Source organism: Jannaschia aquimarina (genome assembly GCF_000877395.1).
Taxonomy (GTDB): Bacteria; Pseudomonadota; Alphaproteobacteria; order Rhodobacterales; family Rhodobacteraceae; genus Jannaschia; species Jannaschia aquimarina.
In genome coordinates this window covers 1-53,236 of record NZ_JYFE01000040.1, presented here as the reverse complement: position 1 = coordinate 53,236, position 53,236 = coordinate 1, and the positions used below count along the sequence as shown (strand labels likewise).

At 66.0% G+C, this 53,236-nt stretch carries 65 protein-coding genes (1 of these 65 cut by a window edge); 37 read left to right on the top strand and 28 right to left on the bottom strand.

Annotated elements, in window-relative coordinates; all coding sequences use genetic code 11:
• A protein-coding gene (locus tag jaqu_RS10610; protein ID WP_043918952.1) for a lipoprotein-releasing ABC transporter permease subunit crosses the window boundary here: on the top strand, positions 1–541 show its final stretch. Its footprint begins 731 nt before the window's first position; only the last 541 of its 1,272 coding nucleotides appear in the window; its start codon lies off the left edge, out of view; its stop codon occupies positions 539–541.
• Positions 534–1,208: an ABC transporter ATP-binding protein gene (locus tag jaqu_RS10605; protein WP_043918951.1), complete on the top strand. Its 675-nt coding sequence runs from the start codon at positions 534–536 to the stop codon at positions 1,206–1,208. The genes jaqu_RS10610 and jaqu_RS10605 overlap by 8 nt, the downstream gene beginning before the upstream one ends.
• Before the next feature lie 16 nt (positions 1,209–1,224).
• Here the strand turns inward: jaqu_RS10605 and jaqu_RS10600 are convergent, their stop codons facing one another.
• Positions 1,225–2,214, bottom strand: coding sequence for an alpha/beta hydrolase (locus tag jaqu_RS10600; protein WP_043918950.1), 990 nt, complete (start codon positions 2,212–2,214; stop codon positions 1,225–1,227).
• Entirely contained in the window at positions 2,211–2,495 is a 285-nt protein-coding gene (locus jaqu_RS10595) for an SCP2 sterol-binding domain-containing protein (protein ID WP_043918949.1), read from the bottom strand. The genes jaqu_RS10600 and jaqu_RS10595 overlap by 4 nt, the downstream gene beginning before the upstream one ends.
• Positions 2,496–2,533: 38 nt before the next feature.
• Between jaqu_RS10595 and jaqu_RS10590 the strand changes: the two genes are divergently transcribed.
• The 5 genes from jaqu_RS10590 to jaqu_RS10570 all read left to right on the top strand — a co-directional run bounded on the left by jaqu_RS10590 (position 2,534) and on the right by jaqu_RS10570 (position 7,521).
• Positions 2,534–3,142 (top strand): tetratricopeptide repeat protein, encoded by a 609-nt coding sequence (locus jaqu_RS10590; RefSeq protein WP_236687833.1) that lies wholly within the window; start codon positions 2,534–2,536, stop codon positions 3,140–3,142.
• A 68-nt stretch (positions 3,143–3,210) separates the two neighbouring features.
• Positions 3,211–6,024, top strand: a complete 2,814-nt coding sequence (locus jaqu_RS10585) for a helicase-related protein (RefSeq protein WP_084629723.1) — start codon at positions 3,211–3,213, stop codon at positions 6,022–6,024.
• 3 nt (positions 6,025–6,027) lie between these two features.
• Positions 6,028–6,384, top strand: a complete 357-nt coding sequence (locus jaqu_RS10580) for an RNA-binding S4 domain-containing protein (protein ID WP_043918948.1) — start codon at positions 6,028–6,030, stop codon at positions 6,382–6,384.
• 56 nt (positions 6,385–6,440) lie between these two features.
• Positions 6,441–6,776 (top strand): ferredoxin FdxA, encoded by a 336-nt coding sequence (fdxA, locus tag jaqu_RS10575; RefSeq protein WP_043918947.1) that lies wholly within the window; start codon positions 6,441–6,443, stop codon positions 6,774–6,776.
• A 235-nt stretch (positions 6,777–7,011) separates the two neighbouring features.
• Positions 7,012–7,521 carry a CarD family transcriptional regulator gene (locus jaqu_RS10570; RefSeq protein ID WP_043918946.1) on the top strand — a complete coding sequence of 170 codons (510 nt, stop codon included), beginning with the start codon at positions 7,012–7,014 and terminating at the stop codon, positions 7,519–7,521.
• Positions 7,522–7,650: 129 nt separating this feature from the next.
• Here the strand turns inward: jaqu_RS10570 and jaqu_RS10565 are convergent, their stop codons facing one another.
• A complete protein-coding gene (locus jaqu_RS10565) occupies positions 7,651–8,046 on the bottom strand; it encodes a metallopeptidase family protein (protein ID WP_043918945.1) in 396 nt (131 codons plus the stop codon).
• A complete protein-coding gene (locus jaqu_RS10560) occupies positions 8,043–8,642 on the bottom strand; it encodes a VOC family protein (protein ID WP_043918944.1) in 600 nt (199 codons plus the stop codon). The genes jaqu_RS10565 and jaqu_RS10560 overlap by 4 nt, the downstream gene beginning before the upstream one ends.
• On the opposite strand from jaqu_RS10560, the gene jaqu_RS10555 reads away from it, so the two are divergent.
• The gene (locus tag jaqu_RS10555) at positions 8,632–9,207 is read left to right on the top strand and encodes a 5-formyltetrahydrofolate cyclo-ligase (protein WP_236687832.1); all 576 of its coding nucleotides are present in this window, start codon (positions 8,632–8,634) and stop codon (positions 9,205–9,207) included. The genes jaqu_RS10560 and jaqu_RS10555 overlap by 11 nt on opposite strands.
• Before the next feature lie 9 nt (positions 9,208–9,216).
• Positions 9,217–9,897: a ribulose-phosphate 3-epimerase gene (gene rpe, locus jaqu_RS10550; protein WP_043918942.1), complete on the top strand. Its 681-nt coding sequence runs from the start codon at positions 9,217–9,219 to the stop codon at positions 9,895–9,897.
• Positions 9,898–9,921: 24 nt separating this feature from the next.
• Here rpe and jaqu_RS10545 read toward each other — a convergent pair whose 3' ends face one another.
• The 3 genes from jaqu_RS10545 to jaqu_RS10535 form a co-directional block, all read right to left on the bottom strand.
• Complete coding sequence (locus jaqu_RS10545; protein ID WP_043918941.1) at positions 9,922–10,248, bottom strand: hypothetical protein; 327 nt, start codon at positions 10,246–10,248, stop codon at positions 9,922–9,924.
• Between the two features lie 82 nt (positions 10,249–10,330).
• Positions 10,331–11,323 (bottom strand): Gfo/Idh/MocA family protein, encoded by a 993-nt coding sequence (locus jaqu_RS10540; protein ID WP_043918940.1) that lies wholly within the window; start codon positions 11,321–11,323, stop codon positions 10,331–10,333.
• Entirely contained in the window at positions 11,320–12,375 is a 1,056-nt protein-coding gene (locus jaqu_RS10535) for an isocitrate/isopropylmalate dehydrogenase family protein (RefSeq protein WP_043918939.1), read from the bottom strand. The genes jaqu_RS10540 and jaqu_RS10535 overlap by 4 nt, the downstream gene beginning before the upstream one ends.
• A 48-nt stretch (positions 12,376–12,423) precedes the next feature.
• Between jaqu_RS10535 and jaqu_RS10530 the strand changes: the two genes are divergently transcribed.
• From jaqu_RS10530 to jaqu_RS10510, 5 genes are all read left to right on the top strand, one after another.
• Positions 12,424–12,714: a putative quinol monooxygenase gene (locus jaqu_RS10530; protein WP_043918938.1), complete on the top strand. Its 291-nt coding sequence runs from the start codon at positions 12,424–12,426 to the stop codon at positions 12,712–12,714.
• On the top strand, positions 12,711–13,514 hold the full coding sequence (locus tag jaqu_RS10525) for an N-acyl homoserine lactonase family protein (RefSeq protein WP_043918937.1): 804 nt from the start codon (positions 12,711–12,713) through the stop codon (positions 13,512–13,514). Before jaqu_RS10530 ends, jaqu_RS10525 begins: the two co-directional genes overlap by 4 nt.
• A 94-nt stretch (positions 13,515–13,608) precedes the next feature.
• On the top strand, positions 13,609–14,163 hold the full coding sequence (locus tag jaqu_RS10520) for a copper chaperone PCu(A)C (protein ID WP_084629718.1): 555 nt from the start codon (positions 13,609–13,611) through the stop codon (positions 14,161–14,163).
• Entirely contained in the window at positions 14,163–14,771 is a 609-nt protein-coding gene (locus tag jaqu_RS10515; RefSeq protein ID WP_043918936.1) for an SCO family protein, read from the top strand. Before jaqu_RS10520 ends, jaqu_RS10515 begins: the two co-directional genes overlap by 1 nt.
• A 58-nt stretch (positions 14,772–14,829) precedes the next feature.
• A complete protein-coding gene (locus jaqu_RS10510; RefSeq protein WP_043918935.1) occupies positions 14,830–15,078 on the top strand; it encodes a hypothetical protein in 249 nt (82 codons plus the stop codon).
• 5 nt (positions 15,079–15,083) lie between these two features.
• Here jaqu_RS10510 and jaqu_RS10505 read toward each other — a convergent pair whose 3' ends face one another.
• The 3 genes from jaqu_RS10505 to jaqu_RS10495 form a co-directional block, all read right to left on the bottom strand.
• Positions 15,084–15,794: a DUF502 domain-containing protein gene (locus jaqu_RS10505; protein ID WP_043918934.1), complete on the bottom strand. Its 711-nt coding sequence runs from the start codon at positions 15,792–15,794 to the stop codon at positions 15,084–15,086.
• Between the two features lie 87 nt (positions 15,795–15,881).
• A complete protein-coding gene (locus jaqu_RS10500) occupies positions 15,882–16,745 on the bottom strand; it encodes a PfkB family carbohydrate kinase (RefSeq protein WP_043918933.1) in 864 nt (287 codons plus the stop codon).
• Positions 16,746–16,828: 83 nt separating this feature from the next.
• On the bottom strand, positions 16,829–17,530 hold the full coding sequence (locus tag jaqu_RS10495; RefSeq protein WP_043918932.1) for a M48 family metallopeptidase: 702 nt from the start codon (positions 17,528–17,530) through the stop codon (positions 16,829–16,831).
• Positions 17,531–17,589: 59 nt separating this feature from the next.
• Here jaqu_RS10495 and jaqu_RS10490 point away from each other — a divergent pair, with 59 nt between their 5' ends.
• Positions 17,590–18,108: a DUF421 domain-containing protein gene (locus tag jaqu_RS10490; RefSeq protein WP_089268433.1), complete on the top strand. Its 519-nt coding sequence runs from the start codon at positions 17,590–17,592 to the stop codon at positions 18,106–18,108.
• Here the strand turns inward: jaqu_RS10490 and jaqu_RS10485 are convergent.
• The 15 genes from jaqu_RS10485 to pyrC all read right to left on the bottom strand — a co-directional run bounded on the left by jaqu_RS10485 (position 18,105) and on the right by pyrC (position 34,067).
• The gene (locus tag jaqu_RS10485) at positions 18,105–19,289 is read right to left on the bottom strand and encodes a vWA domain-containing protein (protein WP_043918931.1); all 1,185 of its coding nucleotides are present in this window, start codon (positions 19,287–19,289) and stop codon (positions 18,105–18,107) included. The two genes, jaqu_RS10490 and jaqu_RS10485, sit on opposite strands and share 4 nt — an antisense overlap.
• Before the next feature lie 2 nt (positions 19,290–19,291).
• Positions 19,292–19,450, bottom strand: a complete 159-nt coding sequence (locus jaqu_RS21860; protein WP_169746091.1) for a hypothetical protein — start codon at positions 19,448–19,450, stop codon at positions 19,292–19,294.
• A gap of 22 nt (positions 19,451–19,472) precedes the next feature.
• Entirely contained in the window at positions 19,473–20,825 is a 1,353-nt protein-coding gene (locus jaqu_RS10480; protein ID WP_043918930.1) for a DUF2927 domain-containing protein, read from the bottom strand.
• Positions 20,822–21,262, bottom strand: a complete 441-nt coding sequence (locus jaqu_RS10475; protein ID WP_043918929.1) for a GNAT family N-acetyltransferase — start codon at positions 21,260–21,262, stop codon at positions 20,822–20,824. Before jaqu_RS10475 ends, jaqu_RS10480 begins: the two co-directional genes overlap by 4 nt.
• A gap of 135 nt (positions 21,263–21,397) precedes the next feature.
• Positions 21,398–22,684 (bottom strand): methyltransferase family protein, encoded by a 1,287-nt coding sequence (locus tag jaqu_RS10470; RefSeq protein ID WP_052500911.1) that lies wholly within the window; start codon positions 22,682–22,684, stop codon positions 21,398–21,400.
• A 157-nt stretch (positions 22,685–22,841) separates the two neighbouring features.
• Positions 22,842–24,323: an amidophosphoribosyltransferase gene (gene purF, locus jaqu_RS10465; protein WP_043918928.1), complete on the bottom strand. Its 1,482-nt coding sequence runs from the start codon at positions 24,321–24,323 to the stop codon at positions 22,842–22,844.
• A 123-nt stretch (positions 24,324–24,446) separates the two neighbouring features.
• Positions 24,447–25,025, bottom strand: coding sequence for a CvpA family protein (locus jaqu_RS10460; RefSeq protein WP_043918927.1), 579 nt, complete (start codon positions 25,023–25,025; stop codon positions 24,447–24,449).
• Positions 25,026–25,047: 22 nt separating this feature from the next.
• Entirely contained in the window at positions 25,048–26,412 is a 1,365-nt protein-coding gene (gene radA / locus jaqu_RS10455) for a DNA repair protein RadA (protein ID WP_043918956.1), read from the bottom strand.
• A 90-nt stretch (positions 26,413–26,502) separates the two neighbouring features.
• Complete coding sequence (locus tag jaqu_RS10450; protein WP_043918926.1) at positions 26,503–27,297, bottom strand: hypothetical protein; 795 nt, start codon at positions 27,295–27,297, stop codon at positions 26,503–26,505.
• Positions 27,298–27,470: 173 nt separating this feature from the next.
• Positions 27,471–28,523, bottom strand: coding sequence for an alanine racemase (alr, locus tag jaqu_RS10445; RefSeq protein WP_043918925.1), 1,053 nt, complete (start codon positions 28,521–28,523; stop codon positions 27,471–27,473).
• Positions 28,524–28,555: 32 nt separating this feature from the next.
• Positions 28,556–29,890, bottom strand: coding sequence for an MBL fold metallo-hydrolase (locus jaqu_RS10440; protein WP_043918924.1), 1,335 nt, complete (start codon positions 29,888–29,890; stop codon positions 28,556–28,558).
• Between the two features lie 300 nt (positions 29,891–30,190).
• Positions 30,191–31,669: a replicative DNA helicase gene (locus jaqu_RS10435; RefSeq protein WP_043918923.1), complete on the bottom strand. Its 1,479-nt coding sequence runs from the start codon at positions 31,667–31,669 to the stop codon at positions 30,191–30,193.
• 138 nt (positions 31,670–31,807) lie between these two features.
• On the bottom strand, positions 31,808–32,254 hold the full coding sequence (locus jaqu_RS10430) for a hypothetical protein (protein WP_043918922.1): 447 nt from the start codon (positions 32,252–32,254) through the stop codon (positions 31,808–31,810).
• Between the two features lie 122 nt (positions 32,255–32,376).
• A complete protein-coding gene (locus jaqu_RS10425; protein WP_043918921.1) occupies positions 32,377–33,054 on the bottom strand; it encodes an orotate phosphoribosyltransferase in 678 nt (225 codons plus the stop codon).
• Positions 33,051–34,067, bottom strand: a complete 1,017-nt coding sequence (gene pyrC / locus jaqu_RS10420) for a dihydroorotase (protein WP_043918955.1) — start codon at positions 34,065–34,067, stop codon at positions 33,051–33,053. The genes jaqu_RS10425 and pyrC overlap by 4 nt, the downstream gene beginning before the upstream one ends.
• A 64-nt stretch (positions 34,068–34,131) precedes the next feature.
• Between pyrC and jaqu_RS10415 the strand changes: the two genes are divergently transcribed.
• The 18 genes from jaqu_RS10415 to jaqu_RS10330 all read left to right on the top strand — a co-directional run bounded on the left by jaqu_RS10415 (position 34,132) and on the right by jaqu_RS10330 (position 44,447).
• Positions 34,132–34,908 (top strand): urease accessory protein UreD, encoded by a 777-nt coding sequence (locus tag jaqu_RS10415; RefSeq protein WP_043918920.1) that lies wholly within the window; start codon positions 34,132–34,134, stop codon positions 34,906–34,908.
• A 1-nt stretch (position 34,909) separates the two neighbouring features.
• The gene (locus jaqu_RS10410; RefSeq protein ID WP_043918919.1) at positions 34,910–35,227 is read left to right on the top strand and encodes an urease subunit gamma; all 318 of its coding nucleotides are present in this window, start codon (positions 34,910–34,912) and stop codon (positions 35,225–35,227) included.
• The gene (locus jaqu_RS10405; protein WP_152626956.1) at positions 35,224–35,505 is read left to right on the top strand and encodes a hypothetical protein; all 282 of its coding nucleotides are present in this window, start codon (positions 35,224–35,226) and stop codon (positions 35,503–35,505) included. The genes jaqu_RS10410 and jaqu_RS10405 overlap by 4 nt, the downstream gene beginning before the upstream one ends.
• On the top strand, positions 35,502–35,810 hold the full coding sequence (locus jaqu_RS10400; RefSeq protein ID WP_043918917.1) for an urease subunit beta: 309 nt from the start codon (positions 35,502–35,504) through the stop codon (positions 35,808–35,810). Before jaqu_RS10405 ends, jaqu_RS10400 begins: the two co-directional genes overlap by 4 nt.
• Positions 35,807–36,097: a hypothetical protein gene (locus jaqu_RS10395; protein ID WP_043918916.1), complete on the top strand. Its 291-nt coding sequence runs from the start codon at positions 35,807–35,809 to the stop codon at positions 36,095–36,097. Before jaqu_RS10400 ends, jaqu_RS10395 begins: the two co-directional genes overlap by 4 nt.
• Positions 36,094–36,507, top strand: coding sequence for a lysozyme inhibitor LprI family protein (locus tag jaqu_RS10390; protein ID WP_043918915.1), 414 nt, complete (start codon positions 36,094–36,096; stop codon positions 36,505–36,507). The genes jaqu_RS10395 and jaqu_RS10390 overlap by 4 nt, the downstream gene beginning before the upstream one ends.
• A gap of 33 nt (positions 36,508–36,540) precedes the next feature.
• Positions 36,541–37,356, top strand: coding sequence for a cyclase family protein (locus jaqu_RS10385; protein ID WP_043918914.1), 816 nt, complete (start codon positions 36,541–36,543; stop codon positions 37,354–37,356).
• 40 nt (positions 37,357–37,396) lie between these two features.
• The gene (locus jaqu_RS10380) at positions 37,397–37,819 is read left to right on the top strand and encodes a hypothetical protein (protein WP_043918913.1); all 423 of its coding nucleotides are present in this window, start codon (positions 37,397–37,399) and stop codon (positions 37,817–37,819) included.
• A 118-nt stretch (positions 37,820–37,937) separates the two neighbouring features.
• Positions 37,938–39,635, top strand: coding sequence for an urease subunit alpha (gene ureC, locus jaqu_RS10375; protein ID WP_043918912.1), 1,698 nt, complete (start codon positions 37,938–37,940; stop codon positions 39,633–39,635).
• Positions 39,636–39,645: 10 nt separating this feature from the next.
• Positions 39,646–40,239 carry a hypothetical protein gene (locus jaqu_RS10370; RefSeq protein ID WP_043918911.1) on the top strand — a complete coding sequence of 198 codons (594 nt, stop codon included), beginning with the start codon at positions 39,646–39,648 and terminating at the stop codon, positions 40,237–40,239.
• 6 nt (positions 40,240–40,245) lie between these two features.
• The gene (locus tag jaqu_RS10365) at positions 40,246–40,695 is read left to right on the top strand and encodes a DMT family transporter (protein WP_043918910.1); all 450 of its coding nucleotides are present in this window, start codon (positions 40,246–40,248) and stop codon (positions 40,693–40,695) included.
• Between the two features lie 128 nt (positions 40,696–40,823).
• Complete coding sequence (locus jaqu_RS10360) at positions 40,824–41,243, top strand: hypothetical protein (RefSeq protein ID WP_043918909.1); 420 nt, start codon at positions 40,824–40,826, stop codon at positions 41,241–41,243.
• Between the two features lie 2 nt (positions 41,244–41,245).
• The gene (locus tag jaqu_RS10355) at positions 41,246–41,683 is read left to right on the top strand and encodes an urease accessory protein UreE (protein WP_043918908.1); all 438 of its coding nucleotides are present in this window, start codon (positions 41,246–41,248) and stop codon (positions 41,681–41,683) included.
• Entirely contained in the window at positions 41,664–42,296 is a 633-nt protein-coding gene (locus jaqu_RS10350; protein WP_043918907.1) for an urease accessory protein UreF, read from the top strand. The genes jaqu_RS10355 and jaqu_RS10350 overlap by 20 nt, the downstream gene beginning before the upstream one ends.
• Entirely contained in the window at positions 42,293–42,673 is a 381-nt protein-coding gene (locus jaqu_RS10345) for a carboxymuconolactone decarboxylase family protein (RefSeq protein WP_043918906.1), read from the top strand. The genes jaqu_RS10350 and jaqu_RS10345 overlap by 4 nt, the downstream gene beginning before the upstream one ends.
• The gene (locus jaqu_RS10340; protein ID WP_043918905.1) at positions 42,670–43,077 is read left to right on the top strand and encodes a DUF3995 domain-containing protein; all 408 of its coding nucleotides are present in this window, start codon (positions 42,670–42,672) and stop codon (positions 43,075–43,077) included. Before jaqu_RS10345 ends, jaqu_RS10340 begins: the two co-directional genes overlap by 4 nt.
• Positions 43,074–43,685, top strand: coding sequence for an urease accessory protein UreG (gene ureG / locus jaqu_RS10335; protein WP_043918904.1), 612 nt, complete (start codon positions 43,074–43,076; stop codon positions 43,683–43,685). The genes jaqu_RS10340 and ureG overlap by 4 nt, the downstream gene beginning before the upstream one ends.
• A gap of 90 nt (positions 43,686–43,775) precedes the next feature.
• Positions 43,776–44,447 (top strand): DUF2726 domain-containing protein, encoded by a 672-nt coding sequence (locus tag jaqu_RS10330; protein ID WP_043918903.1) that lies wholly within the window; start codon positions 43,776–43,778, stop codon positions 44,445–44,447.
• Between the two features lies 1 nt (position 44,448).
• Here the strand turns inward: jaqu_RS10330 and jaqu_RS10325 are convergent, their stop codons facing one another.
• Together jaqu_RS10325 and jaqu_RS10320 are read right to left on the bottom strand one after the other, a co-directional pair.
• Entirely contained in the window at positions 44,449–45,492 is a 1,044-nt protein-coding gene (locus jaqu_RS10325) for a quinone-dependent dihydroorotate dehydrogenase (RefSeq protein ID WP_043918902.1), read from the bottom strand.
• Complete coding sequence (locus jaqu_RS10320; protein WP_043918901.1) at positions 45,489–45,824, bottom strand: DUF952 domain-containing protein; 336 nt, start codon at positions 45,822–45,824, stop codon at positions 45,489–45,491. The genes jaqu_RS10325 and jaqu_RS10320 overlap by 4 nt, the downstream gene beginning before the upstream one ends.
• Before the next feature lie 115 nt (positions 45,825–45,939).
• Here jaqu_RS10320 and jaqu_RS10315 point away from each other — a divergent pair, with 115 nt between their 5' ends.
• The 3 genes from jaqu_RS10315 to jaqu_RS10305 all read left to right on the top strand — a co-directional run bounded on the left by jaqu_RS10315 (position 45,940) and on the right by jaqu_RS10305 (position 49,546).
• Positions 45,940–47,517, top strand: a complete 1,578-nt coding sequence (locus tag jaqu_RS10315; RefSeq protein ID WP_043918900.1) for a bifunctional metallophosphatase/5'-nucleotidase — start codon at positions 45,940–45,942, stop codon at positions 47,515–47,517.
• A 183-nt stretch (positions 47,518–47,700) separates the two neighbouring features.
• Entirely contained in the window at positions 47,701–48,801 is a 1,101-nt protein-coding gene (locus jaqu_RS10310; RefSeq protein WP_052500910.1) for a histidine kinase dimerization/phosphoacceptor domain -containing protein, read from the top strand.
• Between the two features lie 91 nt (positions 48,802–48,892).
• Entirely contained in the window at positions 48,893–49,546 is a 654-nt protein-coding gene (locus jaqu_RS10305) for an SOS response-associated peptidase (RefSeq protein ID WP_043918899.1), read from the top strand.
• A 263-nt stretch (positions 49,547–49,809) separates the two neighbouring features.
• Here jaqu_RS10305 and thrS read toward each other — a convergent pair whose 3' ends face one another.
• Positions 49,810–51,756 (bottom strand): threonine--tRNA ligase, encoded by a 1,947-nt coding sequence (thrS, locus tag jaqu_RS10300; RefSeq protein WP_043918898.1) that lies wholly within the window; start codon positions 51,754–51,756, stop codon positions 49,810–49,812.
• Between the two features lie 489 nt (positions 51,757–52,245).
• Here thrS and jaqu_RS20645 point away from each other — a divergent pair, with 489 nt between their 5' ends.
• A complete protein-coding gene (locus tag jaqu_RS20645) occupies positions 52,246–53,070 on the top strand; it encodes a universal stress protein (RefSeq protein WP_052500909.1) in 825 nt (274 codons plus the stop codon).
• Positions 53,071–53,236: the final 166 nt, after the last annotated feature.

Below are 53,236 nucleotides of genomic sequence, written 5' to 3'. Positions count from 1 at the left end.
CGAGGTGATCCCCCGCCTGGCCGCCGTCGCGGGAGACGACGTCTATTTCTGGACATGGCAGGACGCGAATGGCGGATATCTGCAGGCCCTGCAGATGGAAGACAACGTGATGTTCATCATCCTGTCGCTGCTGGTCATCATCGCGACGCTGAACATCACCTCAGGGCTGGTCATGCTGGTCAAGAACAAGGGCCGGGACATCGGCATCCTGCGCACGATGGGCCTGACGGAGGGGACAGTCCTCCGCGTCTTCTTCCTGTGCGGCGCGTCCATCGGCGTGGCCGGAACCGTGGTCGGCGTGGCGATGGGATGCCTTTTCGCCATCTACATCGACCCGATCTTCGACTTCGTGAACTGGGCCGCGGGGGGCGGGGTCTGGGATCCGTCGACGCGGCTTCTTTCGTCGTTGCCGGCCCGTCTGGAAGTCGCGGACGTGCTGTCGGCGGTGATCTTGTCGCTAACGCTCAGCTTTCTGGTGACGATCTTCCCGGCGCGGCGGGCGGCGCGCATGAACCCTGTCGAGGCGCTGCGCTATGAATGAGACCCTTCGCCTCGAGGGGATCGCCAAGGCCTACAATGCAGGCACGCCGGCCGAGATCGTCGTTCTGCAAAGCGTCGACTTGGCCCTCGCTCCGGGGGAGCTTTGCGCGCTGGTCGCCCCCTCGGGCGCCGGCAAGTCGACCCTGCTGCATATCGCGGGCCTGCTCGACAGCCCCGACCGGGGGCGGGTGATCGTCGGCGGAGACGATCTGACCGATGCGTCGGACCGCCAACGGACCAGGGTCCGGCGGCAGCGTGTGGGCTTCGTCTATCAATTCCATCACTTGCTGCCGGAGTTCACGGCGGCCGAGAACGTGATCCTGCCGCAACTCGCCGACGGCGTGTCGGACCGCGAGGCCCGCGCGCGCGCGCTCGATCTGCTGGGGCGGGTGGGACTGTCTCACAGGGCCGACCATCGTCCGGCGGAGATGTCCGGCGGCGAGCAGCAGCGCGCCGCGTTCTGCCGGGCATTGGCGAACGCGCCCGACCTTCTGCTGGCGGACGAGCCGACGGGCAATCTGGACCCGGGGACATCCGACACGGTGTTCGAGGCCCTGGTCTCGCTGGTGCGGGAGCGGGGGATGGCGGCCCTGATCGCGACCCACAATCTGGATCTTGCAGCGCGGATGGACCGTCAGGTCCGACTGGAGGGCGGCCAACTGGTGTGACGCGCGGACTCGGTCGTCAGGCCTGACGCTCCAACGGTGCGGATGGCGCGCCTGCAACGGCCGCGTCCATATGAGCCACGATGCGGCCGAACAGGTCCGCGCGGGTCTCGTCATTTTCCATCAGGACCTCGTGCCGCAGGCCCGGAAGCTCGAGCAGGGTGCCGCCGGGCCAGTCGGCCATGCGCTCGCGGATCTCGTCGGGATCGACGATCGCCTCGTCGCCGCCAAGCAGCGTCAGCGTCGGAACGGCCGGACTGGGGCGGTCTTCAAGCGTCTCCATCTCCCAAAACGCGGCGCGCAGCCAGCTCAGCGACGGGGCGCCGAGCGCGAGATCCGGGTAGGTCGTGACCTGCCGCTTCATCCAGGCGAACATCTCCGGGTCTGTGGTCAGAAGATTGCCCTCGAAGACATTGCCCGCCGGATCGGCCGACTTGCCCGAAGCTGGGGCCGCCGCCTCTCCCAGCCCGATGGCGGTCCCCAGCTTGGAGATGAAGCGCGCCATCTGGCGGCGGCTGGGAACCAGCGTCAGTTCCCACATGGGGCCGGAAAAGGTCGCGGATGCGACGTCCAGACCTTCCATCAGGGCGCGCAGACCGATCAGTCCACCCATGGAATGGGCAAGCAGGTGCCATGGCCGGGGCAGATCCGACGCTTCGACGGCGGACAGCATGGCCTCGACGTCCTGCTGGAAATGGTCGAAGTCGCCGACATGGCCCGAAAGCCGGTTGCGGCGCGGACGCTCCGTCAGGCCTTGACCGCGCCAGTCGATTGCGGCCGAGGTGTAACCCTTCGCAGCGAAGTGAGCCGCGGCGTCGGAGTACTTTTCGCAGTATTCGGTGCGCCCGGGAAACATGAGGACGGTGCCACGCGCCCCATCCAGCGGCCAGAGCGCAATGCGCACCCGCGTCCCGTCCGACGCCTCCGCCCAGACGGCATGGCCGCTGGGCGGGCCGGCGGCGACGTCGGCATGATAGGGTGCCGGAACGGGATGTGTGGTCGTGTTCACCCGAGCTGCGCGCCCAGCTTCATCGCCTGGCCCATGTCGCCATCGACTTTCAGCTTGCCGGACATGAACGCCGCCGTCGGATTGACGTCGCCGTCGAGGATGCCGCGGAACGTGTCCGCATCGGCGGTCATGGTGCAATCGGCCTCCTCGTCGCCCGCGCGGACGCCGGCGTCATCGACCATGATCGAACCCTCATCTTCGATCACGAACTTGACGGACCCGTCGAAGGACCCGATCTTTTCCGAGAGTTGGGTGACGGCCTGGTTGACGATATCGCTCATGGTGTCCTCATACGGTCGATGGAAGCTTGGAGCCTAGGATGATTGACCCCTGCGTCACCCTCAAGGCCGCTTTCGTGGCGTTGGCTTGCAGTTACGCGACGTTCTCGGCGGCGCAAGAGGCCGAGTCCGCGCCGGTGGACATTCCGTCGGACGCGCCGGACGTGTTGTCCGAGGATCCGCAGGTCTTGCTCGACATGCTGGCATCCGAAGCCGATCCCGCCGAGGCGGATCGTCTTGCCAACGAGGTTCTGGAGAGGTGGTCGCGCTCGGGCAGCCCCACCATCGACGTTCTCATGCGGCGGGCGGCCGATGCGATGTCCCGCGAGGATTGGTCGCGGGCGATCGCCCACCTGACCGCGGCGACGGACCATGCGCCCGGCTTTGCCGAAGCGTGGAACAAGCGCGCCGAAGCTTTCTTCATGGCCGAAGAGACCGGAATGGCCTTGGCGGATATCGAGCAGACCCTGATCCTCGAGCCGCGCCATTTCGGCGCATTGGCCGGTCTGGGCATCATCCTGGAGCAGCTCGGCGAGGATCGCGCCGCCCTCAATGCCTTCCGTCGGGCGCAGGAGATCTATCCAGCCGAACAGAACGTGTCCGGCGCCGTAGAGCGTCTGGAGGCCGTGACAGGCGGTCGGACCCTCTAGGCTTGCCCCGCATCGCCGCCGTCCTGGGGCCGACGAACACCGGGAAGACCCATTACGCACTGGACCGGATGCTTGGCCATCGCACCGGTCTGATCGGTTTGCCGCTGCGATTGCTGGCCCGCGAGGTCTACGACCGGCTTGTCGCGGCGCGGGGGCCTTCGGTCGTGGCGCTGGTCACCGGGGAGGAGCGGATCGTCCCCTCCCGCGCGGCCTACTGGGTCTGCACGGTCGAGGCCATGCCGCAGGGGTTGGGCTGCGATTTCGTGGCCGTCGACGAGATCCAGCTCTGCGCCGATCCGGAGCGGGGGCACGTCTTCACCGACCGGCTGCTGAACATGCGCGGCCTGCACGAGACCCTGTTCATGGGATCGGACACGATGCGGCCCGCCATCGCGCGCCTCGTCCCCGAAGCGCAGGTCATCCGGCGAGAGCGATTCAGCGACCTCACCTATACCGGCGCCAAGAAGATCAGCCGGATGCCCGCGCGTTCCGCCATCGTGGGATTCAGCGTCGACTCGGTCTACGCGATCGCGGAGCTTCTGCGCCGCCAGAAGGGCGGGGCGGCGGTCGTCATGGGCGCGCTCTCGCCGCGGACGCGGAACGCCCAGGTGGCGATGTACCAGAACGGGGACGTCGATTATCTGGTCGCCACCGATGCGATCGGGATGGGTCTGAATCTCGACATCCGGCACGTCGCCTTTTCCGCCACCTCCAAATTCGACGGGCGCCGGATCAGGCCGTTGATGCCGCACGAGCTAGGACAGATCGCCGGGCGGGCGGGGCGCTACACGCAGCCGGGCACGTTCGGGACGACGGGGGAGGCCGCGCCATTGGACGAAGGCGTGATCGAAGCGATCACCGAACACCGCTTCAAGCCCATCGACCGCCTGATGTGGCGCAATGACCGGCTGGAATTCGCCAGTCTCGAGGCGTTGATCGCCTCGCTGGAAGCGCCGTCGGATCACGAGATCTTGACCCGCGGCCGGGAGGCGGACGACCTCGCTTCGCTGCGCACCTTGTCCGATCTGGAAGGTGTGCGCCGACGCCTGACGGACGGGCGGGATGTCCGAATGCTGTGGGACGTCTGCCGCATTCCCGATTTCCAGGGGATCAGTCATAGCGAGCATACGAACATGCTGGCCCGCATCTTCGATTTCCTGCACGGACAGGGCCGCGTGCCCGAAGACTGGTTTGCCCGGCAGGTCAAGCGCATCGACCGCACGCAAGGCGACATAGACACGTTGTCCAAGCGGTTGGCATATGTCCGCACATGGACCTACGTCGCTCAGCGCAAGGGTTGGGTCGAGAACGACGCCCATTGGCGCGAGGCGACGCGCGCGGTAGAGGACCGCTTGTCGGATGCGCTGCACGATGCGCTGACGGCGCGGTTCGTGGACAGGCGGACCAGCGTGCTGCTCAGGCGGTTGAAGATGAAGGAGGGCCTCGTGGCCGAGATCGACAAGGACGGGACCGTCACCGTGGAGGGCGAGGCGCTGGGCCGGCTCGAGGGATTCCGCTTCCATCAGACCGGATCGACCTCGCCGGACGAGGCCAAGACCGTCGCGCAGGCCGCCGCCGCGGCGCTTCGGCCCGAGCTGCATCTGCGCGCCGACCGGTTCTACAATGCGCCCGACACGGAGATGGACTTCACCGAACAGGGTGGCCTCATGTGGGGTTCCGACGCGGTGGGCAGGATCGCCAAGGGCGACGACCCGCTCAAGCCCGGCGTCGTGGCCTTTGTCGACGACGACGCGGGCGCGGACGTCGCTGAAAAGGTCCGCCGCCGCCTGCAGCATTTCGTGGATCGCAAGATCGCCGCCGCTTTCGAGCCCTTGGTGGCGATGGAACGGGACGAGACCTTGACCGGTCTCGCACGCGGGTTCGCCTTCCGCCTGCGCGAGGCGTTCGGCGTGCTGCCCCGGTCCGAGGTCGCGCAGGAGGTGCGGGATCTTGATCAGGACGCGCGCGGGTCGCTGCGCAAGCACAAGGTCCGCTTCGGGCAATACACGATCTTTCTGCCCGACCTGCTGAAGCCTGCGCCGACGCGCCTGCGTTTGGTGCTCTGGTCGCTGTGGAAAGGCCTTGACGATTTCCCCGAGGCTCCGCCTCCCGGACTGGTCACGGTGCCGGCGACGCAGGGGATGCCCGGGGGGTACTGGGCCATGGCAGGCTACCGCGCGGCCGGGCAGCGCGCGATCCGGATCGACATGCTGGAGCGTCTGGCCGACATGATCCGAGGCGCCGATACCCGCGCCGGTTTCGAGGCGACGGCGGACATGCTGTCGATCACGGGCATGACGCTGGAGCAGTTCGCGGACCTCATGCAGGGTCTCGGCTATGCCGCCGAAAAGGGCGAGCGCCCGAAGGTGCGCCCGGTCGCCGATGCCGGTGACCCGAGTGCGCCGGAGGTGCCCGATCCGCCGCAGGAAGCGCCGTCTCAGCCGTCCGAGACCCCGCCAGCGCAACCACCGGAGTTGCCGGATGCCCCGTCCGAGACCCCGGAGGCGCCCCCGATGGAGGCTCCGCCGGCGGAGCCGCCTACGGAAACGTCGCAAGAGGCGGCGCCGCCAATCCACGAGGACGGCGAGGCGCCCGTTCCACCCTCCGAGACGGCCGATGAGGTCGCGCCGACCGACGAGACGGAGGTCTTCTACACCTTCACTTGGGCGCCGCGGCGCCAGGGTCGTGGGCCGCGCCGCGAGGAAGGTGGAGAGCGATCGCGCGGGCCAAAGGGCAAAGGCAAGCCCAAGGGCAAACCCCGGGGCCCCAAGTCCGGAGGCAAGGATCGCGGCCCCCGGAATTTCGAATCGAAGCCGCGCAAATCCGACAAGATCGACCCGGACAACCCGTTCGCCGCTCTGGCGGCGCTCAAGGACAAGTAGCGCGTGGCGGAGCGGCTGCGGCTCGACAAGTGGCTGTGGCATGCCCGCTTCTTCAAGACCCGCAGCCTCGCCGCTCGTGTGATCGGCGAGGGGCGCGTGCGCCTGAACGGAGAGCGGGTCGAGAAGCCGGCACAGGTCGTCGGTGAGGGCGACATGCTGACCTTTCCGCAAGGCCGGCAGGTTCGTGTGGTCGAGGTTGCGGCCTTGGGAACACGGCGCGGACCGGCCGAGGAAGCACGCAATCTCTATGTGGACCAGACCCCCCCGCCTGTCCCGCGCGCAGGGCCACGACCCACTGGCCGCGACCGCCGCAAACTCGACGAAACACGCAGGCAGGACGGCGACGAAGGGCCAGCTTGAACCCCGGACCGGTGGTCGATAGACCCGCCCCGGAACTCGCCGAGGGACCATCCTGAATGACCTATGTCGTCACCGACAATTGCATCGCCTGCAAGTACACCGATTGCGTCGAGGTCTGCCCGGTGGATTGCTTCTACGAGGGCGAGAACATGCTCGTCATCCATCCCGACGAATGCATCGATTGCGGTGTTTGCGAACCGGAATGCCCCGCCGATGCGATCCGGCCGGACACCGAACCGGACATGGAGAAATGGGTCGAGTTCAACCGCAAGTATTCCGAAGCCTGGCCCGTGATCATCACCAAGAAGGATCCGCTGCCGAACGCCGATGAGATGGACGGCAAGGACGGCAAGATGGAGATGTTCTCGGAAGAACCGGGCGAGGGCGGCTAAGCCCCCTTCGATCCGGTCGCCGATACGTCAGCTTGCATGACGCTTTCGCGATACCCATTTTTGTGCTATACGATCCACCGTTCGGACCCTGTTCGGACTGTCTGCCAAGCGGACGAGGCGTGTCGCTTACGGCCTTGTCCCGCCCTGAATAGCGCGTGGAGCGCGACTCCGAGGGGATTCGGGGCCGCGTTTTGCCTTGTCCGCGAATAGGCCCGTGCCAAGAGACATCGAGAGGATGCCCATGTCGAAGAAGCCCGAGTTCCGCCCCAATGACTTCGTTGTCTATCCTGCGCACGGCGTGGGTCAGATCGTCTCGATCGAAAAGCAGGAAGTGGCGGGTTTCGAGCTGGAAGTCTTCGTCGTCCAGTTCACCAAGGACAAGATGAAGCTGTCCGTTCCGACGAACAAGGCCAGCGATGTGGGGATGCGCTCCCTCTCTTCGCCCGAAATCGTCACCAAGGCGATGACGACGCTGAAGGGCAAGGCGAAGGTCAAGAAGGCCATGTGGTCCCGTCGGGCGCAGGAATATGAAGCCAAGATCAATTCGGGTGACCTGATCGCCATCGCCGAAGTGGTGCGAGACCTTCACCGCAACGACGAGCAGCGGGAGCAATCGTACTCCGAGCGTCAGCTCTACGAGGCGGCGCTCGACCGGCTGACCCGTGAACTTGCTGCCGTGCAGGGCATGGATGAGGACGGCGCCCTGAAGGCCGTCGACGAGATCCTGACGGCTCGCGCGGCCTGATCGTTTCCCGGACCGTGAGAGCGGTCCGGCACACCGGAAGCGGGCGCAGCGGCGTTTCCGGGGTAGTGAGGGGCCGACCGTGTCGGAAGCGATCGGCTCTACCGCCGTATTCCCGGGAAACTCTTACGTCTATTCCCACCAACGGTCGATGGTGGCGATGTCATCGTCGCTCCACCCGAAATGGTGAGCGAATTCGTGGATCGTGACGTGCGACACCAGCGCGCGGAGCGTCACATCTCCCCGATCCGACCATTCGTCGAGGATCGGACGACGGAACAGCGTGATCCGTGAGGGCGGGTCGGGAAAGTCCACGCTCCGCTCCGTCAGAGGCGTGCCTTCGTAAAGGCCGGTCAGATCGTAAGGGTCGCCGATCTGAAGCTCGTCCAGCATGTCTTCCGACGGCCAATCCTCGACGGAGATGAGGACCTCTGCCGCTGCTGGTCCGAACGCCTCCGGCAGCGAGGCACGCGTTTCTTCGGCCAGCGCGAGCAGGGTGTCCCCATCTGGCGCGACGGCGTCGCTCATGTCAGGTCGTGCAATCCCGTGGGCGTCGCGATCCGCGCCCTCAAACCCGGCGTTCCCGCGACGATCTCGATGGCCGGATCGTCCGTCAACGCGTGCAGAGCGTGAGCCAATGTGCCGGGCTCCGGGTGCGCGATGACGAGATGTTCCAGGTGGCAACCGCTGTCCGGGAACACGGGCGGCGGTGTGAGCCACTGGATCAGGGCCGGGAAGCAGCCGTGAAACGGGAGATGCCCATCGTCGGGCACCGCCATCCGCCAATGCAGGTCGTCACGCGCGAAGTCGAGGATCGTTCCCGCGTCGGGCACATGCGCAACCGCCGCCTCCAGGTCCGGCACGCGCAAAGCCCAGTTCGTAAGCGCGGCCGGGCCCGTTCGATCGTCGAGCGCATACCAGCGCGGACGGTTTGGTGCGGTGCCATCCGGGTCGATCGTGATCGCCTCCAGATACGGCCCGCCGAGGCCCATGAGACGGTTCCAGGTTCCCATGGCCGCATGGCGTCCCACGATCTCCGGACGGATGCCGATGGCATTCGAGATATGGTCCGCGCCTTCATCTGCGCTGGCGGCGGTCACGACGAGATGATCTATGGATGCCATGACGCCGGATAGCTTCACCGACCTCAAGCGGCAAGCGCGCAAGCAGTCCCTCGACGCCCGGAAGGCAGCGACGCGGGAAGCGCGGGCTTCCGCCGCGACCCGGCTCTGGGCTCAGCTTCGAGAGACGAGGGGAGTGGTGATCGCGGGGTACATGCCGAAGGGCAGCGAGGTCAGTCCGCTGACAGCCATGCGTGCGCTCTGGAGGGACAACACGATCTGCGTTCCCGTCGTGACCGCCGAGGGCGCGCCCCTCCGCTTCCGCGAATGGTGGCCCGGCTGCCCGACGGAGGAAGGGGCCTTCGGTGTCGAGATCCCGACCGAGGGTGGGTGGCGGGTTCCGGACATCCTGATCGTCCCGCTGGTCGCGTTCGACGCCGGATGCAATCGCCTGGGATACGGAGGCGGCTTCTACGACCGGACGCTCGCCGGGCTCGCGAACGCTCGGACCATCGGCTTGGCGGTCGAGGCACAGCGCCTTGTGCAGGTCCCGCGAGAGGCGAACGACCGGGCGCTCGATTACGTGGTGACCGAATCCGGGGTTCACCGCCGTCCCGGAACGGAGTAGGGCCGGGCCATGACCTTCGACCGTTCCCTCAAGATCGCCCCATCCATCCTCGCCGCAGACTTCGCCGCGCTCGGCGCCGAATGCGAAGCCGCCGAGGCGCAGGGCGCCGACTGGATGCATCTGGACGTCATGGACGGCCACTATGTGCCGAATATCAGCTTCGGGCCGGCGATCTGTGCCGCGCTACGGCCGCACATCCGAAAGGTGATGGACGTCCATCTGATGATCGCGCCGGTCGATCCGTATATCGAGGCGTTTGCCCAAGCGGGTGCCGATTTCATCACCGCGCATGTAGAGGCAGGGCCGCATGTGCACCGGACGCTTCAGGCGATCCGGGCAGCTGGTTGCAAGGCGGGGGTGGCGCTGAACCCGGGCACGCCGGCAGAGGCGGTCGCGGATCTTCTCGACGAGGTGGATCTTCTGCTGCCCATGAGCGTCAATCCGGGCTTCGGCGGGCAGAAATTCATCCAGACCGTGGTGCCGAAGATCCGCAAGCTGCGCGATATGGTCGGAGACAGGCCGATCCACATCCAGGTGGACGGCGGGATCGACCCGTCTACCGCGCCTCTGGTCGCCGAGGCCGGGGCGGACGTCTTGGTGGCGGGCTCTGCGGTCTTCGGAAAAGGAAGCGTCGATGCGCCCGAGGGCTATGGCGATGCGATGCGCGCGATCCGTGAGGCCTGCGCCTGATCTCAGCATCATAGGTCGGGCCGACTAGGGGCGCAGGAAAACGTCGTCCCCGTCCCGCCAATCGGCGGCAAGCTGTCGAAGGGTCGGGCTGTTCTTTCCGTCTTGCAATCGCTCGATGTGCCGGCCCAGCAGAAGCGCGAGGCGTCGGGCCGCGCGCGCTTCATCCGTCGGCACACCGGCCTTGCGGATCTGGCTCTCGATGGCCTCTGCGGCACCGATTAGGGCGGCCTGGAATGCGCGAGCCGGGCAATCAGGGTGAGCAGCCGCCATGTCACGAACGATGGTACGAAATCCATCGGGGCGGGCGTGAAGCCGCTCGATCACTTCATCGACCAGATCCTCGCCCTGCATGCATTCCTCCAATCACGGATTGGACGGGGGATGACGCGCATTGGTTCAATAATCGTGAAACTCCGGTCACGTTTTTTGAGGTCTAATGCTCGACGGGAAGTCGCGCTTTCGCTTCGGCGGATGCATAGGCCAGTTCGACCAGGCGCATCGTTGCGAGGTAATCCCGCGCGGTCGTCTCCAGGACCCCTCCGCGCGTGAGCGCAGCGACGACGTGGGTCTGGAAGGCATGGACGCTGTCGCCCGCGAAACCCAGCCAAGTCGCAGCGGCGAGAAGTGTTTCGCGGGTCTGCGAGCCATGCTGTCGGAAGGTCAGCGCCCCGTCGCCGGTCAACTCGATCGTGCCATCCTCGCCTTCGGCCAGAAGTTCTCCGAATGTGCGGCGAGTATCGTCCGACGGGTGGTCGGCGAGCCGGTTGCCATCCAGGACGGCGCGCGCGCCCGATCCGTAGTCGAGAACGACCAGCCCCGCATCTTCTCCTCGGATCGAAGGGTTCAGGCGGCGCAAATCGGCGTAGATCCCGTCAGGGTCACCCAGGAGGTACCGAAAGACGTCGAGGTAATGGATCCCCGTTTCATGGATCAGGAAACGCGGCATCGCCCGGAAATAGGGTTGGCGCGCCAGATAGGCGTCCGGTCCCCGGCCATCGCCGGGGCGCAGGCGGAACGTGATCTGCATGATCCGGCCCAGACGCGGGAGGGCGGATTTCAACGCGCGAAACCAGGGCTGGAAGCGGAAGTTCTCGTGAACGATCAATGCGACATCTGTCGCTTCGGCCTCGTCGGTGACGGCCGTTGCGTCTTCCAGTGAGATGCAGAAGGGTTTCTGGCAGATAACAGCCCGGGGCCGGGCGCGGAGAGCCGCGCGGATCGCATCGGCATGCGTGTGGGGCGGTGTCGCGATGTCGACGATATCCAGCCGCTCGCCCAGCAACCCGGCGAGACTCCGATGATCGGCTTGCTTGCCCGGATCCGCATCCGCGCTCGCCACCAAGTCCGCGCCGTCGATCCGGCCCCAGGCTTCCTGATGGAATTGCGCGAAGTAGCCGAGGCCCAGCAGGCCCACGCGCAGCGTCACAGCCGCGCCATCACGGCCGCCCCTGCCTCGGCGCAGGACAGGGATCCGCCCAGATCGCCTGTTACCTCTCCGGCGGCGAGGCAGGCATCCACCGCAGCCTGCACGCGGACCGCGTCCCGGATCAGGGCATCGTCGCCGTGCCTCAGGCCCAGCCAATCCAGCATCATGCCCGCCGACAGGATCATCGCGAAGGGGTTCGCGATGCCCTTGCCGGCAATGTCCGGCGCGCTGCCGTGGCAGGGTTGGAACAGCGCGTGATCGTCGCCGATATCTGCCGACGGAGCCATGCCGAGCCCACCCATCAGCCCAGCGCCCAGATCCGAGAGGATGTCGCCGAACATGTTCTCCGTCACCATGACATCCCACGCCTCCGGCCGCGTGACCATCCAGAGCGCCATCGCGTCCACATAGGCGTGGTCCGCCGATAGATCGGGGTAGTCCGCGGCCACCCCGTCGAAGATCTCGCGCCAGAAGGCGAAGGCGCGGAAGACGTTCGCCTTGTCTACGCTCGTCACCCGGCCCATGTGGCCCGCGGCCTTGCGTGTCTGCGCGAGGTCGAACGCGAAGCGGCAGACCTTCTCGGTTGTCCGTCGGGTGAGGCGGAGCGTCTCTTCGGCATGGTCCCGCTCGACCAGACCCTTTCCCTGCGTGTGGAACAGCCCCTCGGTCGACTCGCGGATGAGCACGAAGTCGATGGGCTGGTCCGTCGCCAGCGGGGTTCGCATTCCCGGCACGACCCGAACCGGCCGCACGCCGGCATAGAGGTCCAGCGCGATGCGTATGTCGATCTGCGGGGTCATTTCGGTGCCATCCGGAAAGCGGACGGCCGGATCCCCAAGGGCACTCAGAAGGATCGCATCTGCCGCACGGGCCGCTTCCAGGGAGGCATCGGGGAGATCCGTCCCCTGATCCAGATAGGCGGCCGCCCCTGCGGCACAGTCCGTGAAGGCGAAATCGTGGTTCAAGCCTCGCAACAGCTTCAGCGTCGGCGCCATGATTTCGGGCCCGATGCCATCTCCGTGGAAGACGGCGATGCGATAGGTGTTGGACATGGGCTCCTCCCCGGGCTTGATGCACGTGGAAGCAGAGGGAGGGAAGCCATGTTCGCCGTCACCGTCACGATCACCGTCCATCCCGGCCGGGCGCCCGACGTCCTGCCGGCAATGATGGAGAACGCCCGGGCCTCGTTGCGCGACGAGCCGGGCTGTCATCGCTTCGACGTGCTGACCGACCCGGCGCGGCCCGATGACGTGTTCCTCTATGAACTCTATGCCGATGCCGCAGCATTCGACGCGCATCGGCAGATGCCGCATTACAAGCTGTTCGATGCCGCTGTTGCGCCGATGATCGCATCGAAAGCGGTCTCGACCTGGGCGCGGGTAGAGGGATGACCTGGGAAGTCTTCGCCCTGCGCTATGGCGAGCGGTCCGGTCGGACCCGTGCCGACAGCTTCATCTTCGACGACGACCATGCCGCGCCCCACGACATCGACTATTTCATGTGGCTGCTGCGCCGGGGCGACGAGACGATCCTGGTCGATACCGGCTACGACGATGCGGAGGCGGCACGACGGGGCCGTCCGATCCTTCTGCCACCACAGAACGCGCTGGCCCCTTTCGGCCTGACGCCCGAGGGGATCGACACGCTGATCTGCACGCATCTGCATTACGATCACGCAGGCGGTCTGCATCTGTTTCCCAACGCCCGCATCCACCTTCAGGCCGCAGAGATGGCCTATGCCACCGGGCCCTGCATGTGTCACGACACTCTTCGGATGCCGTTCACCGCAGACCACGTCTGCGAAGCCGTGCGCCGGCTCTATTCCGGGCAGGTCGTATTCCATGACGGCGACGCCCAGATCGCCGACGGCGTGACCGTCCATCGGATCGGAGGCCATTCCAGGGGTCTGCAGGCGGTTCGGGTACGAACCGAAGCGGGATGGTTGGTCTTGGCCTCGGACGCGACCCACTTCTACGAGAACTACCTCGCGGAGAAACCATTCCCCATCGTGGCCGACGTGGCCGAGATGCTGGATGGATTCGGTAAGCTGCGCCGTCTTGCCAGCCGGCCGGAACTGATCGTCCCAGGGCATGATCCGCTTGTGCGGCGGCTTTTCCCCCGGGTCGAAGGGACTGCGGAGGCCTGGCGCCTGGACCGGGGACCGACCGGCGATCTGCCCGATCATAGGTAAACCTTCCAGCGCGGGAAGGTTGCGGCGTCTGGTCGCTCTTGTGCGTAGGCGGGTGGAATGCCACCTACGTCGCGGACCGCAGCAGGAGCAGAGAATGATCCGTCCGTTGACCTTCGCCATCGGGTTGCTTGCAGCCCCTGCCATGGCCGAAAGCCACGATGTCTCGAAGGCCGACATGGCGACGGTGGGGAACCTGCATCTGTCCCAGCCTGTCTTGCGGGCGACGCCCCCCGCCGCCCCGGCCGGTGCTGGCTACGTGGTGATCGAAAACCGCGGCGATACGGACGACACGCTGATTTCCGCCTCCATCGCCGGCGGCGTTGCCGGAATGGTTCAACTGCACGAAATGGCCATGGACGGTGATGTCATGCGGATGCGCGAGGTGGAGGGCGGTATCGTCATTCCCGCAGGCGAATCCGTCAGTTTGATGCCCGGCGGCCTGCACATCATGCTCATGGATCTCCAGACGCCTCTGGAAGTCGGCGCCGAGCATGAGGTCACGCTCAGTTTCGAGGAAGCGGGCGAGGTCACGCTGACGATGCCCGTCGCGGACCTCGGCGCGATCCGTGAGATTTTCGGAGAACCCGGAATGAGTCACGGCGAAGGCGGAATGACTCACGGTGGAGATTCTTCCGGGCACGGAAACTGATGGCGACGCGCTGGCTCACGATTGTCGGTGGCCTTGCTGTGGCCATCCTCGCGCTCGGCACTGGGTTCGTCCTGCGGGAAGTCGTCGAGCAGCGCAGCCTGCCGATGGCCGACCGGGCGGCGGCTGTCGATCTGGGCGCGCCATTCGAACTTGTCGACCAGAACGGTGAGACGATCACCGAGGCTGCGTTCGAGGGTCGACCGAGCCTGCTCTTCTTCGGCTTCACCCATTGCCCTGAGATCTGCCCGACGACCGTCTACGATATCGAGACTTGGCTCGCCGATCTCGATCTTTCGTCGGAAGAGATGGGCGCCTTCTTCGTGACCATCGATCCGGAGCGGGATACGCCCGAGTTCCTCCGCGACTATCTGGCCCCCCAGTCCGACCGCATCCTCGGCATCACGGGCGAGCCCGAAAAGGTGTGGGAGATGGCTCGGTCATGGAAAGTCTATTGGCAGAAGCAACCCGTGGGCGGCGGCGACTACACGATGGATCATTATGCTTCGGTCTTCGTACTCGACTCCGAGGGCCGGCTTGTGGACCTCATATCGTTCGGAGAGGATCCGGACATCGCAAAGGCGAAGATAAGGGCCGCTCTGGACGCCTGACGCTTGCCCTCGCCCCCGATCGTGTCATCCTTGAAGGAACACCCGAAGGAGGCACGCCATGGCATTGTCCGAAATCCGAGCGGAGGACGAGATCTTCGTCCGCGAAGGCGAACGCGGCGTCGGCGCGGTGCGGGTCGTCCACCCGGACCACCTGCTCGTCATGTTCGAGGGCTACGGCGAGATGCGGCTGGAGCCAAAGCACATCAAGTCAGCGCATGACGGGAAGGTGATCGTCGACGTCGACACGCTGCCCGAGGATCTCCGTAGCCGCCTGCCGCATATCCATGACGGAGAAAGCCGCGGCTGAACCGCTCAGCGGCTCTCTGCCTCGCCCTTGAGGTCCGGAAGTTGATCCGGGCCATTGGGGTAGACCAGCCCGGCCGAGATGACGAGCTTGGCCGCTTCCTCGACCGTCATGTCGAGCATGACGACATCTTCCTCCGGAGCGAACAGGAGGAAGCCCGATGTCGGGTTGGGCGTCGTTGGCAGGAAGAGCGATAGCATCGGCTTGTCCGACTTCGCCGCGACCTCGCCTTTAGCGGCGGTCGAGACGAACGCCACGGCCCAGATCCCCCGGCGCGGATACTCGACCAGGCAGGCCTGCTCGAAGCTCTGGCTGTCCTGAGCGAGGATCGTCTCCGCGATCTGCTTGATGCCGGCATAGACCGACCGCACGACAGGCATGGTCGAAACCAACCGTTCGGCCGATCTGAGCAGCGCGCGACCGATGAACCCCTTGGCGAGCCACCCTACGATCACGGTGAAGACCAAGAAGATGCCGACGCCGATGCCGCGGATGTCGATCGGGAAGTCGATATTCTCGTTCAGCCAGACATCCGGGTTGAACCGCCTCGGCACGAAGGGCAGCACGAACCCGTCGATCCACCCGATCACCGACCAGATCAGCCACAGCGTCAGGCCGATCGGTGCGATCACGATCAGACCCGTGAGGAAGTTGTTCCTCAGCCGGGTCAGGATCCCCGCACGCGGGGGGCGGGGCGGAGGGGTATCGCCGAGTTGCATGATGATCCGGTGCTTGCGTCGTAACAGGGATAGGGGGCAGGCGCGGCAGGAACAAGGCGCCGTGCCATCCCGATGACGACCCGTGGTTCAGTATGTATCGCTCGACACGTAGGTGGCCGCTGCGTCGCAGGCCCGGCGCAGGGCGTCTTCGCTGTCCGCACCCTGAAGCTCCGCCGCGATATGAGCGGCCATGAACGTGTCGCCGGCGCCGGTGACGCGGGTGACCATCACTTCCGGCGGCGTCCGCCTGATGCATCCATTCGGATCAGCGCAAGCCGCCAGTCGGGGGCCGTCCGTGACGATGACACGGTGCAAGCCGCGTGCGAGCAAAGCTTCCGCCGCTTCGCCGGCATCCGTCTGGGAGCCATGCAGCAGGATGCCCGCTTCCTCCAGATTGACATAGAGCGTGGCGGCCCGGTGCTCGAGAAACGGCTGGAGTCGCTCCGCCTTGCCCGGCGATGCCGGGGCCACGCGGAGATCGGCAGACGCAAAACGCGGGTCGGTCGCGATGACGGCGAGCAGGTCCAGCGTCAGATTGCCGTCCAGCACGATCGGTCCGCGCCAGTCCAGCCCATCCAGCGGAGTAAGGATCTTGTCGCCAGCCGCCTCCAGCGAATGCGCATCGGCGATGGCGGCGATCAGGCCGTTCCCGCCTTCGACCGCCATGTAGCGATCCGTCGGCAGGTCGTCGGAACGGTGCAGCAGATCCGTCACGATGCCGAGGCGACCGACCGCCGCCACCAGTTCGTCGCCCTCCGGATCACGGCCGACAACGGACAGAAGTGCAGGGGTCATTCCGTAGGCACGGGCGGCCATCGCGACATTCAAAGCGACCCCGCCCGGAATGCGCGTGATCCGTCCCGGGACGTCGGAGCCCGCTGACATATGGGCGTTGGAGCGGCCGATGATGTCCCAGAGGACGGAACCGATACAGAGAAGGTCGGGCTTCATGGGGATGGGTTACCGACCCGGGGCGCCGTGGTCGAGAGGCCCGGCCCGTCGTCCTTGCGCGCAGCCTCGAACGGGTCCCCGTCCTAGCGGGCCGGGAGTCCTCCTGTCCCCCACTTGGACTCGAGCGCCTCGATCGCGGCGATGCGCTTCTCCGCGGGCGGGTGCGACATGAACCAGGCCGGCGCTCCCCGACCCGCCATGCCCATCATCCGGTCCAATTTGGCGAACAGCGCCTTCTGAGGCGCCGTTCCGATACCCGAACGGGTCAGCAGCGCGGAGGCATAGGCGTCCGCCTCGAACTCGTCCTGCCGCGACAGCCGGGCAGCCACGAGCGACGCCAGCATCGTGGCCACCCAAGGCCCGATCCCGGGCAGGAACCGCCCAAGCACGCCGGCGAGGACGACCCTGATCGCGTTCTGCCCGGAAAAGTCGATCAGGCGCCGCTTGGCATGTCCAAGGGCCACATGTCCCAACTCGTGCGCGACGACCGAAGCCAGTTCCTCGGCCGTGACTTCGCCCGCCTTGAACTTGCGATAGAAGCCGCGCGTCAAGAAGATCCTGCCATCCGGCGCGGCCATGCCGTTGACCGGGTCCACCTCGTGAATGTGGACCTTGATGCGGTCCAGATCGAGCGCACGAGCCATGGGTGCGAAGGCGCGTTCCAGTTCGGGATCGGCGAGGGGGGTAGAGCGACGATCCAGCTCGCCTTTCAGGCGCCAGACCGAGAAAGCCCACATCACCAGACCGTAGCCGATGACGAGCAGGATAGGCATGAGTTTGATCATTCCTGGAATATAGGAAAGGCGGACGGCGGAACAAACGCGACATCGAGGCGTAGGGTGAGGTGCCCGACCCGTTGACATATCTCGTGGATGCGGCCGTGCTGATACCGGTCATGGTCGGTTTCGTCCGACTGGCCGGCTTGCGCGCCTTCTCCAAGATGTCGAGCTACGATTTCGCCGTCACGGTCTCGTTCGGATCGGTCCTGGCCGCGACCGTGGTCAATCCCGGGGTCAGCCTGTGGCAGGGGATCGCGGCAATGGCTGCGCTATTCGCGGTGCAGTGGACCTTCGGATTGGCAAGGGCGCGGGCGTGCGCCGTCGAGGCGTTGTCCGACAACACCCCGATCCTGTTGATGAGCGACGGCGAGATCCTCAGAGATGCCCTGAAGCGCGCACGCGTGACCGAGGCTGACCTGCGCGCCAAGCTGCGCGAGGCGAACGTCCTGCATCTGGACGAGGTTCGGGCGGTCGTCCTCGAGACGACCGGGGATGTGAGCGTCCTGCATGGCGAACGGCTCGATCCGGCGCTCCTGGAGGGTGTCGATGAGGCCGGACAGGCTGCCGCCCCGCAGACTGGCTAACGCGACAGCGTCCGCATTCCCTCGGACAGCCCCTCCAGCGTCATCGGCACCATACGGTCCTCGAAGATTTCCCGGATCATGCCGATGGATTGAGTGTAGTCCCAGTGCTGGCGCGGGACCGGGTTGATCCAGAGCGATTTCGGCCATTGGGCGCGGACACGCCGCAGCCACGTCTCGCCTGCTTCCTGGTTCCAGTGCTCGTTCGCCCCGCCGGGCACCGCAACCTCGTAGGGGGACATCGACGCATCGCCCACGAAGATGCAGCGATAGTCGCTTGCATAGGTATGCAAGAGGTCCATCGTCGGCGTCACCTCGTTCCAACGGCGGCGGTTGTCGCGCCAGACGCCCTCGTAGAGGCAATTGTGGAAGTAGAAATGCTCCAGCGTACGAAACTCGGCGCGCGCGGCGGAGAACAGCTCCTCGACGATCTGCACATGGGGGTCCATCGACCCGCCGACATCCAGGAAGAGAAGGACCTTGACCGCGTTGCGGCGCTCGGGCCGGGTCTTGACGTCGATGAAGCCGGCCTTCGCGGAGGATCGGACCGTCCGGTCGAGGTCCAGCTCTTCGGCGGCCCCCTCTCTGGCCCAGGCGCGCAGACGGCGGAGCGCGACCTTTATGGTGCGCGTACCCAGTTCGCGCGTGTCGTCGAGATCGCGGAACTCTCTCTTGTCCCAGACTTTCACCGCTCGCTTGTGGCGCGATCTGTCTTGCCCGATCCGTATGCCCTCGGGATTGTAGCCGTATGCGCCGAAGGGCGACGTCCCTGCCGTTCCGATCCATTTGTTGCCGCCCTGATGGCGGCCCTGCTGTTCGGCCAAACGGTCCCGAAGGCGTTTCATCAACTCGTCGAACCCGCCCGCGGCCTCGATCTCCGCCATCTCTTCCGGCGTTAGGTGTTTCTCCGCCTCTCGTCGCAGCCAGTCCTCGGGCAGGTCGAGTGCCTCGAGGACCTGCTCGGTCGTGACATCCTCGAGGCCGGAGAAGATGGCGCCGAATGCGCGGTCGAAGCGGTCGAGATGCCGCTCGTCCTTGACCAGCGCGGCGCGGGCGAGGTGGTAGAACGCGTCGACGTCGTAGATCACGACGCCCTTGGCCAGCGCTTCGAGAAAGGTGAGATGCTCGCGCAGCGTGACCGGCACGTCCGCCGCGCGCAGGGCGCCGAAGAAGCGCAGGAACATCGCTAGCCTATCTGGCGGCTGATGAAGATCAGAATGACCATCCCGAGCAATCCACCGATGATGCCCCAGACGATGGCCCATTGCGCCACGTCGGCGGCGACGCCTTTACGTCTTCGGGCGGTGAACGCGCCGAGCAGCGCGCCGATGACAGCGGTGGCCATGGGAATGATCATGAGCCGCGACTTAGGCTCCCGGCGCCAGAGCCGCAACCTCGCGCACGCGAAGGCTCAACACGCGATCCCCCCACGCATACCTGCCGAAGGCCAGCCCCTCGGTGTGGACCGCCTTGGCGGTCTCCGGCTTGCCGAGAGCTTTCAGTGCCTCGGCCCGGATCAGCAGGAGCGTCGAGAGCAGAATGGCGTTCTGCGCGTCCGCCGCGGCAGGGATGGCCCGGTCCGCGAGACGCAGCGCGCTTGCGGCCTCTCCGGAGGACAGCGCGAAAGCGGCCAGTTGCAGGTCGACCTGGGCCGAATGCACACCTTCGCCCTGCAACGACCGATAGGTCGCGCCCGCATCGAAGAACGCGGCGATGGCGGCTTGTCCATCCACCGACAGGGCCGCGCGGCCGAGCGCCAGCAGGGAGAAGGCCAGACGTTCGTCCTTCCATCCTTCGGCATCCGCCACGCGCACGGCTTCGCGCGCGGATGCGAGCCGATTGCGGGGCGTTCCTCGCGGCGTTAGCGCCCCTCTGAGGGCGAGGACCCATTCGGGGGAGGACGGGGGACGGGCGCCGCCATCCGGCAACCGCCCGCGAGGATTGCCGCGGTGGAGGATCGACGGAAGACGTTCCGCGACCTGGGCCGGCGTCATCCCCGATTTCAGCGCCGGATCGTATGTCGCCCGCAGGATGGTCATGTCACGGTCGGTCAGGACCACATGCACGTTGTCGTCGTTGAAGACGGAATGCTCGAGCCGGTAGAGATCGTTGAGAGGTCCGAGCGCCTGCGCCACCTCCTCGTGGAGGCAATCGCGGATCTCCTGGGGTGAGACATCCGTTGGCAGGAACACGCTGGCCCGCTTGCGGGTCTTCAAGGTGGCCCAGTCGAGGTCCGGGGTGAGCCGCTTGGCCAGATAGTCGCGCCAGCCCGTCACACGCGGCACGACGAAGCACGCCGCGCCGGGCACGAAGCGTTGTAGCTTCGCGCGTGGCAGGGCGGAGACGAGGATGGATGGCGTCTCGCCGCCGGTCGAGCGGCGGATGTCGATCTTGGCTTCCTTGCGCAGGCGCACGATCAGCGCATCGAGATCGGGCTCGAGCGTCGCGGGCGGTTCGGCCCCGTCCACCTTCTCGATGGCGATCGTCACCGGGCCTTCGAACCGTGTGAAGAGTGGCAGTTTCCGCCCGGTTTCGAGGGCGAAGCTGAGATCCATGAAATCCCGCGCCGCCTGCGCGTTCGGATAGGCCGGCGAGGGGGCCGGCGCCCCTTCGAAGCCTCGTGGTGCAGGGAGGTTCGAGATCACCGCGCCGCGCGTGATCGGTGCCGTCGGAACGCAGGAGGCCAAGAGCGTCGCGACGAGGGCAAGCGACCGGATCATCGCTGGTACTTCACGAAATTCGTGCGGGTCGCCACGCGGTCGTAGAGCGCACGAGCCGGATTGTCGTCCTGGGTCAGCCAATAGACGTCGGGCACGCCCCGCGCGTCGGCATCCGCATAGACCGCCTCGATCAATGCGCGTCCAACTCCCGTTCCCCGGGCGGCTGGCGCGACGTAGAGGTCTTGCAGGTAAACGATCCCCTCGGGCCGCCACAGATGCGGATGGACGACCCAATGGACCAAGCCGACAGCCGTTCCCTCCAGCCATGCGAGGAGACCGGAAAACGTATCGCTTCCACCGGACATCAGTTGTGCGAATGCGGCGTCGTAGACGTCGGACGGTTTTTCGGTCCGGTAGAAGGCCAAGTAGTCGCGCCAAAGCGCGGCCCATTGATGCTTGTCCCCGGGCATGACGGCCCGAAGCTGAAACTGGTTCATCTGCGGACGCCTCTGCCCGATGCTCCGGTTGGTCCGGATGCTTAGTGGGAGGCTAGGGACGGAATTGGGCAGGATTGGGGCAGGGTGGGGCGCGGGGGACTCAGCCAGCCACATTTTTCCGGCCGATCCGGTGGGTTACCCGGTCCCCTCGCTCTCGACCGCGCCGGGGCGAACCGCTCTCGCCAGCCGGCGGCGCAATCTCGGCAAGACGCCATGCACGGCGATCCAGTCCGAATAGGCGCGGTAATCGGGATCGGCCATCAGGTGCTTTTCCTCGGTCTTGGCGCGGATGTAGTAGATGCCGCTGACGATCCCGAGCAGGGCGCAGTTCCGCACCGCGTCGAGCGGGTCCGGGGAAACCGTGAAGAACGGCATCGAGACGAGCCACCAGTAGATGACCTTCGACAGGTAGGCGGGGTGCTTGAAGTAGCGGTAGGGACCCGTGGTGATGATGCCGCGGTTCGTGAGATTGGAGAAACGGATCCCGAAGATGACGGTCGCCCATCCGTAGACGAGCACCAGCATTGTCAGGATCGCGCCCCAGATGCCCAGCAGGACGGGCATCCCTTCGAACCAGTGTTGCCAGTCCGCGCTCTCGATCCGGTAGTCCAGAGGGCCGCCATCGAGCATCAGCGCGAAAGGCGGGTAGCAGACCAGCGCGGCGACCCATCCGGCCAGATATGGGTTCGCCGACCGGATATGGCTGTCCAGCGGCCGGAGTGTCAGCGCATAACCGAACGTTCCGAAAACGGCATCCGCGAGGAAGAACATGCCCATCAGGAAAACGAAGACCATGACCGGATCAGACGCGATCGAAGCGAAGTCGAACAGCATGACGAGCTTGAACGCGTAAGGGATGACTGCCGCAAGAAACGCGAGGAAGAAGGCCTTTATGGTCCAGCCCAGAAGATGATCCTTGACCGCTTCAAGATCCACGTCTTCGCGCGGGCCGGTGACGAAGCGACCGAATTCCCACAGCTTGTCCTTTGGTTCCACCATGTATCGGGTCGTGAGGAGGACGTAGAAAGGGCTGGCGAGCATGAGGATCGGCCCGACAAGGGCCAAGATCGCGAAGTAAGAGGTGAAAGTGTCCGATCTGTAGCTTCTCAGGACCGTGTAGGCGCCGATCACAAGGCCGAACGTCACAGCCAAACCGATTAGCTTGGTGATCACGATCGGCTTGATATCCGCGAATGGACGGGGCGCAGAATAATCCATGCCCGTACTCGCGCGGAGATGGACCTTGTCGACGAACACGTCCCACATCGCGGAGGCAAGCGCAGTCGCGCCCATCACGAGAAAGATCGTTGGCACGATCTCCCAGCCCTGCAGGATGGCCCAGGTGACCGTTCCAATCATCACGGCGAACCCAGTCAGTCCCGATCCGATGCTCACCGCAGATTTTGGGGGCATTTCGGACATTCCCACTCTCCGAACTGGAAGTGGTTCCCATAGGGCGGACAATTGGGGCCGAAATATGAGTTAACGCGGACTTAAGCTTGCATCTGCGGCCGTCGTGTCGCGACCCGTCGTCAAGCGACGGGCAGATTTCGACGACAGTGACACATCCTGCAGGACATCACTCCGCCGCGACTTCGAAGCCCTTGGCGATCTGATCTGAGGGCGCGACCGGGTAGGCGCCCGAGAAGCATGCATCGCAATATTGCGGCGCGTTAGGGTCGCGGCCCCGGGCTTCCCCCACCGCACGGTAGAGGCCATCGAGCGTGATGAACTTGAGGCTGTCCACGCCCAGATGCTCGCGCATCTCGTCCGCGGACATGGTCGCGGCGAGCAGCTTTTCGCGCTGGGGCGTGTCGACGCCGTAGAAGCATGGCCACGCGGTGGGCGGAGAGGCGATCCGGAAATGAACCTCCTCCGCGCCGGCATCGAGGATCATTTCCTTGATCTTGCGGCTGGTCGTGCCCCGCACGACGCTGTCATCCACCAACACGACCCGCTTGCCGCGGATCAGCGCACGATTGACGTTCAGCTTCAGACGGACACCCATGTTCCGGATCTGCTCGGTCGGTTCGATGAAGGTGCGGCCAACATACTGGTTGCGGATGATCCCCATGCCGTAGGGGATGCCCGATTGCAGCGAGTATCCGATGGCCGCCGGCGTGCCGGAATCGGGGACCGGGCAGACCAGATCGGCCTCGACGGGGGCCTCCTTGGCCAGTTCCTTGCCGATGGCCTCGCGGGTTTCGTAGACGGACCGGCCGCCCAGGATGCTGTCGGGGCGGCTGAAATAGACATGCTCGAAGATGCAGAACCGGGGACGGCGCTGCTCGAACGGGCGATGGGACGCGATCTCGCCGGCCTCCGTGATCACGACCATCTCTCCCGGCTCGATCTCACGCAGGAATTCGGCGCCGATGATGTCGAGCGCGCAGGTCTCCGATGCAAGCGCATAGCCGTCCCCGATGCGCCCGAGCACGAGCGGTCGGACCCCCAATGGGTCCCGGCAGCCGATCAGCTTGGTTCGGGTCATGGCGACGATGCTGAACGCGCCCTCGACCCGGCGCAGGGCATCCTTCATCCGCTCCGGAATGTTGGGGCCCATGGATCGCGCCATCAGATGGATGATGCACTCGCTGTCGCTCGAAGACTGAAAGATCGACCCCCGGCCGATGAGATCCTTCCGCAAGGCGTCGGCATTCGTGATGTTGCCATTATGCGCGACCGCCGCGCCACCCATGGCGAACTCGCCGAAGAAGGGCTGCACGTCGCGGATCGCGGTCTGACCTTTCGACCCCGTGGTGGAATAGCGGACATGGCCGATGCCGACGCCGCCGGGCAACCGGTCCATGACGTCCTGGCTGGTGAAGGTATCCCTGACATATCCGAAGCGCCGGACAGAGTTGAACCCGGCCTGGGGGTCGTGAACCACGATCCCACCCGCTTCCTGGCCGCGATGCTGAAGAGCGTGAAGGCCGAGCGCCACTAGCGGGGCGGCTTCGCCCGCTCCGACCACGCCGAAGACGCCGCATTCCTCACGCAGCTTGTCGTCGTCGAACGGGTGGGCGTGCCAGTCTTCGGGCCGGACGGATGCGTCGGTCATGGGGCAGATCCATGGGAATCGGGCAACGAGGTCCATCTAAGCGCCCGCGCGGGTCATGTCACCCGGCTGTCACGAAGCGTGAGACGATTTGGCCCGGGCGCTCCTGACGGCGCCGACGAGACGTCAGAGCGAGGTCGGTCCGATGCATTCTCCGACGAGCGCTTCGTAGCGGACAAGGATCCAGCCCGGCGCGTCTTCGGGGATCTGCTGCTCCAAGGAGGCCTGCGCGCGCGAGAACGCCGCCGCCGACCGGCTCTGCTCCACCTCCGGAATGCCGGAGCTGACCGTCACCCGGTCGTAGACGATGAAGCCGACCGCAACGAGGAGCAGGCCGCGCAACGTGCCGAACAAAAAGCCCAGTCCGCGGTCGATCGGTCCAAGCGCCGAATTGCGGACGGCCGACGACAGGAGGGGCGTGAAGAAACTGAAAACGACGAGGGCCAGGACAAAGACCGCGGCGAAGGACAACAGGATCGACAACTCGCAGGATTGAACGAGGCTTTCGCCAAGCCGGGGGATCAGGCTGACCCCCTCGGAGACGATCGGTTCGGCCGCGCCGGCGAAGGTGAAGGCCAGCAGCGCCGCGGCGATCCACCCGACTATGGCCATCGTCTCGCGGACGAGGCCGCGCGAATAGGCGAGGATCGCCGATACGATGATGATCGCGGCGACGCCCGCGTCGACATAGGTGAAGCCGTCCATGCCCGTCCCTCGGCCTGCGGGGTTATCCGGCTCCGAACACCTCACCCACAAGCGTGGCCACGTCCGGCAGCGTCCTGAGGCTGATCACCCCATCCCCTGTCTTGCACCCTTCGGGCGCCATGGCGGCGGTGAAACCAAGTTTCGCTGCCTCTTTCAACCGGTTTTCGGCTTGGCTGACGGGACGCAGCGCGCCCGACAGCGAGAGCTCGCCGAAGACGACCGTGTCGGGCGGGATGCCCTGATCCTCGCGCGCGGAGAGCAGCGCGCAGGCCACGGCGAGATCCGCAGCCGGTTCCTGCACGCGAATGCCACCGGCAACGTTCAGGTAAACGTCGAGCCCCGCGAAGGTAATCCCGGACCGTGCCTCCAGGACGGCAAGGATCATCGACAGGCGCGCTCCGTCCCAGCCAACGACGGCGCGTCGGGGCTGGGCGAGCTGCGACGGCGCCACCAGCGCCTGGATCTCGACCAGCAGCGGGCGTGTCCCTTCGATCCCGGCGAAGACGACGGATCCCGGCGCCGGACGCTCCCTGTCGCCGAGAAACAGCGCCGAGGGGTTCGCGACTTCGGACAGACCTGCGCCGGTCATCTCGAAGACGCCGATCTCGTCGGCCGGACCGAAGCGGTTCTTGACGGCGCGAAGAATGCGGAACTGATGGCCGCGCTCGCCCTCGAAGTAGAGGACGGTGTCGACCATATGCTCCACCACGCGGGGGCCGGCGATCTGCCCCTCCTTGGTGACATGGCCGACCAGGATGACGGCCGTCCCGAACCGCTTGGCGAAGCGCGTCAGTTCATGGGCGCAGGCGCGAACCTGTGCGACGGAACCCGGCGCGCTGTCCACCGTATCGACCCACATCGTCTGCACCGAGTCGACGATGCAAAGGTCCGGCCGTTCCGCCTCGAGCGTGGTCAGGATGTCGCGCAGGTTGGTCTCGGCGGCCAGGCGAACGGCGCTGTCCGCCAATCCAAGTCGCTGCGCACGCATGCGCACCTGAGCGGTCGCTTCCTCGCCGGAGATATAGACCGTGCTGCGGCCGGCGCGCGCGAAGCTGGCGGCCGCCTGAAGCAGAAGGGTCGACTTGCCGATGCCGGGATCGCCGCCCACCAGCGTCGCCGATGCGGGCACCAGACCGCCGCCGAGGACGCGATCGAATTCCGCGATGCCCGAGAGCGTGCGGGGCGGAGGAGCCTCTTGCGTGGCGAGATCGGTCAGCGCGACGCGGCGCCCCTTGGCCGTGCCCAAAGACTGCTTGGAGGGCCCGGCGGATAGCGGCACCTCTTCCTGGATCGTGTTCCACGCGCCGCATCCGTCGCAACGGCCTGTCCACTTCTTGTGGATGGTACCGCATTCGGTGCAGGCGAATTGCGTAACGGGTTTGGCCATGTTCCCGTTTTGATCCGCGCGCATGTCGGTGGCAAGAGTAGATCGGCGGAAATCTAGGGCCTGCCGGGCGGCGCAACCGCCCTAACACGATCACTCGGCCGGGACGGCGTCCGTGTTCGCGCCACCGCCAACCTTGCGGCGACGCTCAAGGCCGACGACCTTGTCCCGCTCGGAATGCCCGGTCAGCTTCATGGCGTCGGTGATATCGGCAAGATCCTTCTGAAGCCGCTCGAGCTGCTTTTCCGCAAGCCCTTCCTCGACCGAGACGGCCTGCATCCAGCGCTTCAATTCCTGGACGGTGGCCTGAGCCATCGAGATTCGCTGACGGTAATCCTCGACTTCCTGCTGGCGTTGCCGGAGGAAGCTGCGGGCGCGGTCGACTTTTTCGTCCGAATAGACCTCGGCCAATTCACGGCTCTCGGTGCTCATCTGTGCGGCGAGTTGCAGGACGTCGTGTTCCAGATGGCCGAGTTCGGGATGCTGGCGCATCCACTCGATCCGGTCGCGCATCGCGTCGAATTCCCGGCTGAGCTGAAACGCGCCCTCGCGGTCGGCGCGGTGGACGTAGTCGTAAGCTCTCGCCACGTCTTCCATCGAGATGTGGAAGTCCCGGTTCGTGAGCTCCAGCCGGCGGACGCGGGCATTCGATGGCAGAAACCCGACGAGCACCAGAAGAAGGACGGTCAGGGCGATCTGAGCCCACATGCCCGCTTGCACGACGTCCTGCCCACCCAGCGCCAGCGGAAGGTCGGGCCAAGCGATGGCCCCGAACACCGCCGCCCCGGTCAGCACGACCATCGTGAGGGCGGCGAGCGCCAGAATAAAGGAGCAGACCTGCTGAAGCAGACTGGTGGCGATCGCGACGTTGCGCGGCGTTTCGTACATCTTGGCCAATCCCCGTTGCGGCTTGGTGGCGGGTCGTTGGCTGCTCGATTACCCAAGCATACCAGACAATTGACTGAAGAACGCAACTTTTTCGTGTGCGGTTCCCGAAATGTTGACCGGAAGTTCAGGAATCCCGCCTGAAAGTTAAGGCGGAAAATCAACTGGATGCGGTATTATCCCGCTACCATGCCCCGATAGTTTCGCCGATAGCGACGACCAAGCGAGGTCAGGATCTCGTAACCAATCGTCCCGCCGGTGCGTGCAAGCGCGTCGATCCCATGATGCGGGCCGAGCACGGACAAGGTGCTCGGATCGCCGTCGAGATGGCCGATATCCACCGTCAGCAGGTCCATCGACACACGTCCGACCACGGGGCACGGCACCGGTCCGGCCATGACCTCCATGGCCGGTTGAAGGGCCCGGTGGAGACCATCCGCGTAGCCGCCGGCGATCGTCGCGATCCGCGTGTCCGCACCGGCGCGCCACGTCGCGTTGTAGCCCACCGTCTCACCGGCGGCGACGTCGAAACAGGAGATCACCGGCAGATCCAGCGCGACCACCGGCTCGGCCGCCGCGAAGGGCAACCCGCCGTACAGACCGATCCCCGGGCGCACCATGTCGAAATGGTACTCGTTCCCCAGCAACGTGCCGCCGGTCGCCGCGAGGCTTAACGGAACCTCCACTCCTTCGGTCATCTCGCGGAAGCGGGCGAGTTGGTCTGCGCTCTGCGGATCCTCGGGCGTGTCGGCGCTGGCCAGATGCGAGGTGATCAAAACCGGCTCGGCCGCAAGGACGATTTCGCGCACGGCGTCCCATTCCGCGGGCTTGAGGCCCAGCCGGTTCATCCCCGTATCGAGCTGCAGCCCGAACGGATGTCGGGGGAGCGTCTCCAGATGTGCCGTCAGCTGCAGGATGGAGCAGATCAACGGCACGAGATCCGCGCGCTTCAGCGTGTCCGCTTCGCCCGGCATGTGACCGTAGAAGACGTAGATGCGCGGCTCGGGGCCGAGGGCGCGCCGAAGCTCGACGCCTTCGGCTGCGGTCGCCACGAAGAAGGCGCGCACGCCTTCCTGCGCGAGTCGCTGCGCGACCGGCACGGCACCCAGACCGTACCCGTCCGCCTTGACCACGGCGGCCGTTTCCACCGTCTCCGCGGACATGGTGTCCAGTGCCCGCCAATTCGCGGCGACGGCTTCGAGGTCGATGAAAAGCTCTCCGGTCGGCATGGCGCAGGGGATGGGACGCGCGCAGCGCGGCGTCAAGCGCCTCGCAAGCGTCGCCTTACCTTCGAGAGCCGTTCGAAGAACGCTCCGATGACTTGACGCTCCAGCAACAGGCCCGGCCCGAAGCTGAGGCCGAGATTGTTCAGGTTTTCGATGGCAAGACTGCGTGCCGCCCGCGAGAACCCGCCCTCACGTGCCTCCTCGAAGGTGCCGTTCACGCTGAGCGTGTCGAAGCCGAAGGAGTTGGCGAAAAGAAAGTGCAGCGAAGCGGAATGCATCATCAGATCCGGCTCGTCGGATGTCTGCTCTAGGCGCCCCCGTACCGGATCGACGCGCCAGGTCTGATTCACGTCATCGAGGAAGATCGTCACCGGCTGAAGGACCCGGATCGGACTGAGCCGCGCGGCAACGGTCATGGACGGCACGGAATTCTTTTGGTGGATCCGTGTGATCCAATTGTCGAAAGCATCGCGCAGCGCGGTTTCATCGACGCTTTCATAGCCCATCAACGGCCTGTCGGAGGCATCGTTGGCGGCCCACCAAGCGACGGCCGCGTCCGAAGCCGCGCGGTCCGGCGTCCCGTCGGTCACGTCCCCGGGTGCAAGAACCTGGACCGCGAATGGCGCATTCTCGAACCTGGCGACGACGTCGGCGGGCGTGTTCGCGGCATCGTTCAGGTAGCTGTTCCGCTTGTGCGCGAACCGGACGAAGCTGGCGAAGGGGATCACCATCTTCGGCTCCAGGACATCTGCCTGGACGGCGACGTTCTCCAGCTTCTCGCGGGCGGCGGCCTCGCGCCAGGTCCGGTTCTCCCGGCCGCCCTTCCAGGCGGCATAGCTGAACTGGGTCAGAAGGATGTCGCAGGTTCCCACGGCGCGCTTTATCTCCTCGGCGCGGGGGCGGTCGGCGATGTTGCAATCGTTGACGTTCAGGATGTGCCGCCCGCCACCGCGGATAGAGAGAAGGGAGTCATAGAACTCGTCCTTCAGGCAAACGCAGGTTAATTCGCCGATCTGGTGGGCCTGGCCGAGCGCCATCTCGGTCAATTCGAAGCCCTGGGCCCGCAGGAAATGGGCCACGCGCTGATCGGCGATCTTCTGGAACCAGATGTGGATTCCGGCATCCCGGATCGTATCGCCCCAGCGCTTGAAGAAGGCCGGCGAGAAATGGTCCGGATGTTCGTGGCTGATCCAGATATCCGTTGTGCGCGACAGGACGTCCGCGACCTGCTGTTCCGAGGGTTCGTGCATCAGGCGCCAGCCGTTGTGGAAGGCCGGGCCGGAATACCAGGGATCGGTCAGCAATCCGGTCTGCCCTTGCCGGACGAGCACGGACGCGTGGGTCACCAACTCGATCGTCGGAATGCTCATAGGGGTCGTTCGCGGTGCATTTCGCGCTCCGTCGTTCTGCTATCTTGGGCGCCGTTTCGGTCGGTGCCTCTGCCTCACGGACAGGCTAAGAGCCATTTCGGACCAACATATGGTGGTGGCGGCTTCCACTCCCTCTGGATGCGGCGTCCTGACGCGCCCGCTCGGCCGATTGTCGCCGCTCGCGGAACGGCCCGCAAGCCGCCGCTCATCCGAACCTCTCCGCGGCGATCCCGCGGCACCTCTTCGCCAAGGGCAGGTGGGGCCGCGACGCGCCGGCCGGTCGGACATGGCGGTGCATCTTCAGTCGCCTTGCTGCCAGGGCTTCACGAGGTTTCCGAAACGAGTGAACCGACCCTCGAAGGACAGCTCGACCGTGCCGATGGGACCATGGCGCTGCTTGCCAATGATTACCTCGGCCTTTCCGTGGACGGCTTCCATCGCCTGCTGCCATTCCGCCATCTTGTCGAGCTGGTGATCGCCCGGCTTCTCACGCTCTTTGTAGTATTCCTCGCGATAGACGAACATCACCACGTCCGCGTCCTGCTCGATCGAGCCGGATTCGCGCAGGTCGCTGAGCTGCGGGCGCTTGTCCTCCCGGCTTTCCACCTGGCGAGAGAGCTGCGAGAGTGCGATGACCGGGATATCCAGCTCCTTGGCGATGGCCTTCAGGCCCTGGGTGATCTCGGACACCTCGTTGACCCGGCTGTCCTTGGCGGTCGCAGGGCGGACCAGTTGGAGATAGTCCACGATCAGCACGTCCAGCCCGTGCGTCCGCTTGAGCCGCCGTGCGCGGGCGGCGAGCTGGCTGATGGGCAAGGCGGGCGTGTCGTCGATATAGAGCGGGCAGCTTTCCAGCGTCTTCGCCGCCTCGATGAAGCGGCGGAATTCGGCTTCGGTCATGTCGCCCTTGCGGATCTGTTCGCTGGGCACCTCGGCGGCTTCCGACAGGATCCGCGCGGCAAGCTGCTCGGCCGACATTTCGAGCGAATAGAAGCCGACGACACCGCCCTCCACGGCGCCTTCGCGCCCGTCATGGGTGGTCCCCCGTTTGTAGGCCTTGGCGATGTTGAAGGCGACGTTGGTGGCCAGCGACGTCTTCCCCATCGACGGCCGCCCCGCGAGGATCAGAAGGTCCGAGCGGTGCAGACCGCCCAGCTTCTTGTCCATGTCGATCAGACCGGTCGAGACGCCCGCCAGCCCGCCCTCGCGCTGGTAGGCGGCGTTGGCGACCTCGACCGCCTGCGTGACCGCCGAGAGGAAGGACTGGAATCCGCTCTCGCTCCGGCCCTGCTCGGCCAGGGCGTAGAGCGCCGATTCCGCCTCGACGATCTGGTCGGAGGGCTCCGAGGCGATGTCCACGTCGGCGGCCTTGGCGCTGATGTCCCGGCCCAAGCTTATCAGGGTGCGGCGGATCGCCAGATCGTAGATCATCTGGGCGTAGTCACGCACCGCATAGGCGGCCACGGCCGATGCGGCGAGGTTGACCAGATAGGCCGGACCGCCGAGGGATTTGAGCCCCTCGTCTTCCTCGAAGAACGGCTTCAGCGTGACCGGGGAAGCCAGCGCGTTCTTCTGGATCCGGGCGGCACAGGTCTCGTAGATGCGGGCATGGACGGGATCATAGAAGTGTTCCGCCCGAACCACGCTGGCGACCCTGTCGTACAGATCATTATCCGTCAGAAGGGCGCCCAGAACCTGTTGTTCCGCCTCGATATTGTGCGGCAGCTGCGCTTCGGGCGCGTTCTGCTGCGACGTCTCCAACCGTGCGACCTCGTTCATCGTCTTGCCCCCGCTTGCCCCTCCGATGGGGATACGCGCTGCGGCCGGTCACCTCAACCTGGAGCAACCTGTGAACCGCCTGTGGATAGCCTCTGATCCGCAGCGCGGCCCCGCGCAACGGACTGAAAAAAATGAGGCCTAGCCCCTCGCGCGCGCGGCCGCCTGCCGCAACGTCTCGACCCAGTTGCAGGCCAGCCCGTCGCCATCGGGGTCGAGGGCGTGCTGATCCACGCGCGGACCGCCGGCGCCGAGAAACTCGACCTGGGCGGCCCCGTTCGTCACGAAGTCGTCGCAGGCGAGGATGTCGGTCTCAGGATCCGTTCGGCCCCGTCTGTAACGTGACCGTCCCGCAGCCGACAGGGTTCGCCGCCCGAGATACGAGCCCTGGACCACGAGTTCGTCCCGGCTTCCGAGTTCCGCCTCGGCCCGCGCCAATTCCAGCCGATCATCGGTATTCGCCTGGATCTGCCAGAGTGCGGCATTGTCCAGTTCCGTCATCCGCTGCTGCTCGGCGCGCGCGGGCGTCTGTCCGGGGTTTTGCGCCGCGCAGGCGGCGAGAAACGGCACGGCGAGGAGGATGCGCATGGCTGGTTCCGATCCCATTTTCCTCAGGGAATCGAGTTCGCGCCATCGCGTCAACCGGGACGCGACATCGGCAGGTTACAGGTCGGTAACGAGCGGGTCGCTGCAAGAGCGCTCGGAGCGGATCAGGACTTGTGCGCCGCCTGCCAGCCCCGCGGGTCCGTCAGGAAATCGTGCACGGCTTCAAGCGTCTTGCCGCCGAACACGCGGGAGGCGCGCGCTTCGGCCAGGACGTCCCACCACGTGCAGAGCGCATGCAGACTGACGCCGTGGTCGCCCAGCGTCTTTTCGGTTTCGGGGAAGATGCCGTAGTTGAAGATGACCGCAGTATGCGCGCAACTGGCGCCCGTCTCACGGATCGCATCGACGAAGGACAGCTTCGAGCCGCCATCGGTCGTCAGGTCCTCGACGAGCAGGACCCGCTGTCCTTCGGTCATCGGGCCTTCGATGCGGGCGTTTCGTCCATGACCCTTCGGCTTCTTTCGGACATAGGACATCGGAAGCGCCATGCGTTCGGCCACGAGCGCGGCAAAGGGGATACCCGCCGTCTCGCCGCCTGCGACATTGTCGAACGCCTCGAGGCCGACATCGCGCATCACCGTAAGCGTCAGGAAATCCATCAGCATCGAACGGATGCGCGGAAAGCCGATCAAACGGCGGCAGTCGATATAGGTCGGGCTGGGCAGGCCCGAGGACAAAATGAACGGCTCCTCGGGCCGAAAGGCGACGGCCTCCACCTCGAGCAGGGCGCGGGCGGTGAGGCGGGCGATCTCCTCGCGGGGCGGGAAGGTGGCTGGGATCATGTCTGCTCCTGCACGTGCCAGTGGATCGGGCGGCCGGGGTCGAAGGGGACGACGCGCGGGTCGTCACCATGGCGGTCGGGGAGGGAGAGCGCCTCGTCTCTGACCAGCGTGATCGTATCGTCGTTCGGAGGGAGGCCGTAATGCCGCGGACCGTTCAGCGAGGCGAAGGCCTCGAACGCGTCGAGCGCGCCCTCCTCCTCGAATACGGTCGCGTAGAGCGCCAGCGCGTGAGGGGCCGTAAAACATCCCGCGGCGCAGACGCAGGCTTCCTTGGCGTGCTGCGGATGGGGGGCGCTGTCGGTGCCAAGGAAGAACTCGGACCGCGTCGTGGCGGCCCGGCGCAGAGCCTCGCGGTGTTTGCGACGTTTGAGGATCGGCAAGCAGTAGAAGTGAGGGCGCATCCCGCCCGCGAGCATGTCGTTGCGGTCGGACATCAGGTGCTGAGGGGTGATCGTGGCGCCGAGACCGTTCTCGCATACGTATGCAACCGCTTCCTCGGTGGTCACATGTTCCAGCGTGAGCTTCAGAGCCGGGTGCGCGCGGCGCAGCGGGTCGAGGCGCTGATCCAGGAAAGCGGCCTCCCGATCGAAGATATCGATCTCGGCGGCCGTGACTTCACCGTGCAGGCAGAGCGGCACGCCATACTCTTCCATCGCGGCCAAAACGGGGCGGACGGCCTCGAAGTCCCGCACGCCGGAGGCGGAGTTGGTGGTCGCCCCTGCGGGATAGAGCTTCACCGCCGTGATCACGCCGTCCCGATGCGCGGCGACCACGTCCTGCGGGTCCGTCGTCTCGGTCAGGTAAAGCGTCATCAGCGGCCGAGCGAACCCGGCGGACCTGATCCGGTCGCGATAAGCCTCCGCCTGCGCCTTGGTGACGACCGGAGGCACAAGGTTCGGCATCACGATCGCACGCCCGAAATGGCGGCTGAGCGGGGCGACCACGTCCAGCATAACCCCGTCACGCAGATGGAGGTGCCAGTCGTCGGGGCGGCGGATCGTCAGCGATTCCATGGCCGGCGTGATGCCCCAGCGGAACGGGGTTGGCCAGAGCGGGCCGGACGGATAGGCCAAAGCCATGAAGATGCAAAGGGCGCGCGGCGCCGCGCGGGTCGAGATCGGGCGCGCCGGGTTGAGGGATCTCTCGCAATCCGGCTGCGCAAAGGCGATGCTGCCGCGCGTCGACGGACCTGACCCCGAAGTCGTGTTCCTGAACACATCGGGCGGCGTGACCGGCGGGGACATCCTTGCATACGAATGCAAGATCGGAGCGGACGCACGCGTGACGGCCTCGACCCAGACGGCGGAGCGGACCTACCGCGCGGCGTCCGGCGAGGGACGCATCGATGTCCGCCTGACCGTGGGCGCGGGCGCGCGGCTCGACTGGCTTCCACAGGAGACGATCCTCTTCGAAGGGTCCGCGACCCGCCGCGATACTGTGGTCGACCTCGCCGAGGACGCGACCGTCCTGCTGGTCGAGAGCGCCATTCTTGGCCGGGCCGCCATGGGAGAGAGGACGCAAGCCGCGACATTGTCCGACCGGCGCACGATCCGGCGGGCAGGGCGATTGATCCATGAGGAGCATTTCCACCTGGACCCGGAGGCGCTTGCCCATCCCCATGCGCTCGCCGGTGCGCAGGCGGTTGCCTCGCTGATCCTGATCGGGCCGGGAGCGGAGGACGCGCATTCGCGTTTGCGCGATCTGCCCGATTTCGCGGCGGCGTCGGCCTGGGACGGTCGCCTTGTGGTCCGGATGGCACATGCGACCGCTGCCCCGTTGCGCCGCGCCCTGATCGGCGCCATCGTGGCGTTGCGCGGCGCGCCGATGCCGCGCGTCTGGCAAGCGGAGCGATGAGATGAACCTGACCCCGCGCGAAAAGGACAAGCTGCTGGTCAGCCTGGCCGCGATGGTGGCGCGCAACCGTTTGGAGCGGGGCGTCAAACTCAATCACCCGGAGGCGATCGCGCTGATCACCGACTTCGTGGTCGAGGGCGCGCGCGACGGACGCTCCGTCTCCGATCTGATGCAGGCCGGGGCGCATGTGGTCCGTGCGGACCAATGCATGGATGGCGTGCCCGACATGATCCATGACGTGCAGGTCGAGGCGACGTTCCCCGACGGGACCAAGCTGGTGACGGTTCATCATCCGATCCGGGCGACAGAGGAGGCATGATGCTGCTGAATCTGCTGGTCGGCCTGATTGCAGGCCTTCTCGTTCCCCGCTTCGAGCGCTGGCTGCGGGATTTTAGCGAATCCGTCTGGCTTGGCGGCGTCCCGCTCTCCGAGAAGGAGTTCGATATGGCAGCGCTTCTCGTGCTGCTGATCCTCGCATCGATCCTGCTGGCGATCCTGTCGGTGGACAGTTCCGCCTTCCTGCTGTCGCTGGGGGCGCTGTTCGGCCTCTTCGGCAAACGCTTCTGGGCACGTGTCTCCATGAAGGAATCCCAATGAAACCCGGAGAGATCGTGACGCCCGACGGCGAGATCGTCCTGAATGCCGGCGCCGATGCGCTGACGCTGGAAGTTTCGAATACCGGGGACCGGCCTGTGCAGGTCGGCAGCCACTACCATTTCGCCGAAACCAACCCCGCCCTGTCCTTCGACAGAAAGGCGGCGCGTGGACGGCGCCTCGACATCGCCGCAGGAACGGCGGTGCGGTTCGAGCCGGGGCAGACCCGGCGGGTCCAACTGATCCCCTTCGGAGGTCAGCGGACGGTTGTGGGGTTCCGAGGTGAAGTCATGGGATCGCTGGAATGATGTACGATTGGTTCAAACTGAACATCGCGACCGCGCAGATGCTGAGCGAGGCGCAGACCGTCATCGGGCTGCGGCTTCTCGGAATGGCGGGCGTTCTGCCCGCGGCCTCCGGTGAGAATGCGCGGATGGTGACCGAAAAGCAGGTCGCGTTCGCGAAGTCCGGCGCGGCTGCGACCAAGGCGATGATGACCGGCAGTTCGCCCGTCGGCGTCATGGAAGCAGCGCTGGTTCCCATAAGTCGTACGACCCGCGCCAATTCGCGGCGGCTTTCCCGGAGGCGCAAGTGAGACGGCTGCTCGGCGTCGCGCTGCTGATTGCGGCGCCGGCTGCCGGGCAGGGGGTTTTGCCCGTCGATTGTGCCGACCCGGACGGGATCGCCGAGGCGACCGATTGCGCGGCACGCCAGCTTCAAGTCAGCGAGGATCAGCTCGACCTGGCGCTCGGCCTCGCGCTCACGCGGGCCGAGGTCCTGGATCAGGACTGGGCGGCCGAAGGCGGTGCCCCCGGCGAGGTGTCCGTCCACGATGCCTTGGATGCCTCTCAGACCGACTGGATCGCCTATCGTGACGCGGCCTGCGCGGCGGAGTCGTTGCAATTCTTCGAACGCGCCGAGATCGACCTCGCGCTCGCGTTGTGCCTCGCACGATTGACGGTCCGGCGAGGCGACGACCTGGCCGCGTTTGCAGAAGGCCCCTAGCCGAGGAGAGTCCGTAGCCAAGGAGAGAAGGCCATGTGTGATGTCTGTGTGATGAACGCGGTGAAGGACAGGATGCTGTCGCGCCGGGACCTGTTCCGTGGTGGGGTCGCGCTCGCGGCCGGTGGCACTGCGCTGGCGACCGGAACCGCCGCCTTGGCGGATGGCCATGGTAGCGTGCGCGACCTGACCCACGCTTACGACGAGACCTTTCCAACCTTCTTCAACGAACCTGGAATCGCCTACGATCAGGTTTTCAACTTCGCCGAACACGGCTTCAATCTGTTCGACCTGACCATTCGGGAACATACCGGAACTCATATCGACGCGCCTTTGCATTTCTCTGCCGACGGCCGGTCCGTCGACGAGATCGAGGTCGGCAATCTGGTCGTGCCGCTCTGCATCGTCGATATCCGGGAAAAGGCCGATGCCGACCCGGATGCGCAAGTCACGCCCGAAGACCTCGCGGCCTGGATCGAAGCCAATGGCGACATTCCCGACCGGGCCTGCGTGGCGATGAATTCCGGCTGGACCTCGAAGGTCGAGACCGAGGCCTATCGCGGTGCGGATGCCGACGGTGGGCTGCACTTCCCCGGCTTCCACCCCGAAGCGACGGCCATGCTATTGGAAACCACGAGCGCCAGCGCGATGGCGGTCGACACGCTTTCGCTGGATCACGGGCCTTCGGGCGATTTCGCGACGCATTACGCCTGGCTCCCCGCCGGGCGCTACGGGATCGAGAATCTGGCCCTGACGGACGATATTCCGGCGGCGGGTGCGACGCTGGTCGTGGGCGCCCCGACCCATAAGCGTGGCACCGGCGGCCCCGCGCGCATCTTCGCGATGGTCTGACCGCCACGTTTTCGCCGCACGCCGGTGCAGGATAACGCTCATGACGCAGACGCACCGCGATGAATGGATCCATCGTGACGGCGGGCGTTCGGCCTTGACCGTCGCGTGCCTCGTTTTCGGAACCTGCATTCTTGCAGTCGGATGGGCGCAAGACGCGTCCGGGTTCTGGCTGACGGTGGTCGGTCTGCCTGTTCTCGCATTGGCCTGGCTGGTGGTGCGGAACCCACGCTTCGAAACCAGGCTGGACGCACAGGCGCTGACGCTGATCGAGCCTCGTGGGACGCGCGTCTTTCCGCTGACCCGTATCCGGCACCTCGAGGCGGAGGACTGGAGCGATGCGACCCGTTATTCGCTGCATCTCGAAAGTGGCGAGGTCATCGACCTGTCCTCGTGGCAGCTTGCGACCTTGTCGCGGACAGCGCAGGCGTTTCGCGCTCGCGGCGTCGATGTGCTGATCCGTTAGGCGCTTTGCCTGCCGATCAGGCATTACGCGTACACATGTATTCCCCTTCGCCATCCTGCGTTTGACAACCCTACGCCCCAGGGGAACCGTGCCCCCGGACCCGACCGAGGAGCCCGCCATGCCCACCCCCATCTCTCGCCGCGCCTATGCCGACATGTACGGCCCCACCACCGGCGACCGCGTGCGGCTGGCCGATACCGAGCTCTGGATCGAGGTGGAACGTGACCTGACCACCTATGGCGAAGAGGTGAAGTTCGGCGGCGGCAAGGTCATCCGCGACGGGATGGGCCAGGGGCAGATGACGCGGGCCGAGGGCTCGGTCGACACCGTCATCACGAACGCGCTGATCCTGGACCATAGCGGGATCTACAAGGCCGATGTCGGCCTGCGGGATGGACGGATCGCTGCCATCGGGAAGGCGGGCAATCCGGATACGCAGGACGGCGTCACCATTCCCGTCGGTCCGGGCACCGAAGCCATCGCGGGCGAAGGACGCATTCTGACGGCGGGCGGCTTCGACGCGCATATCCATTTCATCTGTCCCCAGCAGATCGAGGATGCGCTCCATTCCGGATTGACGACCATGTTGGGGGGCGGCACGGGCCCGGCACATGGCACATTGGCCACGACCTGCACGCCGGGTCCTTGGCATATCGGGCGGATGCTTCAGGCTCTGGACGCCTTTCCCATCAATTTCGGCCTGTCCTGCAAGGGCAACGCCTCGCGTCCGGATGCGCTGGTCGAGATGGTGAAAGCGGGCGCCTGCGCGATGAAGCTGCACGAGGATTGGGGGACGACGCCCCAGGCCATCGACACCTGCCTCTCTGTCGCCGACGAGATGGACGTTCAGGTGATGATCCATACCGACACGCTGAACGAGTCCGGTTTCGTCGAGAGCACGATCGAGGCCATTGCCGGGCGCACCATTCACGCCTTTCATACCGAAGGCGCCGGCGGAGGGCATGCGCCGGACATCATCAAGGTCTGCGGACTGGATCACGTGCTGCCCAGTTCGACCAACCCGACCCGCCCCTACACCGTGAACACGCTCGAAGAGCATCTCGACATGCTCATGGTGTGCCACCATCTCGATCGCGCGATCCCCGAGGACGTGGCCTTTGCCGAGAGCCGCATCCGCAAGGAGACCATCGCCGCCGAAGACATCCTCCACGATATGGGGGCGTTCAGCATCATCGCGTCCGACAGCCAGGCGATGGGGCGGGTGGGCGAGGTGATCATCCGCACGTGGCAGACCGCCGACAAGATGAAGCGCCAGCGCGGCCGCTTGGCCGAGGAGCAGGGCGACAACGACAACTTGCGCGCCCGGCGCTATATCGCGAAGTACACGATCAATCCCGCCATCGCCCACGGCATCTCTCACGAGATCGGCAGCGTGGAGGTGGGCAAGCGCGCCGATCTCTGCCTCTGGTCGCCCGCCTTCTTCGGTGTGAAGCCGGAGATGGTTCTGGTCGGCGGGACCATTGCGTGTGCCCAGATGGGCGACCCGAATGCGTCGATCCCCACGCCCCAGCCGGTCTATTCCCGGCCGATGTTCGGCGCCTATGGCCGGTCACCCGAGAACGGCGCTGTCCTGTTCGTGTCGGAGGCGGCGGAGACCGGACATTTGGGCCTCGCCAAGCAGACGGTCCCGGTCAAGAACATCCGCGGTGTGGGCAAGCGCCAGATGGTCCTGAACGACGCGACGCCCGAGATCGAAGTCGATCCCGAGACCTACGAGGTGCGCGCCGACGGGGAGCTACTGACGTGCGAGCCCGCCGAGGTACTGCCGATGGCGCAACGGTATTTCCTGTTCTGAGGGCCACCTGATGCGATGGTCGCTTCCGGGATTGGTCTGCCTGACCGCTGCTCCGGCACTTGCCTGCCCGACCGCGGACGACTTGCGGACGGGCATCCTCGTCGTCTTCGCCGACGGCGCGGTGGACCGTCACACTGGCTTCGGCAACGAAGACGTCCGTGTCGAGGTCCTTCAGGACGACCAGGTGATCCAGGTCGATCTGGGGGCCCACGGCGCGTGCCTTCTGAATTCTGCGGAGATCGAACCGAACGGCGACCGCGCGGGTGAAATCGCCGTCTCCTATCCCGACGCGATCCCGGGCCCCACACCGAGTTCGGAATGGATCGTGACGGTCACCGAGAGCCATGACGGAGGCGCGGACGCTATCGAGGAGGCCCATGTCTGGCACGAGATGCGCGAGACGACGATTGGTGGCGGCCTATTTGCCGCATACGATGGCGTTCTGACGCGGAGATATGCGGACGGTGACTTCGCAGGCGAATTGGAGGGCGTGGAAATGGTGACATACCTCCCGGAGCATGGCTTCGGGTTCGTCGCGGGTGCTGGCCTGAATGCACTCGACCTCGATCTCTACGACGTCGAACGGATCGAGGCGGTCGAGTAGCCCTCCATGCCTGCCCACCTGACCTCAGCTGCGATCATGCTGGCCGCCGGGATCGGCATTCCCGTCCTTGCCGCGCTGAATGCACGCCTCGGCGCGCATATGGGCGCGCCGGCCAGCGCCGCGGTGATCCTCTTCGCCGTGGCCTTCGCCTCTGCGCTCGCCGTTGCGCTTCTGACCGGCCTCGACCTGCGCGCCGCCGCGGGCGCGCCGCCGCACCTGTTCCTCGCTGGCTGCCTCGTGGCCTTCTATGTCCTGTCCATCACCTGGATCGCGCCCCGTTTTGGGGTGGGCAACGCGGTGTTCTTCGTTCTGGTGGGGCAGGTGATCTCGGCCGGGATCATCGACCATTTCGGCCTCTTCGGCGCCAAGGTCGTCGCGATGACGCCGATCCGCGCCGCGGGTCTCGCCGCCATGGCGGGGGGCCTTTTTCTTACGCAGATAGCCGGCCGTCCGTGAGGCGTGACGGACCGGAGCATTGCGGACATGCGCCGCGCCGCGCGGGCAAGGAGGGACGTTCCGTTCGCGGCTTGACCTTCCCTCGCACAGGCGATTGCCTGCCGCCCGACAGACCGAAGGAATTCCAGATGACTGACATGCGCGCGCCGATCTCGACGGACGACCGCAAGATGATCGACGAGTGGTTGGCCTGGGTCGCCGGCCATACCGATCCGGCAGCCGAGATGGACAGTCACGACGCCATCATGGATCACCTGTCGGGGCTCGTGCAGCAGGACTTCATCGAGGAATACGGCCGCGAGGAACTGTTCGCCCTCGGCGTCGCATGGGGTGAGGCCCTGCGGCTCAAGAACGACGAGTGGATGTGGGTCTCGGTTCCCGCCGAGGGCGGCACCACTCTGGGGCTCGACCTCTCCGGTGATCCGAAGGTCGATCCGGCCAAGACGCTGGTCACGCCGGGCCATAGCTGGGCGAAGCGAAAGGGCATGAAGGCCGCGCTGGACCCCCATGCGATGGAGCGACAGCTCATGGCCGAAGTCGCGGCCTGACGATGGCGCGTCTCCTTGAAAGCCTGACCCGCGCCCCCGCAGATCTGTTGCGGCTCGACTACGAGTCCCGCCTGGTCCGTCGAAAACGATTGGTGACCGAGGGGGGGCGCGACGTGATGCTCGACCTCGAACGGCCGACCGATCTGGGCACCTATGCCGGCCTTGCTCTGGAAGATGGGACCGAGATCGCCGTCGTTCCGGCGGACGAGGCCGTTCTGCGCGTGACCGGCGACCTGCCGCGTCTCGCCTGGCATATCGGCAACCGCCACACCCCGTGCGAGATGACCGGCGCGGCGCTTGTGATCCGTGACGATCCCGTCCTGCGCGACATGCTGGAGCGGCTGGGCGCGACGATCGAAGTCGACCGCGCTCCGTTCCGCCCGGAGGGCGGCGCCTACGGGCACGGACGGGTGATGGGTCATGACCATAGCCACGACTGACCTGCTTCGCCTGACGCAGTGGCTTTCGCCTGCCTTCCCGACATCCGCCTACGCCTATTCCCATGGTCTGGAGACGGCCATCGCCGAGGGGCGGGTCACGGATGCCGACAGCCTGCGGGGCTGGTGCGAGGCCGTGCTGCGCTTCGGGGCTGGGGCTCTGGACGTTTGGGCGATCCGCGCCGTCCTCGATGGGAGCGATCCGGACGAGGTCAACGACCTCCTCCGCGCCCGGGCAGGAAGTGCCGAACGCTGGGCGGAAACACGCGATCAGGGCGCGGCCTTCGCCGCCACGACCGAGGGGATAGGGGGGGAACGCCTGAAGGCCGGGCTTGCGCTGCCGGTCGCGCTTGCGCTTCGGGCGCGAGAGATGGAGGCTGGGATTGTCGCGGCGCTCTACCTTCAGGGGCTTGCAGGGCAACTCGTGTCGGCGGGTCAGCGGATGCTGCCGCTCGGTCAGGTCGAGGCGCAGGCGGTTCTCGCCGACCTGCATCCCGTGATCGTGGAACTCGCAGGTCGTCCGTTCGAGGAGCAGCCGCCCGGCAGCGCGGCCTTCGCTGCCGAGATCGACGCCATGCGTCATGAAGCGCTACAACCGAGGATGTTCCGCACATGACCGAAACGACCGACCGGGGACGCGCCCTGTCCGAAGAGCTCAATCCCGGAATGGAGGCCGCGTTGGAGGCACGCTACGGACATCTCGTTCCCGGCCTGGCCGAAGGGGTCGTGGATTTCGCCTATGGTCGCCAATACGCCCGGCCCGGTCTGCCGCTGCGGGACCGCTACCTCGCCACCATCGCCGCCCTGACGGCCTTGGGCGGGCAAACCGCCCCCCAGCTGAAGGTCAATATCGCAGGCGGCCGAAAGGCCGGTCTGAGCCGGGAGGAGATCGGCGAGGTGATCTGGCAGATGGCGCTCTATGGTGGGTTTCCGTCCGCGATCAACGGCTTGAATGCCGCGCTCGAGGTGTTCGCGGAAGAGGACGAGACGTGATCGTTTCGGCCGTCATCTGGACGGTCGTCTTGCTGGACCTGGCCGCCCTGCATGCGGCCTGGGCCGCAAGGATCTGGTTGCCGCTGGGGGATGAGGCCGCGACGGCACGGGCCGTCGTCGGCACGCCTGGCATCGAGAAGATGCCGTCGCCGATCCTCTGTGGCGCGATCGCGGCCCTGCTGGCGCTTCTGGCGACGCTGCCCTGGTGGGACTTCTTCGGCCTGGCGCGCGCGGCCCTTCTGGCATCGGGTGTGGTGTTGGCCTTGCGCGGTGTCGCCGCCTACCTTCCCGCCTGGGCTCGGATCACGCCCGAGCAGCCATTCCGCAAGCTGGACCGCGCGGCCTACGGTCCGATCTGCCTGGCTCTTTCCCTTCTGGCTTTCACGATCGGAGGTGCGATGTGACGTCACCCAACGGCCCCCTGCGCGTCGGAATCGGAGGCCCTGTCGGCGCCGGCAAGACGACGCTGACCGAAGCCCTGGCGCGGGCGCTGTCGCCGCATCTGTCCATGGCGGTCGTCACGAACGATATCTACACCCGTGAGGATGCCGACTACCTGCTGCGCGCCCAAGCTCTTCCGGAGGCGCGGATCCGCGGCGTCGAGACCGGCGGCTGCCCCCACACGGCGATCCGGGAAGATGCCAGCGTCAACCTGGCCGCCATCGCCGAATTGCGCGCCTCGATACCCGATCTGGACCTCGTCCTGATCGAGAGCGGTGGCGACAATCTCGCGGCCACTTTCAGTCCTGAACTCGCCGATCTGACGATCTACGTGATCGACACGGCGGCCGGGCAGGATATCCCGCGCAAGAAGGGGCTCGGCCTCACGCGGTCGGACCTGCTGGTGATGAACAAGACCGATCTTGCCCCCCATGTCGGCGTGGATCTGGACGAGGCCCGGTCCGACCTGGAGGTCGCGCGCGCCGGCAAGCCCTTCATCATGGCATCGCTCAGGTCTTCCACCGGTGTTGATGATGTTGCATCATTCATCCGGCGCGAGGGCGGATTGTAGGGCCGGACGCGCCACATGGCTCCGGACAGGCCGCGTCTCGGCCGGGCCCCATGCGTATTGTCGTCGAATTCGTTTCTCATGCTACTCGGTATGAAGTTTCTCGACGCGACACCCAATCTGGTCATCGACCTGCCGCTCGCCTCCCTGATGGTGATCGCGGTCGTGATCGCCGCCGCGATCTTCTTCCTCGTAGCTCCGATGCTGAATTCAGCCCGTGGCGATTTGCCGGTCCGGAACCGACCCGAACCACGATTCGGCACGATTTCTCCGTTCGCCCCGGCGAGGGGAAAGACGGCCGAACGGCCGGCGCCGCCGATCCTCCAGCCAGAAGGCTTCGAGGACTGCGCAATCCGTGCAAAGACGTATCTCATGAGCCGCGAACAGGCGAAGCTCTACGCGGCCCTACGAGACTGGGCGGAGGGTCAGGATCTGGCCGTCAGCACCGAGGTCAGTCTCAGCGCGGTCTTCGAGGTCAGTCATCGGGACAGACGGGCAGCTCGGAGCGGTTTCGCGCGCATCCGCCAGAAATACCTCGATTTCCTGCTTCTGGACCGGGAGTGTCGCCCGATCTGTGGAGTGGAGTATCACGGCTCGGGGCATTTCCGAGGCAACGCGCAGGAGCGGGATGCGATCAAGCGCTACGTTTTCCAAGCCGCGGGTCTGCCCTTCGTCGAACTGCACCACGGGACGTCTTCTGCCGAGATGATCGCTCAGGTCGCGCGGGCGACGGGCCGGGCCTCCGTCCGGATCGCCGCCGAGTAGCTCAGAGCCAGCGGTCGCGGTCGGTCCCGACGGCCGCGGTCACGTTCGCATATCCATCCCGCGCGAGCAGGCGGTCGAGGCCGATCGCGATGCGGCGGGCGAGGGACGGCCCTTCATAGACCAGAGCCGTGTAAAGCTGCACCGCGAGAGCCCCGGCCTTGATCTTCGCGTAAGCCTCTTCGGCCGAGCCGATCCCGCCCACGCCGATCAACGGCATGTCCGGCATCAGCACCGACAGACGAGCCAGGACACGGGTGGAGCGTTCGAAGAGCGGCGTCCCCGACAGGCCGCCGGGTTGGGAGGCGTGCGGCGAGGCAAGGCCGTCGCGGGATACGGTCGTGTTGGTCGCGATCACCGCGTCCACCTCTGTCGCCGCCTGCGCGAGCTGTTCGAGTTCGGTCCCGGAGAGATCGGGCGCGATCTTGAGAAAGACCGGGATGCGCCGGGGCAGGCCGTCCCGCGCGGCAAGCACGCCGGCCAGCAGCGCGCGCAGGGCCTCGCCGCCCTGAAGGTCGCGCAGACGCTCGGTGTTCGGGCTGCTGACATTGACCGTCGCGAAGTCCACATGCGGCCCGCAGGTGGTCAGCACGCGGGCAAAGTCGTCGGCGCGATCCTCGCTGTCCTTGTTCGCGCCGAGGTTCAGGCCGACGACCGCGTCCCTCGGCCGCTGCGCCAGTCGCGCGGCGATCGCGTCCGCCCCGTCATTGTTGAACCCGAACCGGTTGATGACGGCGCGATCCTCGGTCAGTCGGAAAAGACGGGGCCGCGGATTGCCGGGCTGCGGCCGCGGCGTCGCGGCTCCGACCTCCAGCCAGCCGAACCCGGTCCGTGACAGGGCATCCATCGCCGTCGCGTTCTTGTCGAAGCCTGCGGCCAGCCCTACCGGGTTGGGAAGGTCGAGACCGGCCAGCGACACCCGCAGCCGGTCGCTCGTCAGGGGGCCGCCGCGTGGACCCAGGCCCGCGTTGAGGGCACGGAGGGCAAGGCCATGGGCGCGCTCGGGATCGAGGTTCCGAAGGGCGGCCAGCCCGATCCGTTCGATCATTCCATCCCCGCCGGGAACCGATGCACTCCGTCGATCAGGGGCAGGGGTTGTGCCCATGCGACCTGATCCATCCGCAACGGGGCGTAAAGATGCGGAAAGTCCTCGCCGCCGCGTGACGCCTCCCAGTGCAGCTGCGACCCGAGCGCGGCCTCTTCGACCGCGATCAGCCACAGCCCGTCTTCACCGGCGAAGTGCTTCGCGGCGGTCTCGGGCGCCTGCGCTGCCGTCGAGAAATGGATGTATCCGTCCGAGACGTCCACCGGCGCGCCGGTCGTGCTTTCGTCCGCGCGCAGCGCGTCCCATTCGGGCGTGCGGAAAATCTTGTAGATCATGGTTCTGGCGGATGCCCGTGCCGCTGCGTCGCGTCAAGCATCTGTCACATCCCCTTGCGATGGGCGCGGGGCCGACGCACCATCGCGACATGTATCCAACGGGGGATTCACCAAGATGACCAAGTTTCTGACCGCAACCGCCACCGCCGCGCTTCTGGCCGGGATGGCGCAGGCCGATGGCCACGCGGCGTATACGTTGCATATCCTGCACATCAACGACCTGCACAGCAGGATCGAGCCGATCAACCGCTTCGATTCCACCTGTTCGGCCGAGGACGATGCCGCAGGCGAGTGCTTTGGCGGCGTGGCCCGGGTCAAGTCGTTCCTGGACGACAAGCGCGCCGAACTGGAGGGCGAGAACTTCGTGGTGCTCGACGCGGGCGACCAGTTCCAGGGCAGCCTGATGTACACGACCTACAAGGGCGACGTGGAAGCCGAGATGATGAACGCCATCGGCTTCGACGCCATGGCGGTCGGCAACCACGAATTCGACGACGGACCCGAGCAGCTGGCCGAATTCACCACCGAAGCGGACGTGCCGCTGGTCTCGGGCAATCTGGACCTGAGCCAGTCGAACGTGCTGGGCGAGGAGGAGGTCGCCGACCACCTGATCCTCGAAGTCGGAGGAGAGCGGATCGGCATCGTTAGCGCGCTCGCCACCGATACCGACGAGACCTCCAGCCCCGGCCCCAATGTGATCTTCCAGGACGAGGTCGAGGCGCTGCAGGCCGATGTCGATGCGTTGACCGAGCAGGGCGTGACAAAGATCATCGCCCTGACCCATGTCGGCCTGCCCGTCGATCGCCGCATCGCCGAGAACGTCACCGGCATCGACGTCATCGTCGGCGGCCACAGCCACACCCTCTTTTCGAATACCGAAGAGGGAGCCGAGGCCTATCCGACCGTCGTCAACGACGTCCCGATCGTCCAGGCCTACGCCTATTCCAAATATGTGGGTCATCTGACCGTCGCCTTCGATGCCGAGGGCAACGTGATCTCGGCCGAGGGCGACACCAACCTGCTGGATGCGAGCGTCGAGCCCGACGCGGAGATCGCGGCCCGCATTGCGGAACTGGCCGGCCCCATCGAGGAGCTGAAGGCCCAGGTCATCGGCGAGGCCTCTGAGCCGATCGAAGGCGCGCGTGAGGTCTGCCGTGCGCAGGAATGCCCCATGGGGAACCTCGTGGCCGACGCCATGCTGGCCCGCGTTGCCGATCAGGGCATCCAGATCGCCATCCAGAACGGGGGCGGCCTGCGGGCCTCCATCGATGGTGGAGAGATCACGATGGGCGAGGTTCTGACGGTTCTGCCGTTCCAGAACACGCTGGCGACCTTCGAGGCCACGGGTCAGACCATCATCGACGCGCTCGAGAACGGGGTCAGCCAGATCGAAGAGGGTGCCGGACGCTTCCCGCAGGTCGCGGGCATGTCCTACAGCTTCGATGCGTCCGCCGATCCGGGTAGCCGGATCAGCGACGTCATGGTCGGCGGTGAGCCCATCGACCCGGCCGCAACCTATGGCGTGGTGACCAACAACTACGTCCGTAACGGCGGCGACGGCTACGCGATGTTCTCCACCGCCGAGAACGCGTACGATTTCGGTCCCGGACTGGAACTCGTGGTAGCCGACTACATCGCCGAGCAGGGCGGCACCTACACGCCCTACACGGACGGCCGCATCACCGCCCAGTAACCCTTGGGCAAGCCCGTCCCCGGATCTGATCCGGGGGCGGGACGTCCGAATTTTCCTTTCGAATCAAGATGCGGGTCAAGCTGACTTTACACCGGTAGTGTCTTTCAATTCCGCCTTTGCGTTCTATACAGGGTGCAGGACGGACCGGCTTCTCCGTCATGATCGAGTGGAGTAGGGCCCGGAATGCTTGCACCGACGCCGATGAACCAGGCGGTCAGACTGGCCGCGATCCGCCGCTACGACCTTGGCCACAATGTCCATCGAGGGGCATTCGACGGCATCGTCGAGCTTGCGGCGCAAGTCTGCCAATGCCCGATCGCTTTGGTCTCCATCGTCCGTGAAGCGGATCAGGTCTTCGAGGCGGCCTGCGGCCTGGATCAGTCCGGCACGGATCTTGGCTCGTCGGTCTGCTCCCATGCGATCCTTCAGGATGAGTTGCTCGAAATCAGCGACCTGCGTCTCGACATGCGCACCCATGACAATCCGCTTGTCACGGATCCCGATGACCCGCTCGTGTTCTATGCCGGGGCGCAGATCGTCACGCGGGACGGGGTGACCCTCGGCTCCCTGTGTGTCCTCGACCGGCGGCCGCGCCGGCTGGGCGATCACGAGCGTCGCGCGCTGCGCATCCTCGCCGATCAGGTGATGCAACGCCTCGAACTGCACGAGGCGATGCGTCAGCAGGAAGTCCTGCGCCGTGAGGTGGACCACCGGGTCAAGAACAACCTCGCGAACGTCGCGGTGCTCGCACGGATGGCGGCCCGCACGGCGGTCTCGCCCGAGACGCGCGAGACGCTCGCATCGGTCGAACGGCGCATCCAGGTGATGGTCGAGCTGCATTCGACCCTCTATTCCAGCGCCGAAACCGGCGGGGATGACGTTGCGATAGATGTGCCCGATTACCTGTCGCGCGTAATTCGTCACCTTCAGGCCATCGCGCCCGCCGGGGTACGGATCGAGGAAGCCTTCGATCCGCTCCAGCTGGTTTCCCAGAAGGCGTCGGCCCTTGGGGTCCTCGCGAACGAGCTGACGTCGAATGCCTGCAAGCATGCCTTCCCGGATGGTCGGAAAGGGACCGTCCAGTTGATCGGGCGACGCAGCGGCGATCTCTACACGCTGAGTTGCGAGGATGACGGCATCGGCATGCAGGACGAAGCGACCGCCAAGGGTCTGGGGATGCGGATCATGCAGGCCTCCTGCGCCCAGCTTGGGGCAGAGCTCTCCTGGAGCAGTGTTCCCGGCAAGACGGTCGGCAGCGTCACCTTCGCCGCTGACCACCGCTGACGGCACTGTCGCGGTGCCTGCACGCGGCACCGAGCCCGCCGATCCGGCCGACCGCTCGCGGCCTGCACCGACGATGTGATAGGCGGGCCTCATGTGCGGCCGCTATGCCCTCACCTTGCCCCATGAAGCGACGGCGACCCTCTTCGCGGCGGCGCCCGGGAACGATCTGCCCGAGGTGCCGCGCTGGAATGTCTGTCCGACGACGCAGATCGTCGCGGTGCTTCCGGGGCGTCGGCTGGTCTCGATGCGATGGGGGTTCATCCCTCATTGGTATGACCGCCCCGCCGGAGGGCCGCTGCTGATCAACGCCCGGTCCGAAACCGTGGCCACCAAGCCCGCCTTTCGGGACGCCATCCGGTCGCGCCGATGCCTGATCCCGGCGACGGGCTTCTACGAATGGACCAAGGATGCAGACGGCAATCGGCTTCCCTGGTACTTCCACCGGCCAGATGGAGCCTCCATTGCCTTCGCCGGACTCTGGCAGGAATGGAGGGACCTGGGGCCGACCTGCGCTATCGTCTCGACGGCGGCGGGTCCGACCATGGCGCAGATCCACCACCGCGAACCCGTCATGCTGCCGGAAGAGGACTGGGCCACCTGGCTGGGCGAGACGGATGAGAAGGCGGCGCCGCTGATGCGTCCGGTCCCGGACCGTTGGCTGGAGCGGCATCGGGTGTCAACCAAGGTCAACTCGAACCGCGCCGAAGGACCGGACTTGATCGACCCTCTGATCGAGGACGAATAGACCTCTGCTTTGCATCGGCTTCTCCGACGGGGATCACGCCCCCCGAAACGAGGACGACCCGCGCTTGCGCGCGGGCCGACCAGTCCGGGAGAGATAGGCGTCGAGCCGGGTCCGAAGGACCTGCTTGGGGGGAGGAGAGATCGGTTCGCCACGATCCCGGCTCGCTGCCTTGGAGAGAGGTCTGACCGCGGATTGTGTCACGATCTGGGCAGCGCGACGTTCATTCCACGACAATCGGAAACGATCGCGGCGAACAGATCACATTATGCCAGATCCGGCGGCGTCGCTTCGGCCCCCAGCCGCGCGGTTACCTCGTCCAACGACGTCACTTCCGTCGCCTTCTCGCCCAACCGGCGCAGCGTGACGGTCCGGTCCTCGACCTCCTTGCGGCCGATGGCGAGGATGACGGGCACCTTGCCGACCGAATGCTCCCGGACCTTGTAGTTGATCTTTTCGTTCCGGATATCGGCCTCTGCCCGGACGCCGGCGGCCTTCAGCGTCTCGACCACCTCCGCCACGTAATCGTCGGCCTCGGACACGATGGAAGCGACGACCACCTGCCGCGGCGCCAGCCAGAACGGCAGGCGCCCCGCGCTGTTCTCGATCAGAATGCCGATGAAGCGCTCGAACGACCCCAGACAGGCGCGGTGGAGCATGTAGGGTCGGTGCTTCTCGCCATCCTCTCCGATATAGGTCGCACCCAGTCTTTCGGGCAGGTTAGGATCGACCTGGAAAGTGCCGCATTGCCAGACCCGCTCGATGGCGTCGGTCAGGTAGAAGTCGAGCTTGGGGCCGTAGAACGCGCCGTCCCCTTCCTCGATCCGGTAGGGGGCACCGACGGACTTGATGGCCGATTCCAGCGCGTTCTCGACATGGTCCCAGGCCTCGTCGCTGCCGACGCGCTTTTCGGGGCGGGTGGCGAAGGCGATGTCGAAACTCTCGAAGCCCAGATCCTCGTAGACCGAGGACAGGAAGGTGATGAACTTCGCGCATTCCGCTTCGATCTGGTCCTCGGTGCAGAAGATATGCGCGTCGTCCTGGGTGAAGCCGCGCACGCGCATGATGCCGTGCAGCGCGCCGGACGGTTCGTAGCGGTTGCACGACCCGAACTCGGCCATGCGAAGGGGCAGATCGCGGTAGGATTTCAGGCCGTGATTGAAGACTTGCACGTGGCAGGGGCAGTTCATCGGCTTGAGCGCGTTGATCGACTTCTGGGCCGCGTGCTCCTCGTCCACCTCGACGATGAACATGTGCTCCTGGTACTTGTCCCAGTGGCCCGAGGCTTCCCACAGCTTCCGGTTCACGACCTGCGGGGTGTTCACCTCATGGTAGCCGTCGGCGCGCTGCTTGCGGCGCATGTAGTCTTGCAACGTGGTGTAGATGGTCCAGCCGTTCGGATGCCAGAAGACCTGGCCCGGTGCCTCTTCCTGCATGTGGAAGAGGTTCATCTCGCGACCGAGGCGGCGGTGGTCGCGACGTTCCGCTTCTTCGAGGAAGTGAAGGTGTTGCTTCAGTTCGTCCTTGTTCCTGAAGGCGACGCCGTAGATGCGCTGGAGTTGCGGACGGCTCGAGTCGCCGAGCCAGTAGGCGGCCGAAACGCGGGTGAGCTTGAAGGCGTCCGCCGGGAGTTGACCGGTATGTTGCAGGTGGGGCCCACGGCAGAGATCCTGCCAATCCCCGTGCCAATACATGCGAATGGGTTCGTCCCCGGGAATCCGGTCGATGAGTTCGACCTTGAAGGGCTCTCCGGCGGCTTCGTAATGGGCGCGGGCGCGAGGACGGTCCCAGACCTCGGTCTTAACTTCGTCACGTAGCGCAATGATTTCGCGCATCTTCTTTTCGATGGCGCCGAGGTCTTCGGGGGTGAAGGGATCTTCGCGGTCGAAGTCGTAGAACCATCCGAAATCGCGCACGGGGCCGATCGTGACCTTCACGTCGGGCCAGATTTCCTGCACGGCGCGGGCCATGACATGGGCAAGGTCGTGGCGGATCAGCTCCAATGCCTGAACTTCGTCCTGCATGGTGTTGATCTGGATCGAGGAATCCTTCTCGATCGGCCATTGCAGATCCCAATGTGCTCCGTCGACAAGGGCCGAGATAGCCTTCTTGCCCAGCGACTTGGAAATGCCCTCGGCCACCTCTTTCGGGGTGGTCCCGCGAGGGACCTCACGCGAATTGCCATCGGGGAAAGTGAGGGTGATCTGGGACATCTGCGGTCCTCCTCGTCGGTCTGGCGCCCACGGAACGCCCGGTTGCGGGTGGGCGGTGTGTGGCGCGCCCGGCAAGGGTTGGCAAGCCGGGAAATCACCCGAAATCCGTGTGCACCCCCCGTGCACCCCCTGTCTGCACTATCGGCACCAGACAGGTTGCGCGCCGCCGTGGGCGGCCCGCCCGGGGGCGGATCGGACGGGGCTTCGAGCCCCGTCCGATCCGGGCCTCCGGCGGGGATATTTCGGAAGCAGAGAAGCGGTGTCCATTTCGGAGCGGTGGTGCGCCGTCGCCGGGTGGAGGAGATGCCTTGCGAGGACGGCGCGCCGCAAGGGCAGGTGGAGATATCCGGGCGGGCCGCCAGAGTGGGCCCGTCATGCGAGCCTTGGGACTGGGTCGGCCGGATCGGTCCGACCTGAACCCCTGACGCAGGTCATGGACGGGGGCGCGCGGGAGGACGATGATGCGACGGCACGTCAAAGGAGGTCCCGATGGATCGCATATTGGTCGCCACCGATTTGAGCGCGAGGTCCGATCGCGCCTTGGCCCGGGGGATCGCGCTGGCCCGCTCGACCGGAGCGGAACTGAACGTCGTCTCGGTCGTCGATGACGATCTGCCGGCCGAACTGATCCTCGCCCATGAGGAGAAGGCGGAAGAGGTGCTCAAGGCGCGGCTCGAGAAAGAGGGGGTCGAGGCCCGCCTGCATGTGGAGAACGGGCACCCGGTGCAGATGGTCCCGGGGCTGGCCCGGGCAATCGGGGCGGATCTTCTGGTCGTCGGCGGGCATCGCGGGCGCGGCTGGGAGGACTGGATCAGCGAGCCGAACCTCACCCGGATCCTGCGCGCGATCGAGTGCGATGCGTTGGTGGCGCTCCAGCCGCCGGAGGTGGAGTGGACGCGGATCGTGCTGGGCTGGGACGGCTCTCCGGTCTGCCGCGCTGCGATCGGTCTGGCGCGCGCTCTTGCTCCGGAGGCCGAGTTGATCCCGGCCCGCGCCGTCGCGCCGCCGAGCGCCGCGGCGATGGGGGCTGCGATCGCCGTGGTCGAGGAAAACCGGATCGCGACCGACGAGGCCGAGGAGTCGCTGCGGGCCGTCAGCGAGACCCTCGAAGGTCCGGTTGGGAAGCCGCAGGTTCGCGTGGGAGGTCCGGCCTGGGTCCTCGACCGCGTGGCGCAGGATGTGGGCGCCACCGCCATCGCAGTCGGGCGCCACGCGCGTGGCGGTCTGGCCCGGTTGCTGCTGGGGCATACGGCGTTGGCCCTGGCGATGTCGACGCAGAGGGATCTTCTGATCGCTGCGCCCCCGTCCGGGTAGGGAGGGGCCATCGGGCATATCCCTTGCGCGCTGCCGGGCCGCACGATCTTCGGCGGTGGTCACTTTACGGTACACCGGGGTGACACGGGGGGCGCCGGCTGCCGCCGCTTCGCGAGCGAGCGGGTACGGTCAAAAAGAAACGGCCCCCCGCGCGCGGTTTGCGCGC

Excerpts from the sequence above, each read along its gene's own strand:
- pyrC (WP_043918955.1), bottom strand. The coding sequence starts at position 34,067 with ATGGAATCGCTGACGATCCGCCGCCCCGACGACTGGCACCTCCATCTG.
- jaqu_RS10560 (WP_043918944.1), bottom strand. The coding sequence starts at position 8,642 with ATGGCATCCATAGATCATCTCGTCGTGACCGCCGCCAGCGCAGATGAA.
- jaqu_RS10470 (WP_052500911.1), bottom strand. The coding sequence starts at position 22,684 with ATGTCCGAAATGCCCCCAAAATCTGCGGTGAGCATCGGATCGGGACTG.
- ureC (WP_043918912.1), top strand. The coding sequence starts at position 37,938 with ATGCCCACCCCCATCTCTCGCCGCGCCTATGCCGACATGTACGGCCCC.
- jaqu_RS10535 (WP_043918939.1), bottom strand. The coding sequence starts at position 12,375 with ATGTCCAACACCTATCGCATCGCCGTCTTCCACGGAGATGGCATCGGG.
- jaqu_RS10395 (WP_043918916.1), top strand. The coding sequence starts at position 35,807 with ATGATGTACGATTGGTTCAAACTGAACATCGCGACCGCGCAGATGCTG.
- jaqu_RS21860 (WP_169746091.1), bottom strand. The coding sequence starts at position 19,450 with ATGGCCACCGCTGTCATCGGCGCGCTGCTCGGCGCGTTCACCGCCCGA.
- radA (WP_043918956.1), bottom strand. The coding sequence starts at position 26,412 with ATGGCCAAACCCGTTACGCAATTCGCCTGCACCGAATGCGGTACCATC.
- jaqu_RS10500 (WP_043918933.1), bottom strand. The coding sequence starts at position 16,745 with ATGAAGCCCGACCTTCTCTGTATCGGTTCCGTCCTCTGGGACATCATC.
- jaqu_RS10530 (WP_043918938.1), top strand. The coding sequence starts at position 12,424 with ATGTTCGCCGTCACCGTCACGATCACCGTCCATCCCGGCCGGGCGCCC.
- jaqu_RS10595 (WP_043918949.1), bottom strand. The coding sequence starts at position 2,495 with ATGAGCGATATCGTCAACCAGGCCGTCACCCAACTCTCGGAAAAGATC.
- jaqu_RS20645 (WP_052500909.1), top strand. The coding sequence starts at position 52,246 with ATGGATCGCATATTGGTCGCCACCGATTTGAGCGCGAGGTCCGATCGC.
- jaqu_RS10345 (WP_043918906.1), top strand. The coding sequence starts at position 42,293 with ATGACCGAAACGACCGACCGGGGACGCGCCCTGTCCGAAGAGCTCAAT.
- jaqu_RS10425 (WP_043918921.1), bottom strand. The coding sequence starts at position 33,054 with ATGATCCCAGCCACCTTCCCGCCCCGCGAGGAGATCGCCCGCCTCACC.
- jaqu_RS10555 (WP_236687832.1), top strand. The coding sequence starts at position 8,632 with ATGGATGCCATGACGCCGGATAGCTTCACCGACCTCAAGCGGCAAGCG.
- jaqu_RS10480 (WP_043918930.1), bottom strand. The coding sequence starts at position 20,825 with ATGATCCGGTCGCTTGCCCTCGTCGCGACGCTCTTGGCCTCCTGCGTT.
- jaqu_RS10365 (WP_043918910.1), top strand. The coding sequence starts at position 40,246 with ATGCCTGCCCACCTGACCTCAGCTGCGATCATGCTGGCCGCCGGGATC.
- jaqu_RS10310 (WP_052500910.1), top strand. The coding sequence starts at position 47,701 with ATGCTTGCACCGACGCCGATGAACCAGGCGGTCAGACTGGCCGCGATC.
- jaqu_RS10320 (WP_043918901.1), bottom strand. The coding sequence starts at position 45,824 with ATGATCTACAAGATTTTCCGCACGCCCGAATGGGACGCGCTGCGCGCG.
- jaqu_RS10495 (WP_043918932.1), bottom strand. The coding sequence starts at position 17,530 with ATGATCAAACTCATGCCTATCCTGCTCGTCATCGGCTACGGTCTGGTG.
- jaqu_RS10355 (WP_043918908.1), top strand. The coding sequence starts at position 41,246 with ATGGCGCGTCTCCTTGAAAGCCTGACCCGCGCCCCCGCAGATCTGTTG.
- jaqu_RS10325 (WP_043918902.1), bottom strand. The coding sequence starts at position 45,492 with ATGATCGAACGGATCGGGCTGGCCGCCCTTCGGAACCTCGATCCCGAG.
- jaqu_RS10315 (WP_043918900.1), top strand. The coding sequence starts at position 45,940 with ATGACCAAGTTTCTGACCGCAACCGCCACCGCCGCGCTTCTGGCCGGG.
- jaqu_RS10385 (WP_043918914.1), top strand. The coding sequence starts at position 36,541 with ATGTGTGATGTCTGTGTGATGAACGCGGTGAAGGACAGGATGCTGTCG.
- jaqu_RS10410 (WP_043918919.1), top strand. The coding sequence starts at position 34,910 with ATGAACCTGACCCCGCGCGAAAAGGACAAGCTGCTGGTCAGCCTGGCC.
- jaqu_RS10475 (WP_043918929.1), bottom strand. The coding sequence starts at position 21,262 with ATGAACCAGTTTCAGCTTCGGGCCGTCATGCCCGGGGACAAGCATCAA.
- jaqu_RS10435 (WP_043918923.1), bottom strand. The coding sequence starts at position 31,669 with ATGAACGAGGTCGCACGGTTGGAGACGTCGCAGCAGAACGCGCCCGAA.
- jaqu_RS10440 (WP_043918924.1), bottom strand. The coding sequence starts at position 29,890 with ATGAGCATTCCGACGATCGAGTTGGTGACCCACGCGTCCGTGCTCGTC.
- jaqu_RS10370 (WP_043918911.1), top strand. The coding sequence starts at position 39,646 with ATGCGATGGTCGCTTCCGGGATTGGTCTGCCTGACCGCTGCTCCGGCA.
- alr (WP_043918925.1), bottom strand. The coding sequence starts at position 28,523 with ATGCCGACCGGAGAGCTTTTCATCGACCTCGAAGCCGTCGCCGCGAAT.
- jaqu_RS10590 (WP_236687833.1), top strand. The coding sequence starts at position 2,534 with ATGATTGACCCCTGCGTCACCCTCAAGGCCGCTTTCGTGGCGTTGGCT.
- thrS (WP_043918898.1), bottom strand. The coding sequence starts at position 51,756 with ATGTCCCAGATCACCCTCACTTTCCCCGATGGCAATTCGCGTGAGGTC.
- jaqu_RS10605 (WP_043918951.1), top strand. The coding sequence starts at position 534 with ATGAATGAGACCCTTCGCCTCGAGGGGATCGCCAAGGCCTACAATGCA.
- jaqu_RS10450 (WP_043918926.1), bottom strand. The coding sequence starts at position 27,297 with ATGTACGAAACGCCGCGCAACGTCGCGATCGCCACCAGTCTGCTTCAG.
- jaqu_RS10350 (WP_043918907.1), top strand. The coding sequence starts at position 41,664 with ATGACCATAGCCACGACTGACCTGCTTCGCCTGACGCAGTGGCTTTCG.
- jaqu_RS10515 (WP_043918936.1), top strand. The coding sequence starts at position 14,163 with ATGGCGACGCGCTGGCTCACGATTGTCGGTGGCCTTGCTGTGGCCATC.
- jaqu_RS10520 (WP_084629718.1), top strand. The coding sequence starts at position 13,609 with ATGATCCGTCCGTTGACCTTCGCCATCGGGTTGCTTGCAGCCCCTGCC.
- jaqu_RS10485 (WP_043918931.1), bottom strand. The coding sequence starts at position 19,289 with ATGTTCCTGCGCTTCTTCGGCGCCCTGCGCGCGGCGGACGTGCCGGTC.
- jaqu_RS10570 (WP_043918946.1), top strand. The coding sequence starts at position 7,012 with ATGCCCATGTCGAAGAAGCCCGAGTTCCGCCCCAATGACTTCGTTGTC.
- jaqu_RS10430 (WP_043918922.1), bottom strand. The coding sequence starts at position 32,254 with ATGCGCATCCTCCTCGCCGTGCCGTTTCTCGCCGCCTGCGCGGCGCAA.
- rpe (WP_043918942.1), top strand. The coding sequence starts at position 9,217 with ATGACCTTCGACCGTTCCCTCAAGATCGCCCCATCCATCCTCGCCGCA.
- jaqu_RS10565 (WP_043918945.1), bottom strand. The coding sequence starts at position 8,046 with ATGAGCGACGCCGTCGCGCCAGATGGGGACACCCTGCTCGCGCTGGCC.
- jaqu_RS10360 (WP_043918909.1), top strand. The coding sequence starts at position 40,824 with ATGACTGACATGCGCGCGCCGATCTCGACGGACGACCGCAAGATGATC.
- jaqu_RS10305 (WP_043918899.1), top strand. The coding sequence starts at position 48,893 with ATGTGCGGCCGCTATGCCCTCACCTTGCCCCATGAAGCGACGGCGACC.
- jaqu_RS10330 (WP_043918903.1), top strand. The coding sequence starts at position 43,776 with ATGAAGTTTCTCGACGCGACACCCAATCTGGTCATCGACCTGCCGCTC.
- purF (WP_043918928.1), bottom strand. The coding sequence starts at position 24,323 with ATGACCGACGCATCCGTCCGGCCCGAAGACTGGCACGCCCACCCGTTC.
- jaqu_RS10505 (WP_043918934.1), bottom strand. The coding sequence starts at position 15,794 with ATGCAACTCGGCGATACCCCTCCGCCCCGCCCCCCGCGTGCGGGGATC.
- jaqu_RS10460 (WP_043918927.1), bottom strand. The coding sequence starts at position 25,025 with ATGGACGGCTTCACCTATGTCGACGCGGGCGTCGCCGCGATCATCATC.
- jaqu_RS10380 (WP_043918913.1), top strand. The coding sequence starts at position 37,397 with ATGACGCAGACGCACCGCGATGAATGGATCCATCGTGACGGCGGGCGT.
- jaqu_RS10400 (WP_043918917.1), top strand. The coding sequence starts at position 35,502 with ATGAAACCCGGAGAGATCGTGACGCCCGACGGCGAGATCGTCCTGAAT.
- jaqu_RS10545 (WP_043918941.1), bottom strand. The coding sequence starts at position 10,248 with ATGCAGGGCGAGGATCTGGTCGATGAAGTGATCGAGCGGCTTCACGCC.
- jaqu_RS10405 (WP_152626956.1), top strand. The coding sequence starts at position 35,224 with ATGATGCTGCTGAATCTGCTGGTCGGCCTGATTGCAGGCCTTCTCGTT.
- fdxA (WP_043918947.1), top strand. The coding sequence starts at position 6,441 with ATGACCTATGTCGTCACCGACAATTGCATCGCCTGCAAGTACACCGAT.
- jaqu_RS10525 (WP_043918937.1), top strand. The coding sequence starts at position 12,711 with ATGACCTGGGAAGTCTTCGCCCTGCGCTATGGCGAGCGGTCCGGTCGG.
- jaqu_RS10415 (WP_043918920.1), top strand. The coding sequence starts at position 34,132 with ATGAAGATGCAAAGGGCGCGCGGCGCCGCGCGGGTCGAGATCGGGCGC.
- jaqu_RS10585 (WP_084629723.1), top strand. The coding sequence starts at position 3,211 with ATGCTTGGCCATCGCACCGGTCTGATCGGTTTGCCGCTGCGATTGCTG.
- jaqu_RS10510 (WP_043918935.1), top strand. The coding sequence starts at position 14,830 with ATGGCATTGTCCGAAATCCGAGCGGAGGACGAGATCTTCGTCCGCGAA.